55 protein-coding genes and 1 riboswitch are annotated in these 56,329 nt (G+C 72.8%); of the genes, 34 read left to right on the top strand and 21 right to left on the bottom strand.

All coding sequences use genetic code 11. From position 1 onward, the window contains the following. The first annotated feature begins 19 nt into the window (after positions 1 to 19). The 4 genes from QEZ54_RS32090 to QEZ54_RS32075 are packed head-to-tail and all read left to right on the top strand — an operon-like array spanning position 20 to position 2,961. Positions 20 to 619 (top strand): histidine phosphatase family protein, encoded by a 600-nt coding sequence (locus QEZ54_RS32090; protein WP_281308531.1) that lies wholly within the window; start codon positions 20 to 22, stop codon positions 617 to 619. 46 nt (positions 620 to 665) lie between these two features. Then, positions 666 to 1,076: a hypothetical protein gene (locus QEZ54_RS32085; RefSeq protein ID WP_281308506.1), complete on the top strand. Its 411-nt coding sequence runs from the start codon at positions 666 to 668 to the stop codon at positions 1,074 to 1,076. Between the two features lie 17 nt (positions 1,077 to 1,093). After that, the gene (locus tag QEZ54_RS32080) at positions 1,094 to 1,966 is read left to right on the top strand and encodes a DegV family protein (protein ID WP_281308505.1); all 873 of its coding nucleotides are present in this window, start codon (positions 1,094 to 1,096) and stop codon (positions 1,964 to 1,966) included. Between the two features lie 56 nt (positions 1,967 to 2,022). Beyond that, on the top strand, positions 2,023 to 2,961 hold the full coding sequence (locus QEZ54_RS32075; protein ID WP_281308504.1) for a hypothetical protein: 939 nt from the start codon (positions 2,023 to 2,025) through the stop codon (positions 2,959 to 2,961). 50 nt (positions 2,962 to 3,011) lie between these two features. Here the strand turns inward: QEZ54_RS32075 and QEZ54_RS32070 are convergent, their stop codons facing one another. Continuing rightward, positions 3,012 to 4,964 carry a S8 family peptidase gene (locus QEZ54_RS32070; protein ID WP_281308503.1) on the bottom strand — a complete coding sequence of 651 codons (1,953 nt, stop codon included), beginning with the start codon at positions 4,962 to 4,964 and terminating at the stop codon, positions 3,012 to 3,014. Between the two features lie 264 nt (positions 4,965 to 5,228). Here QEZ54_RS32070 and QEZ54_RS32065 point away from each other — a divergent pair, with 264 nt between their 5' ends. Together QEZ54_RS32065 and QEZ54_RS32060 are read left to right on the top strand one after the other, a co-directional pair. Next, positions 5,229 to 5,546: a winged helix-turn-helix domain-containing protein gene (locus QEZ54_RS32065; RefSeq protein WP_281308502.1), complete on the top strand. Its 318-nt coding sequence runs from the start codon at positions 5,229 to 5,231 to the stop codon at positions 5,544 to 5,546. Beyond that, positions 5,546 to 5,770, top strand: coding sequence for a hypothetical protein (locus QEZ54_RS32060; RefSeq protein WP_281308501.1), 225 nt, complete (start codon positions 5,546 to 5,548; stop codon positions 5,768 to 5,770). Before QEZ54_RS32065 ends, QEZ54_RS32060 begins: the two co-directional genes overlap by 1 nt. A gap of 18 nt (positions 5,771 to 5,788) precedes the next feature. On the opposite strand, the gene QEZ54_RS32055 is transcribed toward QEZ54_RS32060, so the two are convergent. Next, on the bottom strand, positions 5,789 to 6,976 hold the full coding sequence (locus tag QEZ54_RS32055) for a branched-chain amino acid ABC transporter substrate-binding protein (RefSeq protein WP_281308500.1): 1,188 nt from the start codon (positions 6,974 to 6,976) through the stop codon (positions 5,789 to 5,791). Positions 6,977 to 7,196: 220 nt separating this feature from the next. Between QEZ54_RS32055 and QEZ54_RS32050 the strand changes: the two genes are divergently transcribed. From QEZ54_RS32050 to QEZ54_RS32030, 5 genes are all read left to right on the top strand, one after another. Further along, on the top strand, positions 7,197 to 9,173 hold the full coding sequence (locus QEZ54_RS32050; protein WP_281308499.1) for a bifunctional diguanylate cyclase/phosphodiesterase: 1,977 nt from the start codon (positions 7,197 to 7,199) through the stop codon (positions 9,171 to 9,173). Positions 9,174 to 9,842: 669 nt separating this feature from the next. Beyond that, positions 9,843 to 10,604: a ComEA family DNA-binding protein gene (locus QEZ54_RS32045; RefSeq protein WP_281308498.1), complete on the top strand. Its 762-nt coding sequence runs from the start codon at positions 9,843 to 9,845 to the stop codon at positions 10,602 to 10,604. Next, positions 10,604 to 13,315, top strand: a complete 2,712-nt coding sequence (locus tag QEZ54_RS32040) for a ComEC/Rec2 family competence protein (RefSeq protein ID WP_281308497.1) — start codon at positions 10,604 to 10,606, stop codon at positions 13,313 to 13,315. The genes QEZ54_RS32045 and QEZ54_RS32040 overlap by 1 nt, the downstream gene beginning before the upstream one ends. 98 nt (positions 13,316 to 13,413) lie before the next feature. Continuing rightward, entirely contained in the window at positions 13,414 to 14,394 is a 981-nt protein-coding gene (gene holA, locus QEZ54_RS32035) for a DNA polymerase III subunit delta (protein WP_281308530.1), read from the top strand. Beyond that, positions 14,391 to 14,954 carry a hypothetical protein gene (locus QEZ54_RS32030; RefSeq protein ID WP_281308496.1) on the top strand — a complete coding sequence of 188 codons (564 nt, stop codon included), beginning with the start codon at positions 14,391 to 14,393 and terminating at the stop codon, positions 14,952 to 14,954. Before holA ends, QEZ54_RS32030 begins: the two co-directional genes overlap by 4 nt. A gap of 623 nt (positions 14,955 to 15,577) precedes the next feature. On the opposite strand, the gene rpsT is transcribed toward QEZ54_RS32030, so the two are convergent. Next, positions 15,578 to 15,844: a 30S ribosomal protein S20 gene (rpsT, locus tag QEZ54_RS32025; protein WP_281308495.1), complete on the bottom strand. Its 267-nt coding sequence runs from the start codon at positions 15,842 to 15,844 to the stop codon at positions 15,578 to 15,580. 162 nt (positions 15,845 to 16,006) lie between these two features. Then, positions 16,007 to 16,984 (bottom strand): phosphotransferase, encoded by a 978-nt coding sequence (locus QEZ54_RS32020; protein ID WP_281308494.1) that lies wholly within the window; start codon positions 16,982 to 16,984, stop codon positions 16,007 to 16,009. A gap of 98 nt (positions 16,985 to 17,082) precedes the next feature. Here QEZ54_RS32020 and QEZ54_RS32015 point away from each other — a divergent pair, with 98 nt between their 5' ends. The 5 genes from QEZ54_RS32015 to QEZ54_RS31995 all read left to right on the top strand — a co-directional run bounded on the left by QEZ54_RS32015 (position 17,083) and on the right by QEZ54_RS31995 (position 22,538). Next, positions 17,083 to 17,643 (top strand): DUF4240 domain-containing protein, encoded by a 561-nt coding sequence (locus tag QEZ54_RS32015; RefSeq protein ID WP_281308493.1) that lies wholly within the window; start codon positions 17,083 to 17,085, stop codon positions 17,641 to 17,643. A 129-nt stretch (positions 17,644 to 17,772) separates the two neighbouring features. Continuing rightward, complete coding sequence (gene lepA, locus QEZ54_RS32010) at positions 17,773 to 19,644, top strand: translation elongation factor 4 (RefSeq protein WP_281308529.1); 1,872 nt, start codon at positions 17,773 to 17,775, stop codon at positions 19,642 to 19,644. Beyond that, entirely contained in the window at positions 19,641 to 20,141 is a 501-nt protein-coding gene (locus QEZ54_RS32005) for an NUDIX hydrolase (RefSeq protein WP_281308492.1), read from the top strand. The genes lepA and QEZ54_RS32005 overlap by 4 nt, the downstream gene beginning before the upstream one ends. 169 nt (positions 20,142 to 20,310) lie before the next feature. Beyond that, positions 20,311 to 21,492, top strand: coding sequence for a hypothetical protein (locus tag QEZ54_RS32000; protein WP_281308491.1), 1,182 nt, complete (start codon positions 20,311 to 20,313; stop codon positions 21,490 to 21,492). Positions 21,493 to 21,632: 140 nt separating this feature from the next. Then, positions 21,633 to 22,538, top strand: a complete 906-nt coding sequence (locus tag QEZ54_RS31995; protein ID WP_281308490.1) for a hypothetical protein — start codon at positions 21,633 to 21,635, stop codon at positions 22,536 to 22,538. Positions 22,539 to 22,607: 69 nt separating this feature from the next. Here QEZ54_RS31995 and QEZ54_RS31990 read toward each other — a convergent pair whose 3' ends face one another. From QEZ54_RS31990 to QEZ54_RS31980, 3 genes are all read right to left on the bottom strand, one after another. Beyond that, positions 22,608 to 23,543 (bottom strand): phytanoyl-CoA dioxygenase family protein, encoded by a 936-nt coding sequence (locus QEZ54_RS31990; RefSeq protein ID WP_281308489.1) that lies wholly within the window; start codon positions 23,541 to 23,543, stop codon positions 22,608 to 22,610. Between the two features lie 162 nt (positions 23,544 to 23,705). Next, positions 23,706 to 24,569, bottom strand: coding sequence for a hypothetical protein (locus QEZ54_RS31985; RefSeq protein WP_281308488.1), 864 nt, complete (start codon positions 24,567 to 24,569; stop codon positions 23,706 to 23,708). Between the two features lie 173 nt (positions 24,570 to 24,742). Beyond that, on the bottom strand, positions 24,743 to 25,528 hold the full coding sequence (locus tag QEZ54_RS31980; protein WP_281308487.1) for an enoyl-CoA hydratase-related protein: 786 nt from the start codon (positions 25,526 to 25,528) through the stop codon (positions 24,743 to 24,745). A 17-nt stretch (positions 25,529 to 25,545) separates the two neighbouring features. Between QEZ54_RS31980 and hemW the strand changes: the two genes are divergently transcribed. Beyond that, a complete protein-coding gene (hemW, locus tag QEZ54_RS31975) occupies positions 25,546 to 26,760 on the top strand; it encodes a radical SAM family heme chaperone HemW (RefSeq protein WP_281308486.1) in 1,215 nt (404 codons plus the stop codon). 6 nt (positions 26,761 to 26,766) lie between these two features. Here the strand turns inward: hemW and QEZ54_RS31970 are convergent, their stop codons facing one another. Then, on the bottom strand, positions 26,767 to 27,264 hold the full coding sequence (locus QEZ54_RS31970; RefSeq protein ID WP_281308485.1) for a DUF4870 domain-containing protein: 498 nt from the start codon (positions 27,262 to 27,264) through the stop codon (positions 26,767 to 26,769). A gap of 241 nt (positions 27,265 to 27,505) precedes the next feature. Between QEZ54_RS31970 and hrcA the strand changes: the two genes are divergently transcribed. The 3 genes from hrcA (at position 27,506) to QEZ54_RS31955 (ending at position 30,573) form a co-directional block, all read left to right on the top strand. Next, positions 27,506 to 28,531, top strand: a complete 1,026-nt coding sequence (gene hrcA / locus QEZ54_RS31965; protein ID WP_281308484.1) for a heat-inducible transcriptional repressor HrcA — start codon at positions 27,506 to 27,508, stop codon at positions 28,529 to 28,531. A gap of 60 nt (positions 28,532 to 28,591) precedes the next feature. Beyond that, entirely contained in the window at positions 28,592 to 29,722 is a 1,131-nt protein-coding gene (gene dnaJ, locus QEZ54_RS31960; protein WP_281308483.1) for a molecular chaperone DnaJ, read from the top strand. Positions 29,723 to 29,838: 116 nt separating this feature from the next. Further along, complete coding sequence (locus QEZ54_RS31955; protein WP_281308482.1) at positions 29,839 to 30,573, top strand: 16S rRNA (uracil(1498)-N(3))-methyltransferase; 735 nt, start codon at positions 29,839 to 29,841, stop codon at positions 30,571 to 30,573. Positions 30,574 to 30,801: 228 nt separating this feature from the next. Here QEZ54_RS31955 and QEZ54_RS31950 read toward each other — a convergent pair whose 3' ends face one another. Beyond that, entirely contained in the window at positions 30,802 to 31,563 is a 762-nt protein-coding gene (locus QEZ54_RS31950) for an SDR family oxidoreductase (RefSeq protein WP_281308481.1), read from the bottom strand. A gap of 24 nt (positions 31,564 to 31,587) precedes the next feature. Here QEZ54_RS31950 and QEZ54_RS31945 point away from each other — a divergent pair, with 24 nt between their 5' ends. From QEZ54_RS31945 to QEZ54_RS31920, 6 genes are all read left to right on the top strand, one after another. Further along, positions 31,588 to 31,941, top strand: a complete 354-nt coding sequence (locus tag QEZ54_RS31945) for a histidine triad nucleotide-binding protein (protein WP_281308480.1) — start codon at positions 31,588 to 31,590, stop codon at positions 31,939 to 31,941. A gap of 9 nt (positions 31,942 to 31,950) precedes the next feature. Next, a complete protein-coding gene (locus QEZ54_RS31940; RefSeq protein ID WP_281308479.1) occupies positions 31,951 to 33,327 on the top strand; it encodes a serine hydrolase domain-containing protein in 1,377 nt (458 codons plus the stop codon). Positions 33,328 to 33,459: 132 nt separating this feature from the next. Further along, the gene (locus QEZ54_RS31935) at positions 33,460 to 34,515 is read left to right on the top strand and encodes a PhoH family protein (RefSeq protein WP_281308478.1); all 1,056 of its coding nucleotides are present in this window, start codon (positions 33,460 to 33,462) and stop codon (positions 34,513 to 34,515) included. A gap of 15 nt (positions 34,516 to 34,530) precedes the next feature. Beyond that, a complete protein-coding gene (gene ybeY / locus QEZ54_RS31930; protein ID WP_281308477.1) occupies positions 34,531 to 35,085 on the top strand; it encodes an rRNA maturation RNase YbeY in 555 nt (184 codons plus the stop codon). A 26-nt stretch (positions 35,086 to 35,111) separates the two neighbouring features. Then, positions 35,112 to 36,401, top strand: coding sequence for a hemolysin family protein (locus QEZ54_RS31925; RefSeq protein ID WP_348650596.1), 1,290 nt, complete (start codon positions 35,112 to 35,114; stop codon positions 36,399 to 36,401). Continuing rightward, entirely contained in the window at positions 36,394 to 36,750 is a 357-nt protein-coding gene (locus QEZ54_RS31920; protein WP_281308476.1) for a cytidine deaminase, read from the top strand. The genes QEZ54_RS31925 and QEZ54_RS31920 overlap by 8 nt, the downstream gene beginning before the upstream one ends. 154 nt (positions 36,751 to 36,904) lie before the next feature. On the opposite strand, the gene QEZ54_RS31915 is transcribed toward QEZ54_RS31920, so the two are convergent. From QEZ54_RS31915 to QEZ54_RS31900, 4 genes are all read right to left on the bottom strand, one after another. Next, positions 36,905 to 37,627, bottom strand: a complete 723-nt coding sequence (locus QEZ54_RS31915; RefSeq protein WP_281308475.1) for a hypothetical protein — start codon at positions 37,625 to 37,627, stop codon at positions 36,905 to 36,907. Between the two features lie 160 nt (positions 37,628 to 37,787). Then, positions 37,788 to 38,597, bottom strand: a complete 810-nt coding sequence (locus QEZ54_RS31910) for a sugar phosphate isomerase/epimerase (RefSeq protein WP_281308474.1) — start codon at positions 38,595 to 38,597, stop codon at positions 37,788 to 37,790. After that, positions 38,594 to 39,655: a dihydrodipicolinate synthase family protein gene (locus tag QEZ54_RS31905; protein WP_281308473.1), complete on the bottom strand. Its 1,062-nt coding sequence runs from the start codon at positions 39,653 to 39,655 to the stop codon at positions 38,594 to 38,596. Before QEZ54_RS31905 ends, QEZ54_RS31910 begins: the two co-directional genes overlap by 4 nt. After that, positions 39,652 to 40,797 carry a Gfo/Idh/MocA family oxidoreductase gene (locus QEZ54_RS31900; protein WP_281308472.1) on the bottom strand — a complete coding sequence of 382 codons (1,146 nt, stop codon included), beginning with the start codon at positions 40,795 to 40,797 and terminating at the stop codon, positions 39,652 to 39,654. Before QEZ54_RS31900 ends, QEZ54_RS31905 begins: the two co-directional genes overlap by 4 nt. Positions 40,798 to 40,885: 88 nt before the next feature. Here QEZ54_RS31900 and QEZ54_RS31895 point away from each other — a divergent pair, with 88 nt between their 5' ends. Both QEZ54_RS31895 and QEZ54_RS31890 read left to right on the top strand, forming a co-directional pair. After that, the gene (locus QEZ54_RS31895; RefSeq protein ID WP_281308471.1) at positions 40,886 to 41,905 is read left to right on the top strand and encodes a LacI family DNA-binding transcriptional regulator; all 1,020 of its coding nucleotides are present in this window, start codon (positions 40,886 to 40,888) and stop codon (positions 41,903 to 41,905) included. Between the two features lie 93 nt (positions 41,906 to 41,998). Further along, the gene (locus QEZ54_RS31890; RefSeq protein WP_281308470.1) at positions 41,999 to 42,742 is read left to right on the top strand and encodes a hypothetical protein; all 744 of its coding nucleotides are present in this window, start codon (positions 41,999 to 42,001) and stop codon (positions 42,740 to 42,742) included. Between the two features lie 67 nt (positions 42,743 to 42,809). Here QEZ54_RS31890 and QEZ54_RS31885 read toward each other — a convergent pair whose 3' ends face one another. From QEZ54_RS31885 to QEZ54_RS31865, 5 genes are all read right to left on the bottom strand, one after another. Continuing rightward, positions 42,810 to 43,739, bottom strand: coding sequence for a threonine/serine dehydratase (locus QEZ54_RS31885; protein WP_281308469.1), 930 nt, complete (start codon positions 43,737 to 43,739; stop codon positions 42,810 to 42,812). A gap of 67 nt (positions 43,740 to 43,806) precedes the next feature. Beyond that, positions 43,807 to 45,102 (bottom strand): PKD domain containing protein, encoded by a 1,296-nt coding sequence (locus tag QEZ54_RS31880; RefSeq protein ID WP_281308468.1) that lies wholly within the window; start codon positions 45,100 to 45,102, stop codon positions 43,807 to 43,809. Between the two features lie 158 nt (positions 45,103 to 45,260). Then, positions 45,261 to 45,647 (bottom strand): hypothetical protein, encoded by a 387-nt coding sequence (locus tag QEZ54_RS31875; RefSeq protein WP_281308467.1) that lies wholly within the window; start codon positions 45,645 to 45,647, stop codon positions 45,261 to 45,263. After that, positions 45,644 to 45,838: a hypothetical protein gene (locus QEZ54_RS31870; RefSeq protein ID WP_281308466.1), complete on the bottom strand. Its 195-nt coding sequence runs from the start codon at positions 45,836 to 45,838 to the stop codon at positions 45,644 to 45,646. The genes QEZ54_RS31875 and QEZ54_RS31870 overlap by 4 nt, the downstream gene beginning before the upstream one ends. Before the next feature lie 23 nt (positions 45,839 to 45,861). Next, positions 45,862 to 46,695 (bottom strand): phosphoribosylaminoimidazolesuccinocarboxamide synthase, encoded by an 834-nt coding sequence (locus QEZ54_RS31865; protein WP_281308465.1) that lies wholly within the window; start codon positions 46,693 to 46,695, stop codon positions 45,862 to 45,864. 90 nt (positions 46,696 to 46,785) lie between these two features. On the opposite strand from QEZ54_RS31865, the gene QEZ54_RS31860 reads away from it, so the two are divergent. From QEZ54_RS31860 to QEZ54_RS31845, 4 genes are read left to right on the top strand one after another with little or no spacing between them, the layout of a single operon-like run. Then, complete coding sequence (locus QEZ54_RS31860; RefSeq protein ID WP_281308464.1) at positions 46,786 to 47,955, top strand: XRE family transcriptional regulator; 1,170 nt, start codon at positions 46,786 to 46,788, stop codon at positions 47,953 to 47,955. Between the two features lie 22 nt (positions 47,956 to 47,977). Beyond that, positions 47,978 to 48,868, top strand: a complete 891-nt coding sequence (gene era, locus QEZ54_RS31855; protein ID WP_281308463.1) for a GTPase Era — start codon at positions 47,978 to 47,980, stop codon at positions 48,866 to 48,868. A 44-nt stretch (positions 48,869 to 48,912) separates the two neighbouring features. Then, positions 48,913 to 49,668 (top strand): DNA repair protein RecO, encoded by a 756-nt coding sequence (gene recO, locus QEZ54_RS31850; protein ID WP_281308462.1) that lies wholly within the window; start codon positions 48,913 to 48,915, stop codon positions 49,666 to 49,668. A gap of 25 nt (positions 49,669 to 49,693) precedes the next feature. After that, positions 49,694 to 50,497 carry an isoprenyl transferase gene (locus tag QEZ54_RS31845; protein ID WP_281308461.1) on the top strand — a complete coding sequence of 268 codons (804 nt, stop codon included), beginning with the start codon at positions 49,694 to 49,696 and terminating at the stop codon, positions 50,495 to 50,497. Between the two features lie 776 nt (positions 50,498 to 51,273). Here QEZ54_RS31845 and QEZ54_RS31840 read toward each other — a convergent pair. The 3 genes from QEZ54_RS31840 to QEZ54_RS31830 are packed head-to-tail and all read right to left on the bottom strand — an operon-like array spanning position 51,274 to position 54,165. Then, complete coding sequence (locus QEZ54_RS31840) at positions 51,274 to 52,068, bottom strand: energy-coupling factor transporter transmembrane component T (protein WP_281308460.1); 795 nt, start codon at positions 52,066 to 52,068, stop codon at positions 51,274 to 51,276. Further along, positions 52,065 to 53,576 (bottom strand): ATP-binding cassette domain-containing protein, encoded by a 1,512-nt coding sequence (locus QEZ54_RS31835; RefSeq protein ID WP_281308459.1) that lies wholly within the window; start codon positions 53,574 to 53,576, stop codon positions 52,065 to 52,067. The genes QEZ54_RS31840 and QEZ54_RS31835 overlap by 4 nt, the downstream gene beginning before the upstream one ends. 4 nt (positions 53,577 to 53,580) lie before the next feature. After that, a complete protein-coding gene (locus QEZ54_RS31830) occupies positions 53,581 to 54,165 on the bottom strand; it encodes an ECF transporter S component (RefSeq protein WP_281308458.1) in 585 nt (194 codons plus the stop codon). A gap of 102 nt (positions 54,166 to 54,267) precedes the next feature. Further along, a riboswitch (TPP riboswitch) is annotated at positions 54,268 to 54,374 on the bottom strand. Between the two features lie 125 nt (positions 54,375 to 54,499). Here QEZ54_RS31830 and QEZ54_RS31825 point away from each other — a divergent pair. Beyond that, positions 54,500 to 55,495, top strand: coding sequence for a permease (locus QEZ54_RS31825; protein WP_281308528.1), 996 nt, complete (start codon positions 54,500 to 54,502; stop codon positions 55,493 to 55,495). After that, positions 55,492 to 56,238 carry a TIGR03943 family protein gene (locus QEZ54_RS31820; protein WP_281308457.1) on the top strand — a complete coding sequence of 249 codons (747 nt, stop codon included), beginning with the start codon at positions 55,492 to 55,494 and terminating at the stop codon, positions 56,236 to 56,238. Before QEZ54_RS31825 ends, QEZ54_RS31820 begins: the two co-directional genes overlap by 4 nt. The last annotated feature ends 91 nt before the right edge of the window (positions 56,239 to 56,329 follow it).

The raw sequence follows: 56,329 nt of genomic DNA, 5'->3' as shown, positions 1-56,329 counted from the left end.
GCGGGGCTCGGAGGCCGGGGTGACCCGGATCATCCTCTGGCGCCACGGCAACACGGACTACAACGCCGAGGGCCGGGTGCAGGGGCAGCAGGACGCCCCGCTGAACGACAAGGGCCGGGCCCAGGCGGCCGCCGCCGCCCCCGCGCTCGCCCGCCGGGGCCCGGCGCGGCTGGTCACCAGCGACCTCAGCCGCGCCGCGCACACCGCAGCCGCGCTGGCGCAGCTGACCGGGCTGGTGCCCGAGCGCGACCCCAGGCTGCGCGAGCGCGGCTTCGGGCACTGGGAGAACCTGCTCATGACCGAGGTCAAGGAGCAGTTCCCGACGTCGTGGCTGGGGTGGCGCGACGCGCTCGACGACCCCGGTGACGGCGTCGAGCCGCTGACCCAGCTGGGCAAGCGGGTCGTCGAGGTCATCCGGCAGGCCGCCGAGGTCGCCCCCGGGGTGACCACCGTGCTCGCCTCGCACGGCGCGGCCATCAAGTACGGCACGGCCACCCTGCTGGGCTGGCCGCTGGAGATCCTGCCCACCATCATGCCGCTGCAGAACTGCCACTGGGTCGAGCTGACCCACTCGGCGGAGCAGGGGTGGCGGATGTCGGCGTACAACACGGGTGTCTGAACAGCGGTCGCGCAACTTGTGGCGTGCCGGTAACGTCCGAGCTGACATGACGACGCCAAAGCCGCTGCTGTACACGTTGCTGGCCGCCACACTCCTGAGCGGCCTGCTGGCCGGCTGCGCGGGCACCGCCCGACCCGGCGCCACACCCGGTGGGGAGGTCTCCGTGAACGCGTCACCGTCGGCCTCGGGCCGGCCGAAGCCGCCGACCGGCGGTCCGAGCATCCCGCCCCCGGCCAAGGACGAGATCACCGTCTCGGGCACCGTCGAGCGGGTCGAGCTGGAGGGCGGCTGCACGGTGCTGCGCACGCCCGGCAAGACGTACCAGCTCATGGGCGGGGACAAGGACGTGGTCAAGCCGGGGGCGCGGCTCATGGTGACCGGCCGGATCCGCACCGACATCGCGACCATCTGCCAGATGGGGCCCGTGCTCGAGGTCATCTCGGCACGGCCGTCGTGACAGGCTAACGTGCGCGCATGGCTGTAGCCGTCGTCACCGACTCCACCGCGTACCTGCCCGCCGCCGTCGGCGACGGGACGCTCACCGTGGTGCCCCTGCACATCGTGCTCGGCGGGGTGTCCGGCCGGGAGGGCCTGGACGTCAGCCCGGCCGAGGTCGCCGTCGCGCTGACCGCCCGCCGGGTCTCGGTCACCACCTCCCAGCCGACCCCGGCCGAGTTCAAGCAGGTCTACGACCGGCTGTTCGCCGCCGGTGCCACCGGGGTCGTCTCGGTGCACCTGGCCGGGGCGCTGTCGGGCACGCTCGGCTCGGCCGCGATCGCGGCCAAGCAGGCCGACGGGCCGGTCGAGGTGGTCGACTCGTGCTCGGCGGCGATGGGCGTGGGCTTCCCGGCCCTGGCCGCCGCCCGCGCCGCCGCCCAGGGCAAGGACCTCAAGGGGGTACGCGAGGCGGCGCTGGCCACCATCAGCCGCACCTCCACCTTCTTCTACGTCGACACGCTGGAGCACCTGCGCCGGGGCGGCCGCATCAACGCCGCCTCCGCGCTGGTCGGCACCGCCCTGGCGGTCAAGCCGCTGCTGGAGGTCTCGGCGGGCGGCATCTCCATGCGCGACAAGGTGCGCACCGCCGCCCGCGCGCTGGACCGGCTGGTCGCGCTCGCCGTGCAGGCGGCCGGGGACGGCCCGGTCGAGGTCGCGGTGCACCACCTGGCCGCCGCCGAGCGGGCCGGTTCGGTCGCGACGGCGCTGCGCGAGCGGCTCGGCGAGCGCCTGTGCGAGCTGTACACCAGCGAGGTCGGCGCGGTGGTGGCCGCGCACGTGGGCCCCGGGCTGGCCGGCATCGTGGTGCACCGCCTGCCCGAACCCGACCAGTCCCTGCTGCCCGGCTGAGCCCCGCCGCGAACTGCGGTGGCGGGAATGCGAAGTGGTGGCGATACTCAGCGTTCATGGAGAAGGCTCGACCGGACTCGGTCGGCCGGGACCTGGCGCACGCGCTGCGTACCGGCCCGTTCTCCGCCGTGCTCCACCTGGCCATCGAGGACCGGGGAATGCGGTTGGAGGAGATCCAGGAGCGGCTGGCCGCTGCCGGGATCACAGTCAGCACCACCACGTTGAGCTACTGGCGCCGGGGACGCAGCCGCCCCGAACGCCCCGAATCGATGAAGGCCGTCCGGCTGCTGGAGCAGATCCTCGCCCTGCCCGCCGAGTCGCTGATCGCCCAGCTCGGCCCGCGCCGCCCGCGCGGGCGCTGGCTGGGCCAGCCGCCGGGCACGATCGACATCGACCGGCTGTTCGCCGACTCGATGAGCGTCGCCAAGATGATCGGGGAGCTGGACCGCTGGCTCTACCACGAGCTGAGCCGGGTCAGCCTGCACGACGTGTACCAGGTGGGGGCGCAGCGGCAGGAGATCAGCCTCAGCTGCCGCCAGGTGCTGCGGGCCAATGTGGACCGGGTGTCGCGTACCGTCGGCATCTTCCGCACCGACGACCCGGGCGCGCCGCTGCAGATCAACGCCCTGCGCAACTGCCGCCTGGGGCGGGTGCGCACCGATCCCGACAGCGGCCTGTGCGCCGCTGAGATCATCTTCGACCGGATGCTGTCGCAGGGCGACACGGTGGTGCTGGAGTACGAGTTCCTCAGCAGCTCCGCCGCCCCGACCGACATCTACTACCGGGGCTTCTCGGTGCCGGTGGGGGAGTACCTGCTGCAGCTGCAGTTCCACCGCGACGCGGTGCCGGCCCGGTGCTACCGGTTCGAGCGGCGCGGCGTCAACGCGCCGGACCAGGGCGTACGCGAGGTGTGGATCGGTTCCACGCACGGGGCGCACCTGGTCGGCTCGGACGTGCCGCCGGGCATCGTGGGCATGCGCTGGGAGTGGGAATAGGGGTCGGGCGTCCTCGTGAGACGCCCGACCCCCACCCTCCCCCCGGTTTGTCAGGAGGCGCTGATGGTCACATCGTCGATGACCCAGGAGGTCTGCAGACTCTGGTCCTCGACGCCGTTGAACTTCAGCGTCACCGTCTGCCCGGCGAACTGGCTCACGTTGACCACCTTCTCCACGTACGCCGAGTTGGCGTCGAGGTTCGTGGCGGAGGCGACCGTGGTGCTGCCCATGGTGACGGTCAGCCGGTCCCAGACCTGGCCGTCGTTCTCGGCGGTGGTGATCCGGACCCAGTAGCGCAGCGTCACACTGGTGCAGCCGGCGGGAATGGTCACCGACTGGGAGAGGTAATCAGTGTGCGACTGGCCCTGACCGCCCAGCCACGCGCTGCGCGTGCCGGTGTGGCCGGGGTAGTTGTACCCCGCCCAGGCGCCGATCACGCCGCTGTTCGCGGTCCACGGGGTGGTGCCGTTCTCCAGGCTGGAGTTGCCGACCACCTGCACCGGGGTGCAGCCGCCGCCGGACGTGACCGTCCAGGTGAAGTTGGCGGTGCCGGTCTTGCTCGCCGAGTCCGTCACCGTGACGGTGACGTTCGACGTGCCGGCGGTGGTCGGGCTGCCCGTGATCCGACCGGTCGACGAGCCGATCGACAGGCCGGCGGGCAGACCCGAGGCGCTCCAGGTGTACGGGGTGGAGCCGCCGCTCGCCTGCAGCTGCAGGTCGACCGACTGACCGACGCCGGTGCTCTGGTTACCGGGGTTGGTCACCGACGGGTTGCCCGGCTGGGTCCCGCCGTTCATGAAGCCCGTGTACAGCAGGCGGTTCGGCGAACCGGTGCCCGGGCTGGTGATCTTTCCAGTGGTGGCGTTGTTGACCAGCGCGTCGCGGACCTGGGCCGGGGTGGCGCTGGGGTTCTGGCCGAGGTAGACCGCGGCGGCACCGGCGACGTGCGGGGACGCCATCGAGGTGCCGGTCATCGTGGCGCTGCCGGTGTTGCTGGAGTACGACGCCGACACGATGCTGGTGCCCGGCGCGAACAGGTCCAGGCACGAGCCGTAGTTGCTCGTGCTGTTGCGCGCGTCGGAGCTGTTGGAGTTGCCGACGGTGACCGCCGCCGCGACCGCCTGCGGGCTGTAGTTGCAGGCGTTGTCGCCGGAGTTGCCGGCCGCCATGACGACCTGGATACCGGAGCTGATCAGGTTGCTGACCGCGGAGTCCATGGCCTGGCTGGTGCACGGGCTGGTGCAGCCGATGCTGTAGTTGACGACCGCGGGCTTGGTGCCGTTGCTGCGGACCCAGTTGAACCCGGCGATCAGGTCGTCGTTGCTGCCGCTGCCCTGGCAGTTCAGCACGCGAACCGAGGCCACGCTGGCCTTCTTGGCGATGCCGTAGCTGGTGCCGACCGCGGTGCCCGCGACGTGGGTGCCGTGGCCGTGGCAGTCGGCGGGGTTGCTGTCCCCGTCGACGATGTCGGTGCCCTGCTTGACCCGGCCGGTGAACTCCTGGTGGCTGGCGTTCAGGCCGGTGTCCAGCACGTACACGGTGACGCCCTGGCCCGGGTTGGCCGGGTAGGTGAACGCCTGGTTGAGCGGCAGGTTCGCCTGGTCGATGCGGTCGTCGCCCCAGTTCGGCGGGTTGTTCTGGGTGTCGGCGATCTGGACCCGCTGGACCGCCTCGACCGAGGCGACGGCGGGGTCGGCGGCCAGGCGCTTGGCCTGCTGCTCCGACAGCGACACCGAGAAGCCGTGCAGTGCGCTGCTGTACACGTGGCGAGTCTGCCCGCCGAAGCGGCCCGCCAGGTCGCGGGCCTTCGTGCCGATGGCCGAGGCGGTGGCGGCCACCGCGGAGTCCTTCAGCACCACGATGTAGCGGCCGGGGACGGCGCTCGGGCTGTCCGCGTACCGGATCGAGCCCTCGGGGGCGGCCTGAGCCGGTCCCGCGACGCTGACCGCGGCCGCGAACACCACGATGAACGCGGCGCCGAAACCGTAGATGCGTTGCAACAAGGTGATCTCCTCCCAGTAGCCGGCTTCGCGACCGGGTCCGGTTGACACCGGCCGCGAAGGGCTGGAGGAGAACCTAGGAGCGTGTGTATCGGCGGCGGCAGATCCGTGAACAGGAGTCGACGTTTTGTAACGCCAAAACTGTTGAAAAACTGGGAAGAGGGTTCTGTCGTGAACCGACAGGGTTCCGACAGTTGAACCCGCTGCTCTTATGCGCCGTTGACACCTGTAATAAGATTCTTACAGGTGCAAGACAGAGGGGTACCAGTGGACGTCGAGAGCCTGGTCGGCCGCCTGGCGGCGGTGGCCAACCCGCTGCGACTGCGCATCCTGGCCACCCTGGCCGAGGAGTCGACGCATGTCAGCGAGTTGGCCAGGCGGACCGGCATGTCCCGCGCGCTGCTCTACCTGCACCTGCGCCGACTCGAAGAGTTCGGCTACGTCACGGGGCACCTGGAGCTGTCGCCCGACGGCAAGGCGCTCAAGTATTTCGAGGCGGTGCCGTTCGCGCTCACCGTCGATCTGCCCACCGTCCGGGCCGCGGTCGCCGCGAGCCCTCCCGTCACCCCTGAGGAAGGTTCGTAATGGAGTTCATCCCCTGGTATGGCTGGGTCGCCATCGCCGGCGCCGTCAGCTGGGTCATCCCGGTCGTCGTCGGCACGCTGCGGCAGCCGGCCAAGCGCGACGACGATGCGCTGCGGGCCAGCCTGAACGAGCTGGCCGCCACCAACCGCCAGCTGGCCCAGCGGCTGGAAGGGGTCGACCAGCGGCTCGGCAAGATCGAGAAAACCCTCAACGACATCCCGTGACCGGGTGCCGCCTCCTGGTCAGCCGGTCTGGCTGACCAGGGTGAAGGCCCCGTCGTGGATCTTCAGGAGCATGAAGTCCGGGTGCGGCTGGGTGCCGTCCGGCCCGAACTCCGACGGGCCCGACAGCAGCTGGATGTCGGCGGGGGTCGTCGCGGCGATCGCCTTGCGCACGGCCTCCCGGTCGGTGCTGCCCGCCCGCTCGATCGCGTTGGCGGCGAGCTTGAGCGCGTCGTAGCTCTGCATCGTGAACGGTCCCGGATCGTGGCCGTACGCGGCGCGGTAGCGGTCCGCCCACGCCTTGGCGTCCGGCTCGAACTGCGCCATCGGCAGCGTGATGCCGTAGAGGCCCTCGGTCTCCGCCGGCGTGAGCTTGTCGAACAGGGTCGGGTCCAGCCCGGCGTCCGACAGCATGATCGTGCCCTGGAAGCCGCCGGCCCGCAGATCCCGCACGATGGTGGCCGCCTCCGGGTAGTAGCCGGTGAACAGCACCGCGTCGGCGTCCTGCTTGACCACCTCGTCGACCATGCGGGGGTAGCTGGTGGCGCCCTGGCTGATGCGCAGGCGGGTGGCCAGCTCCATCTTCGCGCCGGGCTCCTTCAGCCGCTCCACGGCGGCGTGGGCGACCGACTGGGGGAAGCTGGTGCCGTCGTCCACCACGGCCAGCCGCTTGCGCCCCATCTTCGTCAGGGACTCGACCGCCCGCTCGCCCTCCTCCTTCGCGGTGCCGGCCAGCAGGAACACGCTGTCGTAGCCGGGGGCCAGCAGGTCCATGGAGTTGGCGGCCGGGACGATCATCGGGATCGCCGCGGTGTGGAACGGCTTGAGCACCGGTACGACCGCGACGCTGCAGCCGCCGCCCACCGAGACCGTGACGTCCTTGGCGATGAGTTCGTTCGCCTTCACCACGGCCGTTCCCGGGTCGCAGGCGTCGTCCCCGGCGACCAGCTCGACCGGCCGGCCGAGCACCCCGCCCTTGTCGTTGATCTCCTTGATGGCGAGCTGGTACGCCTCCATCATCCGCTGCCCGGTCGGTGCGTTGTCGCCGGTGAGCGGGATCAACGCACCGATACGTACTGGTTGTGGCGTATCATCCGCCTTGTCGGGTTCACTGCACGCGACAAGTGCACCGCACAGCACCGCCACCAGCGCGGCCGCCGAAACACGGAAGCTGCGGCGCGCGGCCCGTCGAGGCTGGAGGTCGTCCATACGGTGAATTATTATCACGTGTAAGTAGGATAAGCCGGATATGCCGCCCAGGCCACCGCCTGGTGCACAGGACAGCACTCGACGGGGTGGGCCGCAGCGGTCGGCCCGGAGGGGGACACCCGGAACAATGCAGTGGCCGTCTTGGTGGCGGGCCGCCGTCGGCAAGCGGGGCGCAGACGCCCGCCGGGGCGACCCCATTCGCCCTCGCCGCAGCCTGGGCATGACCGCCGCGCTCGCGGCGGTGCTGTGCGGGCTGGGCGCGTTCACGCTCTGGGGCACCCTGCAGGCCACCCACGCCACCGAGGCGCAGAGCAAGGCGCTGGTGCTGGACGCCATCTTCAGCGAGGCCAGCGCCGCCGTGGCGGTGCAGGAGATGCAGGCCCGGCACTACCAGCTGGAGCCGTCGGTGGCCAGCCGCGAGCGGTACCTGGACTCCGCGGCGCAGGCCGACGGGGCGCTGCGCCGCGCCGTCGAGCTGAGCACCGGCGACGCCCGCGAGGACGCACTGCGGCTGCAGGCCGAGCAGTCGGCCTACCGGCAGGCCGCCGACCAGCTCATCGTCATGGTCACCGATCGCGACCCCGACGCCATCAAGCAGGACCGGCTCGAGGTCACCCCGGCGTACTACACGCTGCAGCACGACATCACCGAGGTGTCGCGCTCGTACCACTCGCTGGCCCAGAAGCGCGTAGCCGACCTGCGCAACGTGCAGACCCGGATCTTCGCCGCCACCATGGTCGGCTTCGCGGTCGGCCTGGCCCTGGTCGCGGCCATCTGGCGGGTCATGCTCGCCTACCAGCGGCGGGTGGTCGAACACGCCCGCGCCAGCCAGCGCCAGGCGCTGCACGACCCGCTCACCGGCCTGGCCAACCGGCTGCTGTTCCAGCAGCGGCTCGACGACGCCATCGAGGCCGCCGGAGCCGACCCGGACCGCCGGCCGGCGGTGATGCTGATCGACATGAACGGCTTCAAGGCCGTCAACGACACCCTGGGCCACCACGCGGGCGACGAGGTGCTGATCCAGACCGGCAACCGGCTGCGCAAGGTCTGCGGGGAGCGCGACACGGTGGCCCGGCTCGGCGGCGACGAGTTCGCCGTACTGCTGCGCAGCGTCTCCACCGTCGAGGCGGCGCTGGAGATCGCCGAGCGGGCGGGCGGGGCGCTGCGGCGCAACTTCCTGCTCCCGGTCGGCTCCGCCGCCGTCAGCGGCAGCGTCGGCATGGCGCTGGGCGCCCCCGGCTCCTCGGCCGAGGACATGCTCCGCCACGCCGACGCCGCCATGTACCGGGCCAAGAGCAGCGGCAAGGGCGTCGCCCTGTACGACCCCGAGATCGACATCGACCAGCCGGGGCGGATGGCGCTCTTCGCCGACCTGCGTACGCTGCTCACCGACGGCGACCCCGACGGCCAGCTGGTGCTGTACTACCAGCCCCAGGTGAGCATCGCCGACGCCGCCGTCCCCGCCGTCGAGGCGCTGGTGCGCTGGCGCCACCCGCAGATGGGCCTGCTGTCGCCCGACGCGTTCCTGGGCGTCGCCGAGACCGGCGGGCTGGAGCTGCCGCTCACGTACCACCTGCTGCGCATCGGCGTCGCCGAGGCGGCCGGCTGGAACGCCCAGGGGCGGCCGCTGACCGTCTCGGTCAACGTCAGCCCCAACTGCCTGCTCGACGACGCGTTCGTGGGCCAGGTACGCGGCGCGCTCACCGACACCGGACTGCCGCCGCACCTGCTCCGGCTGGAGATCACCGAGAGCGGCATGACGACCGACCCCGACCGGGCCCAGGAGGTCCTCCGCCGTATCCGCAACGACGGCGTCCAGGTCTCGATCGACGACTTCGGCACCGGCTTCAGCTCGCTGAACCAGCTCAAACTGCTCACCGCCGACGAGTTGAAGATCGACCGGATCTTCATCCAGGACCTGGCCACCGACCCCGGCGACGCGATCCTGGTCCGCAGCGCCATCGAACTGGCCCACAACCTGGGGCTGTTCGTCACCGCCGAAGGGGTCGAGGACCTGACCGCGCTGGCGATGCTGGCCGACCTCGGCTGCGACCAGGTGCAGGGGTTCGCGTTGGCGCGGCCGGTGCCCGCCGACGCGCTGTTCGCCGAGTGCGCCAAGGCGGCGCGGATCGCCCGGTCGGCCCTGAAACCCGCCTCCGGCCACCTGCCCCCCGCAGAGGTCGAAGCGGGGGTATGAGGCCCGGCGCCCGCGCCCGGCGCCCGCGCCCGGCGCCCGCGCCCGGCGCCCGCGCCCGGCGCCCGCGCCCGGCGCCCGCGCCCGGCGCCCGCGCCCGGCGCCCGCGCCGCGCTTCGGTGCAGTTTCGGGGAAAGTGCTGGAATCTTGGCGTTCTTTCGGACAGTTTCCCCGAAACTGCACCCTGCGAGGGGCGGTGTGGCGGGGAGCGGGGGGCGGGGCTCGTAGCACGGGTGGGGTGTGATCAGGGCGTTATCCACAAGCGGTCCGTTGTCCACAGGTGGTGCCGCGCGAGGGTGGGGCCGGGGGGGTCTGTCCTCCTAGCGTGGCCGCGTGCTGTCACTTCGCCCGCAGCCGCCGGATGAGGCGGCTAATCGCCGCCTGAGAAGCGTCTTCGCCGTACCCCGAGCAACGGCCGATGCGCCGGCCACCGATCCCATGCCGCCCGGCCCCCCGCCAGGTGCCGACGCGATCCAGGCCGAGGACGACTTCGCGGTCGACCGCGAACCGTGGCTCGGGGACCGGCGGCCTGCTCGGCAGACGGAGCAGCTGTGGCCAGAGCCGACGCCCCCGCCCGCCACCTCGCTCTCTGACCTGCCATGGCTGTCGCCCTCGCCATCGCCCTCGCCCTGGCCATCGCCCACGCCATCGCCCTGGCCCACGCCTTCGCCATTGGCCACGCCCTCATCCTCGCCATCGGCCTCAGCGGCGTCGTCGGCTCCGGGGCTGCCGCGCTTCGTCGCGCCGGAGCCGGAGCCGGAGCCGGAGCCGGAACCGGAACCGGAACCGGAACCGGAGGCGGAGTCGGGGCTGGGGCGGCGGCCGTCGGCGTTGCCGGGCCGGGCGGCGTTCGACCCGGGGCGGCGCGGGGTGCGAGCGCTCGCGGCGGTGGCCGTCCTCGTGGTCCTGATCGCGGCATATCTGGCCTGGCAGGCGCGCCCGCAGCCCGAACCGGTCCCGACGCTGGCCGGCGATACCGCCGCACCGCGGCCTTCGGCCGCGGCGTCGCCCACCGAGCTGGTGGTCGCGGTGACCGGCCGGGTGCGCCGTCCCGGCCTGGTACGGCTCCCGCCCGGCTCCCGCGTAGCCGACGCCATCGAGGCAGCCGGTGGCGTACTGCCCGGGACGGACGTGTCCACGCTCAACCTGGCCCGGCGCGTCGCCGACGGCGAGCTGATCGCCGTCGCGGTGCCGGGCGTCGTCCCCGCCGACCAGGGCGGCGGGTCCGGGGCGGCACCCGGTGGGCTGGTCAACCTGAACACCGCCACCCTCGCCCAACTCGACGCGCTACCCGGGGTGGGCCCCGTGCTGGCGCAGCGGATCCTCGACCACCGCACCCGGCACGGCGACTTCCGGGGCGTGGGCGACCTGCGCCAGGTCGAGGGCATCGGCGACGCCAAGTACGAACAGCTCAAAGACCTGGTCACGGTCTGATGGGCGCCCCCGATCCGGCAGCCGGCCGCCGACCCGACCCGCGGTTGGCGCCGTCAGCGTCGGCCGACCGCGAGCTCGACCGGTGGTCGGTGCTGTCCGCGCCGACCGGCGAGGTGCCCGGCTCGCGGATGGCGCCGTTCGCGCCGGCCGGCCAGGAGCCCGATCTGCGGTTGGTGCCGTTCGCGCTCGGGTGCTGGGCGGCCGCCCTGACCGTGCTGTACACCGGCCTGCGCATCGCGCTGATGCTGACCGCAGCCGCACTGCTCGCGGCAGCGCTGCTGATCGCCCACGATCGCCGCGCGGCCGCTCGCACCCGCACCCGCGCGACCGCTCGCACCGACTCGACCGCCGCCACCCGTGCGGCCGTCCCCACCCGCGCGACCGGAGGTGCAGTTTCGGGGAAACTGCACGAATTCTGGTCAAGATTCCGGCAGTTCCCCCGAAACTGCGTGCCGATCCTCCGAGGGGGCCGCGCGACGGAGCGGGGCGCGGGGGTCGGGTCGGGGCGGCGGTTGGCGGAGGTGGGCGCCGGTTCCGGGCGGGCGCGGGCGGCGGGGGAGTCGGGGTCGGGCTGGGGGGTGCGGTGGCGGTGGATCGTGGCTGGGGCTTGCCTGGGGCTGGCGTGCGGCGCGGTGGCGACCGGGGCGCGACTGTCCGCGCGGGACGCGCCCGAGCTGGCGGAACTGGTGCGGCGGCACGCTTCGGAGCAGGTGCTGCTGACCGTACGCGACGATCCGCGGGCGGTGGCGGGGGTCACCGGGCGGGACGCGACCTGGGTGGTGGCGGCGAACCTGGACGCGGTGGCGGGGCTGCGTACCGATGCGCGGGTGCTGGTGCTGGCCGCCGACGGCGGCTGGCGCGGGCTGCTGCCGGGCCAGCAGGTGCGGGCCCGGGTCCGGTTCGGACCGTCTCGCGGCGGTGACCTGCGCGCGGCCGTGCTGTCCGCCGATGCGGCGCCGCAGCCGCTGGGTCCGGCACCGTGGGCGCAGCGTGCCGCCGGAGTGCTGCGGTCAGGGCTGCAACGGGCCTGCGCGCCACTCGACCGGGCCGCCGGGGGCCTGCTGCCGGGCCTGGTCGTGGGCGACACGAGCCACATGGACCAGGAACTGTCGCAGCAGTTTCGCGAAGTCGGGCTGACCCACCTGAATGCCGTGAGCGGCAGCAACGTGGCGGTCGTGCTCGGGGCGGTGCTGCTGCTGGCCCGGTGGTGCCGGGCCGGGCCCAGGCTGAGCGCCGTACTCTGCGCCGTGGCGCTGGTCGGGTTCGTGATCCTGGTCCGGCCGTCGCCGAGTGTGCTGCGAGCCGCCGCGATGGGGTGCGTCGCGCTGCTCGCGCTGGCCTCCGGCAGGTCCCGCGCCGCGCTGCCCGCGCTCGCGGCCACCGTGGCGGCGCTGCTGGTCATCGACCCGGAGCTGGCCACCGACGCCGGGTTCGCGCTGTCGGTGCTGGCCACCGCCGGACTGCTGCTGCTGGCCCCGCCGATCCGCGACGCGTTGCACGGCCGGGGCGTGCCGCGCGGGATCGCCGAGGCGCTGGCGGTGCCGACCGCGGCCCAGCTCGCGTGCGGGCCGGTGGTCGCGGGCATCAGCGGGACCGTCAGCCTCGTCTCCGTACCGGCGAATCTGCTGGTGGTGCCCGCGATCGCACCGGCCACGCTGACCGGCGTGGCCGCCGCCCTGCTGTCGCCGCTGTGGCCGCAGGGCGCCGAGTTCACCGCGTGGCTCGGCAGCTGGCCCGCGCGCTGGCTGGTCACGGTCGCCCGGGTGGGCAGCGAGCTGCCCGCGGCGGTGCTGCCCTGGCCGGAGGGGCTACCCGGCGCGCTGCTGCTGGCGGGCCTCACCGTGCTGGCCATGCTCGGGCTGCGCCGTCCGGTGCTGCGTCAGCTGGCGCTGGTGGTGGCGCTGGCCGCGACGCTGGGCGCGCTGCCGGTACGGCTGATCGCGGGCGGCTGGCCGCCGCCGGGCTGGCTCGCGGTCTCCTGCGACGTGGGCCAGGGCGACGCGACCGTGCTCAACGCGGGCGGCGGCGCGGCGGTCGTCGTCGACACCGGGCCGCTGCCGCACCCGGTCGACGCGTGCCTGGACCGGCTCGGTATCGACACGGTGCCGCTGCTGCTGATCAGCCACTTCCACCTGGACCACATCGGCGGTCTCGACGGCGTGCTGGCGGGGCGGCCGGTCGGGGCGGTGGTCACCACGGCCTGGCCGGAGCCCGCGCCGGGGCGCGACGCGGTGCTGCGCGCGGCCGCCGCGCACGACGTCACGGTGTTCCCCGCGCCGGCGGAGGGCGGCTGGACCGTCGGGACGGTGCGGGTGACGGTCCTGCCCGGACCGATGCTGCACGGCACCCGCAGCGACCCGAACAACAACTCGCTGCTGCTGCTCGCCGAGGTACGCGGCGTACGCCTCCTGCTGGCCGGGGACGCCGAGACCGAGCGGCAGCAGGCGCTGCTGGACGCGGGCGTCGCCCTCGGGGCGCAGGTCCTCAAGGTGGCCCATCACGGCAGCGCCTACCAGTCGCCGGAGTTCCTCGACGCGGTCGCGCCGCGGGTGGCGCTGGTCAGTGTGGGCGCCGGCAACGACTACGGCCATCCGAACGCGGCGGTGCTGACCCGGCTGGCGGGGCACGGGGCGCGGGTGCTGCGTACGGACCTTTCCGGTGATCTCGCCGTGGTGCTGGACGGCGGGGTGCTGTCGGTGGTGACCGGGTGAGGCCGGTCATCCACAGGAGCCCGGCGGACGCAAGGCGACGCGCCCGTGCGAGTGACGATGAACGGTCCGCGAGAGGGTCGTGCGACGATAGCGGGGTGGTGAGCCAGGTTCCGTCCCCCGCCCTGACACCCGTGGTCCTCGTCCTCGGCGACGAGGAGCTGCTCGTCGCGCGCGCCGTCACCGACACCGCGGCCCGGGCCCGGGTCGTCGATCCGGCCGTCGAGCTGCGGGAGATGGACGCCGACACGCTGCTCGTAGGCGAGCTGGCCGAGGCGCTGAGCCCGTCGCTGTTCGGCGGCCGCCGCGTGGTGGTGCTGCGCAGAGGGCAGGACGCCAAGAAGGACGTCGCGGCGATGCTGCTCGACTATGTCAAGGCGCCCGACCCGGAGGTGACGCTGGTCGTCGCGCACGCGGGCGGGGCCAAGGGCAAGGCGATCGCCGACGGGCTGGCGAAGGCGGGAGCCGAGGTGGTGCCCGCCGCGAAGATCACCAAGCACCGGGAACGGGTCGACTTCGTCACCAGCGAGGTACGCCGCCTCGGCGGTCGCTGCCAGGCTGACGCCGCCGAGGCGCTGATCGAGGCGGTCGGTCACGACCTGCGCGAACTCGCCGCCGCGTGCGCCCAGCTGATCGCCGACACCGACGGGCGCGTCGACGCCGCCACAGTGGCCCGGTACTACCGGGGCAAAGCGGAGGTCAGCGGCTTCGCCGTCGCCGACGCGGCGGTGGCCGGTGACCTGCCCGCCGCGCTGGAGGCGCTGCGCTGGGCCCTGCACAGCGGGGTCGACCCGGTGCCGATCGCCGACGCGCTCGCCGACGGCGTACGTACCGTGGCGCGGGTGGCCTCGGCGGGGCGGGGCAACGCGTTCCAGCTCGCGTCGTCGCTGGGCATGCCCGCGTGGAAGATCGAGAAGGCGCAGCGGCAGGCCCGCGGCTGGACCCCGGAGGGCCTAGTCAAGGCGATGCGCGCGGCGGCCGACTGCAATGCCGCGGTCAAGGGCGGCGAGGAGGATCGCGGCTACGCGCTGGAGCGCACCATCGCGGCGTTCGCGCGGGCCAGAGCGGGAGGATCGAGATGACGGCCAACATCCGGTCGCGTCGCGCCGGGATCAGCCAGCAGGAGGCGCGTACCCGACCGCTCTACGCCCGGGTGCTGGGCCTGCAGTACGTACGCCCGAGCAACCTGATGTGCTTCGTGTTCTTCGAGGGCGCGATCTCGCTGGCGGTGCTGCTGGCGCTGGCCGAGTTGACCAACTGGTGGGCGGTGCTGGTGCTGCCGGTGTCGGTGGCCGCGATGGTGAAGATCAACGACGTTATCGCGGGGGCCACCACCCGCTCCGGGGGTGACGCGGTGCCGCGCCGCGCGTCCCGTGCCGCCGTGGCCGGGTCGGCGGCGACCGGCCCGACCCTGGCCGGCCCGACCGTAGCCTTACCGACCGTGCCGCTGCGGGGGGCGACACCACCGGTCGAGTTGCCCGGCTTCGAGGACGACGCCGGAGTCGATCTCCCTAGCCGGTACGAACGGCTGACCCGCCACGAGCAGGCCCCGGTCGAACCGGTCAGCCCCGCCGCCGAGGAACCCTGGATCGGCAGCGCCGAGCAGCGCTCCCGCCAGTCCGCCGCCTACCGCTACGAGTGACACGCCACCAGCGGTCCATGCCGCGCCAGCGGTTCCTGTCGTACTAGCGCGGTCCCTGCCGCGCCTCTCCGCACCTCGTGATCGCCGACTGCGGCCTTTCCCTGCACGCTGAACCTTCCTGAAGACCCCAAGCAGTGATCTCACGAGAGTGATCGCAGTCTGAGGCCGTTCCCTGGTCGATGTGCCGGGGTCGTGACCGCGGACGGTGATCTCTGGGAGCGTTGGTCGCGGTGCGGCGTGGGTTCCCGGCCGTCGGCCCGAGGCTGTGACCGCGGACGGTGATCCCAGAAGCGTTGGTCGCCGCCTGGGGTCATTTCCTCGTCCGCCAGCCGAGGCGGCAACCGCAGAAGGCGATCAACGTGAGGGTGACGGTCAGCTCGCGGGCCTTCGGCCGGGGCAAAACGGGGCCGTCGAGGGCAACCCGAGTCCGGCTGGGCGCTATGTGATCGCTGGCTGCGGTCGTTTGCTAAGGCTGGAGCCCGTGATCTGACCACAAGTGGTGATCTTGCGGCAGGCGGCGACCTCTCGGCGGTGTGGCCAGGGTGTGGAAAAGCCGACGCCCGGCTCCTGTCGGAGCCGGGCGTCGGCGATGCTGATGGCAGTGCCCGTGCGGGCGTCAGGCCTCAGGCGGACAGCGAAGCCAGCTTCTTGGCGATGGCCGACTTGCGGTTCGCCGCCTGGTTCTTGTGGATCACGCCCTTGCTGACGGCCTTGTCCAGCTTGCGCGTGGCGTCACGCAGCATCGCAGCGGCGTTGTCGAGATCGCCGGAGGCGGACGCCTCGTGGAACTTGCGCACGGCCGTCTTCAGCGAAGACTTGACCGACTTGTTGCGCAGCCGGGCCTTCTCGTTCTGCCGGTTGCGCTTGATCTGGGACTTGATGTTCGCCACGCGACAGCCTCGTCCTGCTCGTTTCGGGTTGGATGCTTGGGATGGGCCGGCGCGTTAGCACCAGCCGCGACGTGCCAGGTTACCAGGTGGCCCGCGCATCGGCCAAAACGGGCCCATGCCGCATGGCTGGTCGGTACTCGTGCTGACCCGTGCGGTGGGATCTCAGCGCCAGCCCTGGCGTCGTGACAGCCAGCGTACCGTGAGGCGGCCGTAGTACCGCTGGTGGGATCGGACGGCGGGGGACTGCTCGATCTCCGGCTTGGCCCCGGCGTGTACGTAGTAGCCCGCGCAGGCGGCCAGCGCGGCGTCGAGCGCGTCGTCCGGCAGGCCGCGGGCCGCCGGGTGGGCGGCGAACAGCGCGTCGACGTCGTAGCCGCTGGCCTCCGCCGACAGCAGCAGCGTGACCAGGTCGAACCAGGCGGGGCCGTGGGCCAGGAAGGCCCAGTCGCAGATCCAGGCCCGGCCGTCGCCGTCGAGCACCGTGTTGTCCAGCCGCAGGTCGCCGTGGAACACCCCGGTGGCCCGGGTGCCGAGCTCGACCAGCCGTGCCTCCAGCTCGCGCAGCCGGTCCAGGTGCGGGACCAGTTCGGGGGTGAGCACCGCGAGCTGGTCGGGGTCGGCGTCGCGCCAGGTGCGCAGCATCGGCTCGACCGTCGTGGCGAACGTCTCCAGCGGGAGCTCCAGCAGCGGCGGCGACGGCTCGGCCAGCGCGGCGGCCGTGACGGCCCAGGCGTCCAGCGCCGCGGTCAGCTCCTCGGGGCGCCAGGGCAGCTGCGGTACGCGGGCGCCGGGGATCGGGTCCAGGCACAGCACCACGTGGCCGGCCAGTTCGGCGTGCCAGCGCAGGCGGGCCGCGGCGACCGCGGCGGGCAGGGCGGCGGTGTTGTGCGCCTCCTGCTCGTACCAGCGGGCGAGGTAGTGGTCGCGGGGGACGGCCTTGACGAAGTGGGCGCGGCCGTCCGCCGTACCCACGACGGAGGCGAAGCCCTGGGTGAAGCCCGCGCCGGTGCCGCTCGCCGTGACCACGGCGGCGCCGAGCCGCTGCTCGACGGCGGCCCGCAGCTCGGCGGGCAGCTGCGCCCAGCCCGGGCGGCGGGCGGTCTGGGTGTAGCCCACCTCGGGCAGCAGCAGCTCGGTCATGCCGGCCATGGTCGGGGCGGGGTTGTGACGTGCACAACCGGGTTTCGGCCGCCGTGGCGGCACCGCGCGGACCGGGGCGGGTGGCAGACTTCACGTCCGTGGATACCGACCGGTTCTGGGCACTGATCGAGCAGGCGCGCGCCGATGTCGAGGGGGAGCTCGGCGAGGACGGCGACAGCCTGGCCAAGGCGCTCACCGCGCGGCTGGTGGAGCTGCCCGCCGCGCAGATCGAGCAGTTCGCGGCGGAGTTCGGGCGGCTGCGCGCCGCCGCCGACCGCTACGACCTGTGGGGTGCCGCGCACCTGATCGGCGGCGGTTGCAGCCGGGACGGCTTCCTGGACTTCCGCAGCGGCCTGATCGCGGCCGGGCGGCACTGGTACGAGGCGGCCCTGGCCGATCCCGACGCGCTGGCGGGGCACCCCGCGGTGGCCGAGGCGGTCGAGTGGAACGACGACAGCGCCATCTTCGCCGAGCTGGTCGGCTACGCGCCCGCCACCGCGTACCGGCAGGTGACCGGCGCCGAGCTGCCCGAACCGGCGGCTTCGGAGCCTGCCGGCGAGTCCTGGGACTTCGACGACGACGCCCAGATGCGCCACCGCCTCCCGCGCCTGGCGTCCCTGACCATCGGCTGGCCTCCCAACGAGGGCTGCCGCTGCTGATCTGTGATCCGGCGCCCGCCTCCGCGGGCGCGGGTCGGTGGTCGGGCTGCCTGAGCGAGGGGTCCGGGGGACGTGGGAACATAGGGAGGGCGACCGCCGCTCTTTCGTATGCTCACAGAACGGATCACCGTGCCTCCGCTGCTCGGATCGAACAAGCCCGGCGACACTGACCCGGCTGCCATCCGCAACTTCTGCATCATCGCGCACATCGACCACGGCAAGTCGACCCTGGCCGACCGCATGCTGCAGCTCACCGAGGTGGTTGACCCGCGCCAGATGCGGGCGCAGTACCTCGACCGGATGGACATCGAGCGCGAGCGCGGCATCACCATCAAGAGCCAGGCCGTGCGCATGCCGTGGACGGTGCGCGAGGGCGACCGGGCCGGCGAGCAGGTCGTGCTCAACATGATCGACACCCCGGGGCACGTCGACTTCACCTACGAGGTGTCGCGCAGCCTCGCCGCCTGCGAGGGCGCGATCCTGCTGGTCGACGCCGCGCAGGGGATCGAGGCGCAGACGCTGGCCAACCTGTACCTGGCGATGGAGAACAACCTCACCATCATCCCGGTGCTGAACAAGATCGACCTCCCTGCGGCGCAGCCGGAGAAGTACGCCGAGGAGCTGGCGCACCTGATCGGCTGCGACCCGTCGGACTGCCTGAAGGTCTCCGGCAAGACCGGTGACGGCGTGCCGCACCTGCTCGACGAGATCGTCCGGCAGCTGCCGGCCCCGAGCGGCGGCGACGCGAAGGCGCCGACCCGCGCCATGATCTTCGACTCCGTGTACGACGTCTACCGGGGCGTCGTCACCTACATCCGGGTCATCGACGGGCGGCTGGACGCCCGCGACCGGATCAAGATGATGTCCACCGGCGCGGTGCACGAGCTGCTGGAGATCGGGGTCATCTCACCCGAGCCGATCAAGTCGCAGTCGCTGAGCGTCGGCGAGGTGGGCTACCTGATCACCGGCGTGAAGGACGTGCGGCAGTCCCGGGTCGGCGACACGGTCACGCTGAACTCCCGCCCGGCCACCGAGTCGCTCGGCGGCTACAAGGACCCCAAGCCGATGGTCTACTCGGGGCTGTACCCGCTGGACGGCTCGGACTACCCGGAGCTGCGCGAGGCCCTGGACAAGCTGAAGCTCAACGACGCCTCGCTGGTGTACGAGCCGGAGTCGTCGGCGGCGCTCGGCTTCGGCTTCCGCTGCGGCTTCCTCGGCCTGCTGCACCTGGAGATCATCCAGGAGCGGCTGGAGCGCGAGTTCGGGCTCGACCTGATCGCGACCGCGCCGAACGTGGTCTACCGGGTGGTGACCGACGACGGCAAGGAGGTCGTCGTGACCAACCCGAGCGAGTACCCGCACGGCAAGGTCGCCGAGGTGTTCGAGCCGGTGGCGCGGGCCACGGTGCTGACCCCCAACGACTACGTCGGCGCGGTGATGGAGCTGTGCCAGGGGCGGCGCGGCGTCCTGCTGGGCATGGACTACCTGTCGGCCGACCGGGTGGAGCTGCGGTACACGCTGCCGCTGGGTGAGATCATCTTCGACTTCTTCGACCAGCTGAAGTCCCGCACCAAGGGCTACGCCAGCCTGGACTACGAGCCCAGCGGCGAGCAGGCGTCCGAGCTGGTGAAGGTGGACATCCTGCTGCAGGGCGAGCCGGTCGACGCGTTCAGCGCGATCGTGCACAAGGACAAGGCGTACGCGTACGGCACGACCATCGCGTCCAAGCTGCAGAAGCTGATCCCGCGGCAGCAGTTCGAGGTGCCGATCCAGGCCGCCATCGGCTCCCGGGTCATCGCCCGCGAGACGATCCGCGCCATCCGCAAGGACGTGCTGGCCAAGTGCTACGGCGGTGACATCAGCCGCAAGCGCAAGCTGCTGGAGAAGCAGAAGGAAGGCAAGAAGCGCATGAAGATGGTCGGCCGGGTCGAGGTGCCGCAGGAGGCGTTCATCGCCGCCCTGTCCACCTCGGACAACCCCGAGGCCGGCAAGAAGAAGTGACCTTCGCCGGTCACTGCTTCCGCTGCGGCGCGGCCCTCGCGGCCGCGCCGCCGTGCGTCTGCGGCGCCTGCGGGTACGAGCAGCACCTGAACGCCCGGCCCACGGTCGGCCTGATCATCCTCGACGGCGCGGGCCGGTTCCTGGCGCTGCGCCGGGCGCGGGCGCCGAGGGCGGGGCTGTGGGAGACGCCCGGCGGGTTCTGCGACGGCTGGGAGGAGCCCGCCGACGCCGCCCGCCGCGAGGCCCGCGAGGAGCTGGGCGTCGAGATCGAGCTGGGCGCCTTCGTCGGCATGTACCTGGGCGGCTATGAGTTCCAGGGCGAGCTGCTGCCGGTGCTGGACTGCTTCTTCCTCGCCACCCTGCCCGCGGGTGCGCCGCTGCTGGTGGACCCGGTCGAGGCGAGTGAGTACGCCTGGTTCCCGCTGGCCGACCCGCCCCCGCTGGCCTTCGGGACCATGGACCGCGCGCTGCGCGACGCCGTCCTCCTGGCGGGCTAGTACGTACGGCCGTCGTCGGGCTGGTACGTCCGGCGAAGATTGCCGTACAAAAGGGCAAAAGCCGTAGTAACTGGGCAATGTACCCATCGTTACCTCAAGTGCAGTGTTTTGCCGCTTTCGCCCGATATGTTCCGGGCGAGCCGGTTCCAAAGTCGCACAAGGAGTGACGATGCAGATGAAGAAGGCCGGAGTCGTCGCCACGGGCGCGCTCGCCGCCGTGGCGATCATGGGGGCTCCTGCCGCTGCGGCGTCCACCACGGACGCCTCCGCGCTGACCCATGGCACCTCGCTGACCGAAGGCAAGGCCAGCGCGATGCGCATGGTCGGCGCCAACCAGCTGAACCTGGCGCGCGGTGGCTGGCAGGGTGGCTGGGACGCCCCCTGGGACGTCGACCCGCAGGCGCTCGTCTCGACGCTCAACGGTACGGCGATCAGCACCCTCCCGATCCAGAGCTGCGGCTCGACCGCGGCGTTCGCGGTCGGCGCGGCGGCGCCGATCACCTCGCCGAACACCGTCGTCGCCGGTGGCTTCCACGAGGAGGGCTACGGGCACGACAAGGGTGACAAGCTGGCGTGTGCCAACAGCAACGTCTCGGTGACCCAGTCGGACGAGGTGCCGGTGACCGCCATCGGCAACAACACCGTTGTCGTGGCGGGTGCCCTGCAGGCTTGCGGCTCGACCGCTTCCTTCGCGGCCGGCGTCGCCATCCCGATCACGTCGCCCAACACGGTCATCGGCGGCTGTGACAACGGCAACGTCTCGATCGAGGAAGAGGACGAGTGGGACCAGTGGGGTGGCTCCGACAAGTGGGGCGGCTCGCACAAGTCCGACGGGTACGGCAAGTGGAGTGAGTCGGCCCGCACCGAGGGCACCACGGTCAGCACGGCCGCGGCTCGCCAGGGTCTGGTCGCCAAGGTGGCCGGTCTCAAGAAGGCCAGCATGAAGCTCAACGCGCGTGGCCCGCAGGCGGCCCCGCAGGTGCGTGGCGGCTTCGGCTGGGACGCCCCGTGGGACGTGGACCCGTTCGGTGTGCTGGCCACGGCCAACGGCACCTCGATCCAGACCGCTCTCCTGCAGGCCTGTGGCTCCACCGCGGCCTTCGCGGTCGGCATCACGGCGCCCATCACCTCGCCCAACACGGTGATCGGCGACTGCAAGAACTCGAACGTGAAGATCGACCAGAAGGACACCTCGGCGCTGACGTACGCCGCGAACAACACCGCGGTCGTCGTCGCTCCGATCCAGGCGTGCGGATCCACCGCGTCGGCGGGTATCGGGGCTGCCGCTCCGATCACGTCGCCGAACACGGTGATCGGCAGCTGCTACAACGCCAACATCGTCATCGACTGACGTCGGGACTGGTAACCGAGCGGTGGGGCGGGTCGCGCCAGCGGCCCGCCCCACCGCCCAGACAGGCGTGCGAACGCATCAGACCCGGCGCCGCTGCATTCCCGATCGGGTTGCGGTGACCAAGACTTGAAGGAGTGACGATGCAGGTAGGCAAGGCGGGGATCGTCGCTGCCGGGGCCATGGCCACGGTGGCGGTGTTCGGTACCGCCGCGTCCGCCGCACCGCAGGCGGGGCCGGCCGGAGTCGACCCCATCCAGACTGCGGCGACCGCACTTAAGCAGACGGCGCTGCAGCGTGCTTCGGTGGCCGCCGCGGCGGCCGACCAGGTCGCGCGAGGTCCCCAGCGGCAGGACCGGCCCCAGCCGCTCATCTCGATCGGCAACGGCAGCAGCGTCATGGCACTGGCCCTGCAGTCCTGCGGCTCCACCAGCGCTACCGCGGGCGTCGCCGCATCGGTGAACTCGCCGAACACGGTGCTGGGTGACTGCGGCAACGCCAACGTGCTCATCCGGCAGAGCCAGGTCCGGGGAGTGATCTCCATCCTGGACAACACCTCGATCAACGCGGTTCCCGTGCAGGTGTGCGGTTCCAACGCCGCCGTGGCGGGAGCCACCCTGAGCCTGACCTCACCCGCGACCGTGGTCGGCAGCTGCTACAACGCCAACACGCTCATCGCCGCGCCGAAGGACGGCGAGGGCGGTGAGGACGACGCCCCGCAGAGCCTCGTCGCCATCGGCAGCGGATCCGTGGTGAACGCCCTGGCCACGCAGGTCTGCGGCTCCACCGCCGGCATCCTCGGCGCCCCGGTCGCGGTGCAGTCGCCGACCACCGTGCTGGGCGACTGCTACAACAGCAACAGCACCATCCAGCGCACGAAGTCGCCGGCGCTGCTGCCGCTGCTCACCAACCAGGTGATCGACCTCGTTCCGCTGCAGGTCTGCGCCAGCTCCGGCCTGATCGGCCAGCTCGGCCCGGCGCTGCCGATCAACAGCCCGGCCTTCGTCGCCGGACAGTGCGCGTCCGGTCAGCAGAACATCATCGACTGACCTGCCGCGGTACGGCAGAACGGCGAGGGCCGGTTCGCGAACGCGAACCGGCCCTCGCCGTGTCAGGACTCAGCGCAGCCAGGGGACCGTACGGTCCAGCAGGCCGCGCTCCTTGAGCTCGGCGCGCACCGGGATCGTGTCGTCGACCCAGCCGCCGTCGCCGACGCCCCACATGTTCTGCACCTTCAGCTGGCCGAACGCCTCGCCGATGAGCTGGCGCTGCACCGGGGTGAGCGCCGCGTACCACGCCGAGTCGCGGTCGATCGGCATGTCGTCGACCGGCCGGATCCAGCGGTAGGTGTAGCTCATGAACAGCATCCGGCGGGTGAACTGCGACCGGTTGCGCGAGCGGGAGTGCCACAGGCGGCGGTCGAAGATGAACGCGTCACCCGGCTTGGCCAGCCACGGCACCGCACCTTCGGGACCCTTGGCGATCTCCTCGGGGTCGGTCGGCCGGTACATCGAGTTGTTCAGGTGCGAACCCGGGATGCACAGGGTCTGGCCCCGGCCCGGCTCGGAGATGTCGCTGAGCACGATCGCGACCTTGAGCGAGAGCATCGGGCGCGGGATGTCGCCGTAGAAGGCCGAGTAGTACTCCGCGTCGGAGTTCTGCCGCCAGCCGTCCTGGTGCCACTCCCAGCGCGGCGTCTCGTCCTCCTCGTAGGGCGGGTTGACGTCGAGGTGGTTGTGCTGGGAGTAGATGTTCCAGCCGGCCAGGCCCCAGATGTAGCGGAACGTCGGACCGTAGTCGAGCATGCGGGCGAAGGCCAGGCTGTGGCTCACGGCGCCGAGCAGGTGGAGCGAGCCCGTCTTGTCCAGGTGGCCGACGGACTTGTGCTCGGCGTAGAGGCGGTCGGCCTCGGCCTGCAGCTCCGCCACCCGCTCCTCGCTGACGACACCCGGCAGGTGCAGATACCCGCGCTCGTGGAACTCCCTGCGCTCGGTATCGGTGATCGGGGTGTAGCCCGCGTCCTGAGCGGTGTCAGGCTGAGAGGTGATGGTCATGTCCTCCCCTTACGTCCTTCCATACTGGGCACGGACGAAGGTGGCGATCGGAGGCGCGCGACTGGGGGGTGCGTGCCGGGGTGAGCCAACTTCGCGAACGAGAGCCGATACTAACTCGCATCCGCGCCTCCCGGCGCTTCGCGTACCGGCCCTCCACCAGCGTCACCCGGCTGGCCGGACCGCTGCCACCACCTGTTCGGCCTTTTTCTCGGCGCCTGACCACGCCCCGTTCTCGGCAGACCACTGGCGGTCAGCAAAAGTGACCTTTCGGACACCCGCCGCGGGTGCCTGGGCCACGAGCCAGTGCGCGAACTGCCAGCCCGCCCGGTCGGTGGCGGCCGGTACCCGCAGCTCGCCGGCGACCGTGGTCACGCCCTTGGCCTTGGCGCCGAAGTCGAGCTTGATCCGCTCGACCAGCCCCGCCGGGGTGAGCGCCACGTCGCCGCCGTCCTCGGTGTCGCAGGTCACACCACCGGGCACCTGCCCGGTGAGCACCTTCGTCAGCACCGTGGCCTCGTCGGCCCACTTCTGGTATGCCTCCGGGTACGCCGAGCGCTGCACCCGCTGCGCGGCCTCGGTGATCCGCATCTTCTCCCAGCCCTTGATCCGGGCCAGGCTGCGGTAGAACCGGTCGGCCGCGTACCGCGGATCCATGATCTGCGCCGCGGTGCCCCAGCCCTGGCTGGGACGCTGCTGGAACAGCCCGACCGAGTCGTGGTCGTTGCCGCCGCCCAGGTGCTCCAGGTTGCGCAGCTTCGACTCCTGCAGCGCCGTGGCCAGCGCCACCGTCACCGCCCGGTCGGGCACGTTGCGCCGGATGCCCACGGCGGTGATGGTGGCCGCGTTGGCCATCTGCTCCGGGTCCAGCCGCACCTGCCCGTCGGCCTCGGCCACGCACTGCGGGGCGCCCAGCTTCGGCAGCGGCAGCTCCAGGTCGTCGGGCCACTTGCCGTGGGCCAGGTAGCCGCCGACACCGCACACGACCAGCAGCACGATCAGGGCAGGCACCACCGTACGGGCGCGCACGCGACCTCCTCGGGGGTAGTCGGTTCGTGGCAGGCTCCCCGGCCACCTTACGACGCGAACGGGCACTCGCCCGGATTCACGCCCTCACCATCCCCGTTCCCCTGTGAGGCGGGCGTTAACAAGGGGCCCTTCCGCTACGGAAAGCGATAAGAAGGGCCCCTTCCTTAACTCGCTCAGGGGTGGGGGACCCAGGTGGGGTCGCGTTTCTCGCGGAAGGCGGCTACGCCTTCGCGCCCTTCGGGCGAGCCGAAGAAGCGCAGCGAGATCGTCGACAGGTGGGCCACCTCGGCTTCCAGGGTCTCGGCGGGGGTACGCCGCAGCAGCTGCTTGGTCTCGGCCAGCGCCGCCGGGGCGCCCCGGACCAGGCTCTCGCACCATGCCTTGACCACGGCGTCCAGCTCGTCGCCGGGGACGGCGGTGTTGACCAGTCCCATGTCGGCGGCCTTGGCGCCGGCGAAGACGTCGCCGGTCAGGTAGTAGCGGGCGGCGTCGCGGGGCGACAGCCGGGGCAGGACCGTGGCCGAGATCAGGGCGGGCACCACGCCCAGCCGCACCTCGGTGAAGGCGAACGTCGCCGCCTGGTCGCAGACGGCCAGGTCGGCCGCGGCGATCAGCCCCAGGCCGCCCGCACGGGCCGGGCCGCGCACCGCCGCCACCACCGGCTTCGGGCAGCCGGCCACGGCCGCCAGCACGTCGCCGAGCAGCGCCGCGGGCATCTGCCCGGAGGCGGCGGCCGCGGCGGTCTCGGCCAGGTCGGCGCCGGAGCAGAAGACCGGGCCGGTGTGGTCGAGCACGACGACCCGGACCGCGTCGTCGGCACCGGCCGCGGCCAGCGCGTCGAGCAGCTCGCGCATGAGCCGCTGGGACAGCGCGTTGCGGTTGTGCGGGCTGTCGAGCGTGATGGTGGTTACGCCGCGGGCGTGGGTGACCCGTACGAGCGGGGAGTCAGGTGACGACATGTTGGCAGACTAGAGCCGTGGCGAAGCTTCCCGATGGTGAACCCGTACCCGACGACGGTGCGTTGCCCGAGTCCGCGCTGACCGACGTCGGCGGGCGCGGTTTCGGCGTGTACCTGCACGTGCCGTTCTGCGCCAGCCGCTGCGGCTACTGCGACTTCAACACGTACACCGCCTCGGAGCTGGGCGGGGCCGACACCGACGGGTACGTCGAGGCGGTCCTGGCCGAGCTCGCGCTGGCCGCGAAGGTGATGCCCGCGCCGCCGCGGGTGGATACGGTCTTCGTCGGCGGCGGCACGCCGACGCTGCTGCGCCCGGAGCAGCTGGGCCGGATGCTGGAAGCGATCGACCGCACCTGGGGTCTGGCCGCCGGGGCCGAGGTGACCACGGAGGCCAACCCGGAGTCGGTGGACCCGGTGTCGCTGCGCGCGCTGCGTGCGGCCGGGTTCACCCGGATCTCGCTGGGCATGCAGTCGGCGGCGCCGGGGGTGCTGCGCATCCTGGACCGCAAGCACACCGCCGGACGGGCCCCGGCCGCCGCCACCGAGGCGCGCGAGGCCGGGTTCGAGCACGTCAACCTGGACCTGATCTACGGCACGCCGGGGGAGAGCGAGCAGGACTTCGCCGACTCGCTGGCGGCGGTGATCGGGGCCGGGGTGGACCACGTCAGCGCGTACGCCCTGATCGTGGAGGACGGCACCCGGCTGGCCGCGCGGGTCCGCCGCGGCGAGCTGGCCGCCCCCGACGACGACGTCGCGGCCGACCGCTACCTGGCCGCCGAGTCGGCGCTGACCGACGCGGGCCTGAGCTGGTACGAGGTCAGCAACTGGGCCGCCGGTGCGGCGTCGCGCTGCCGCCACAACCTGCTCTACTGGCGCGGCGGCGACTGGTGGGGCCTGGGGCCGGGCGCGCACAGCCACGTCGGCGGGGTGCGCTGGTGGAACGTCAAGCACCCGAGCCGGTACGCCGCCCGCCTGGCCGAGGGCCTGTCGCCCGGCCTGGAGCGGGAGGTGCTGACCGCCGAGCAGCGCCACACCGAGGAGGTGCTGCTGCAGCTGCGCCTGGTCGAGGGGCTGCCGCTGGCCCGCCTCGACGCGGCCGGGCGGGACGCGGCCGCGCGGGCGCTGGCCGACGGGCTGCTGACCGGGGCCGGATACGCGGACGGCCGCGCAGCGCTGACGCTGCGCGGCCGACTCCTGGCGGACGCGGTGGTCCACTCCCTGCTGGCCTGGTGAGACCGCTTACTTGATCAGGTTCATGGTCAGCGGGTACTTCGGCAGCTCGCCGTTGTTCGCCTTCACACCGGCCAGGATGCCCATGATCAGCGGGAACAGCGGGACGAAGTACAGCACCAGCGGCAGGAGCAGCCAGCCGAGGCAGGTGCCGATGCAGATGCAGACCAGGTTGATGCCGGTCCACAGGACCTGGAAGTTCAGCGCGGCGGTGGCGTGCGCCTTGACCGTCGGCGACTCGTTGCCCTTGACCAGCAGCGCGATCAGGGGGGCGATGAACCAGGTCAGGGCACCACCGAAGTGGGCGATCAGGGCCCAGGTCTTGTCATCGGGGTTGCTGTAGCCGACCGGCGCGGGGCCGGGCGGGGGAGCCGTGTATCCGCCCGAGGCGGCCGGCGGCGAGTACGGCGCCGACGGCGGCGCGCTCGGGGCCGGGGGCTCGAAAGACGGAGCCGACGGCACCGGCGGCTCCTGGGGGGCGGAACCAGGCGGGGTGGGTTCACTCATGCCCGTCAGGCTAGGTGTGTGGATCAAACGGCGCCAGTCAACGGTCGTGACCGATTGGCGACAATGCGCAACCGCCAGAATGCTCAATCGTTGTAGAGCGGTTCTTTCGCCCGCTCGCGCCGATCGGGCGTTTCGTCTGGTCGGCGGCGGGTGTCGTACCCGTCACCACGCCTATCCCAACCGGGCCCGCGGCCACGTAGACTGGCACTCACCAACCACGAGTGCCAGCGGGAGGAGAGGCATGGGTCTGGACGACCGCAAGCTCGAGGTCCTGCGCGCGATCGTGGAGGACTACGTCTCCACGCAGGAGCCGGTCGGCAGCAAGGCGCTGGTCGAGCGGCACGCCCTGGGCGTCTCGTCGGCGACGGTGCGCAACGACATGGCCGTGCTGGAGGAGGAGGGCTACATCCGCCAGCCGCACACCTCGGCCGGCCGGGTGCCCACCGACCGCGGCTACCGGCTGTTCGTGGACCGGCTGTCGCGGGTCAAGCCGCTGAGCCCGGCCGAGCGCCGCGCCATCGAGCGGTTCCTCATCGGCGCGGTCGACCTCGACGACGTCGTGCACCGCACCGTCCGGCTGCTCGCCCAGCTGACCCGCCAGGTCGCCGTGGTGCAGTACCCGAGCCTGGCCCGGTCGGCCGTACGCCACCTGGAGCTGGTCCCGGTCTCCACCACCCGCCTGCTCCTCGTCATGATCACCGACACCGGCCGGGTCGAGCAGCGCACGGTCGAGCTGCCCGGTCCGGTCGACCCGGACGAGATCACCGAGCTGCGCAAGCTGCTCAACACCACGCTGACCGGGATCAAGCTCGCCGACACGCCCCCGCTGGTGCAGGGGCTGGTCGAGCGGGCCGAGCCCGAAGCCAAGGCGACCGTGACCGCGCTGGCCAGTGTGCTGTTGGAGACTCTGGTCGAGCGGCACGAGGAGCGCCTCGCGCTCGCGGGCACGCACAACCTGGCCCGGGTGGGTCCGCTGGACCTGGCCACCGGCTCGCTGCGGCCGATCCTGGAGGCGCTGGAGGAGGAGGTCATCCTGCTCAAGCTCTTCGACGAGGTGAAGGCGGGCAGCACCCGGGTGCGCATCGGCGACGAGAACGAGGTCGTCGATCTGCGGGTGACCTCGGTGGTCAGCACCGGATACGGTCCGGGGAGCACCGTCGTCGGCGGCATGGGCGTCGTCGGGCCGACCCGGATGGACTATCCCGGCACCATCGCCACCGTACGTGCCGTGGCACGCTACGTCGGCGAGCTGCTGGCGCAGAATTGACCAGAACTTCGTAGCTCGACTTTTTCCGTAGCGTGTTGTTGAACGAGGCTTGAGGACAGCGTGGCCAAGGACTATTACGGCATTCTGGGTGTGCCCAAGGACGCCGACGCCGACGACATCAAGCGGGCCTACCGCAAGCTGGCCCGGCAGTACCACCCGGACGTCAACCCCGACCCGTCCGCGGCGGAGAAGTTCAAGGACATCAACAACGCCTACGAGGTCCTCTCCGACGACCAGAAGCGGCGCATCGTCGACCTGGGCGGCGACCCGCTGGCCCCGGGCGGCGGCGGCGCGGGTCCCGGCGGGGGCGCGGGCGGCCCGTTCGTCGGGTTCCAGGACATCATGGACGCGTTCTTCGGCGGCAGCGGCTCGCGCGGCCCGCGTCCGCGCACCCGGCCGGGCGCCGACGCGATCCTGCGCCTGGACCTGGACCTGGTCGAGACCGCGTTCGGCGTCGAGGCCCCGATCACCGTGGACACCGCGGTGCTGTGCACGACCTGCTCCGGCGGCGGGACGGCGGCGGGCACCCACCCGGTGACCTGCGACACCTGCGGCGGCCGCGGCGAGGTCCAGTCGGTGCAGCGCACCTTCCTGGGCCAGGTCGTGTCGTCGCGCCCGTGCAACAGCTGCCAGGGCTACGGCACCACCATCCCGCACCCGTGCCCGACCTGCGCCGGGGACGGACGGGTCCGTACCCGGCGCAGCCTGACCGTGAAGATCCCGGCGGGCGTCGAGGACGGCATGCGCATCCGCCTGGCCGGCCAGGGCGAGGTCGGCCCCGGCGGCGGCCCCTCCGGCGACCTGTACGTCGAGATCCACGAGCGGGCCCACGACGTGTACGCACGCAAGGGCGACGACCTGCACTGCAAGGTCACCGTGCCGATGACCGCCGCCGCGCTGGGCACCCGCCTGACCATCAAGACCCTCGACTCCGAGGAGCAGCTGGAGGTCAAGCCCGGCACCCAGCCGAACTCCACCCTGCGCATCCGCGGCAAGGGCGTCCCGCACCTGCGCGGCCAGGGCCGCGGGGACCTCTTCGTCCACCTGGACGTCAAGACCCCCACCCGCCTGGACGGCGAGCAGGAGCGCATGCTCCGCGAGTTCGCCCGCCTCCGCGGCGAGGAGGTCGCCGAACTCTCCAAGCAGGGCGGCTTCTTCTCCCGAGTCCGCGACGCCTTCAACGGCCACTGACCCGCCTTTCCACGCCCCCGCCCCGCCCCCGCCAGACGCGTCGATCATGAACCTATGGCACGGTTCGACGGCGTGTCGGGGGCACGGCTTCCTGATCGACATTGGAGGGTTGGCCGGTGAGCGCGCCACTGTTCCTGGTTGACGAGTTGCCGGCGGGGGAGTCGTACACCCTCGGAGGTCCGGAGGGGCACCACGCCGCGACCGTGCAGCGGCTGCGCCTCGGCGAGCACCTGCTGCTCGCCGACGGCCGCGGCGGCCTGGCCGACGCGGTGGTCACGGCGGTCGGCAAGGGCGCGCTGGACGTCGCCATAACCAGCCGGGGGTACGAAGCAGCGCCCACCCCCCGGCTCACCGTCGCCCAGGGCATCGCCAAGGGCGACCGCGGTGAACTCGCCGTGCAGGCGATGACCGAGGTGGGCGTGGACGAGATCCTGCCCTGGGCCGCCGCCCGCAGCGTGGCCCAGTGGCGCGGCGACCGGGGCGCGAAATCCCGCGAGAAGTGGGCCGCGGTGGCCCGCGAGGCCGCCAAGCAGGCCCGCCGCACCTGGCTGCCCGAGGTCGGCGGCGACCCGGACGTGTCCACGAAGCAGCTGACCCAGCGGCTGTCGGCGGCGGCTGCCGGGTACGTGCTGCACGAGGAGGCCACCGAGCGCCTGGCCACCGCCGCGCTGCCGGACTCCGGCGAGATCATCCTGGTGGTCGGCCCCGAGGGTGGCATCGACGCGGCGGAGGTGGCCGCGTTCACCGCCGCCGGAGCGGTCCCGGTCCGCCTGGGCAGCACGGTCCTGCGCACCTCCACCGCGGGCGTCGCCGCCCTCAGCGTCCTGTCCGCCCGCCTCAACCGCTGGTAGACCGCCACCCCGGCACGCGCCGAGACCGGGCATCTGGCATCCGCCGCCCGCTTTCTCATAAACGCTGGCCTATCTCGTCGAGTTCGATCTACGTGGATTCGATGAGATAGGCCAACGTTTATGCAGGACGGGCGGGGTGCGGCGGGTCGCGGCGGGGTGCGGCGGGGCGGGGCGGGGTGCGGCGGGTCAGGTGGGCGGGGTGGAGTGGTGGGGTGGTGGGGTGGGTGGTCAGCGGAGGTGGGAGGCGCCGTTGAGGTCGAGGACGGCGCCGGAGGCCCATTCGGCCTCGGGGGAGGCGAGCCAGAGGACGGCGGCGGCGACCTCGTCGGGGCGGGCCACCCGGCCGAACGGGGACTGCGCCGCGTGCTCGGAGCCCCGCGGCACCTTGTACGCCGCGTTGGACGGGTCCTCCAGCACGTACCCGGGGGCGACGGTGGCGACGGAGATGCCGTGCGGGGCGAGGGCGACCGCCAGGGACTGGCCCATCGCGTGCAGCCCCGCCTTGGCCGCGCCGTACGCCGGCTGGCCCGGCTCGCCCCGGTAGGCGCCGCGCGAGCCGACGTTGACGATCCGGCCGGGCGGGAAGCCGTCGGGGCGGGCCAGCATGTGCCGGACCGCGCACCAGGTGACGTTGGCGGGGCCGGTCAGGTTGACCGCCAGGGTGCGTGCCCAGGCCTGCTGCCACTGCTCGTACGACACGTCGCCGATCGGATGCGGGTAAGCCTGCCCGGCGTTGTTGACCAGCACGTCGAGGCCGCCCAGCCCGTCGGCGGCCGCGTCGACCATCGCGGCGACGGCGTCGGGGTCGGCCAGGTCGGCCCGTACCACGACATGACCTGAGCCGGGCAGTTCGGCCCGCAGCGACTCGGCGAGGTCCGCGGAGTCGCGGTGGTGGACGGCGACCCGGTCGCCCGCGGCGGCGAACGCGGCGGCGACGGCGCGGCCCACGCCACGCGACGCACCGGTCACCAGGACTCTTCGTGCTGACACGCTCTTCAGCCTACGATCTGTGCCGTGACCCAACCCGACTGCCTGTTCTGCCGGATCGTCGCCGGGGAGATCCCGGCGACCGTGGTCCGCGAGACCGAGACCACGCTGGCGTTCCGCGACATCGCGCCGAAGGCGCCCGTGCACGTGCTGGTGATCCCGAAGGAGCACTACGCCGACGTGGCGGCGCTCGGCGCGGGCGACCCGGCGCTGGCCGGGGAGGTGCTGGCCACGGTGGCCGACGTCGCCGCGGCCGAGGGCCTGGACGGCACCGGCTTCCGGGTCATCTTCAACACCGGCGCCTCGGTGGGGCAGACGGTCTTCCACGCCCACGCGCACGTGCTCGGCGGCGTGGAGATGGACGGGGACCTCACCGGGTAGTCTCGCCGCATGGCGAACGCGAACGGTGCTCTCGAGCGGCTGGTCCGGCAGGTGCAGGCGCAGGCCAGGGTGCCCGCGCTGAGTGTGGCGCTGCGGCGGGCCGATCGTCCGGTGTGGATGTTCCAGGTCGGCGCGTCGGGCAATCCGGACGCGCCGCTGGACGCGGCCACGCCGTTCCGGATCGGCTCGATCACCAAGACGTTCACCGCGGTGCTGGTGCTGCAGTGCCGCGACGCGGGCCTGCTCGACCTCGACGATCCGATCAGCACCCACGTCAAGGTGCCCGCCCACGGCGCGATGACGATCCGGCGGCTGCTGTCGCACACCGGCGGCCTGCAGCGCGAGCCGTTCGGCGACATCTGGGACACCCTGGCCCCGCCGGACCTGCCGGGCCTGCTCGACGACCTGGCCGGGGCCGAGGCGGTGCACCCGCCCTCGCGCCGGTTCCACTACTCCAACCTGGGCTTCGCGCTGCTCGGGCACGTGGCTGAGCAGCGGCTGGGCGGCCGCTGGTGGGAGCTGGTCGCCGAGCGTGTCTGCGGGCCGCTGGGCCTGTCGGCCACCACGTACGACGCACCCGCGCACGCGGCCGTGGGCTACCTGGTCGACGAGTACTCCGACCACGCGCGCCCCGAGCCTAACGTCGACGTGCGCGCGGCGGCGCCCGCGGCGCAGCTGTGGAGCACCGCCGCCGACATGGCCGCCTGGTCGGCGTTCCTGGCCGACCCGAAGTCGGCCGATCCGCAGGGCCGGGTGCTGGCCGCCGCGACGCTGGACGAGGCCCGCTGGCCGCTGACCCCCCGGCACGAGACCGTGTGGGGCTCGGGCATCGGCCTGGGCCTGATGCTGTGGCCGCAGCCGGGCCGCGCCATGCACGTGGGCCACAACGGCGCCATGCCCGGCTTCCTGGCCGCGACCAGCGGGCGCCACGGCGGGGCGGGCAACCCGGGCGGCATGTCCTGCGCCGTGCTGGCCTCCTCGGGCACCGCGTCGGAGATCCTGAACCTGCCGCACGAGCTGATGGCGGAGTCGCTGGCCCAGGACCCGGCCGACATCACCGCGTGGACGCCGGGCGAACCCGCGCCGGAGCAGCTGCGCTCGGTGCTGGGCCGCTGGTGGGGCGAGGGCTACGAGCACGTGTTCCGCTGGCGCGACGGGGCGCTGACCGCCGCCGGCGCCGACGACCCGGCCGACCTCGCGCCGAGCGTGTTCGCGCAGGTGCCGGGGCAGCCGGAGCTGCTGCGTACGGTGTCGGGCCGGGAGGTGGGGGAGCTGCTGCGGCTGACCCGCGACGAGCACGGCGAGGTGGTCCGGATGCACTGGGCGACCTACCGGTTCACCCGCCGCCAGGAGTCCTTCGACGGGGTCTGGGCCAGCCACCCCTGAGCGGGGCGGGCGTGCCGGGGCCGGTTAAGCACTGGCGGCTTGTGCGGCGGCGACTACGATGGGAGCAGCGGCGGCGGAAAGAGCCGCTGATGAGCGCAGAGAGCGGGTGGCTGGAGGCCTCACGGCCGGCTTATGAGCATTGCTTCCACTCCCAACGCGGTTCCGCACGCGGTGCAAACCAAGATCACCGTGCCTGACCCGAGTGTCATGGTCCAGCTGCTGGGCACCGGCGACCGCGTGCTCCGGCTCATCGAGAAAGCCCTTGCCAGCGACATCCACGTGCGGGGCAACGAAATCACCATCACCGGCCCCGCCGCCGAGAACGCGCTCGCCGAGCGCGTCTTCGGTGAGCTGCTGGAACTTATCGAGAAGGGCGAGACGCTGACCGAGGACGCCGTCCGACGCACCGTCGGCATGCTGACCGATGAGGGCAACACCGAGCGGCCCGCTGAGGTCCTTACTCTCAACATCCTCTCCCGGCGCGGGCGCACCATCCGCCCCAAGACCCTGGGCCAGAAGAAGTACGTGGACGCCATCGACGCGCACACGATCGTCTTCGGCATCGGGCCCGCCGGCACCGGCAAGACCTACCTGGCCATGGCCAAGGCGGTCCAGGCCCTGCAGGCCAAGCAGGTCACCCGGATCATCCTTACCCGGCCGGCGGTCGAGGCGGGCGAGCGGCTGGGCTTCCTGCCCGGCACGCTCAACGAGAAGATCGACCCGTACCTGCGCCCGCTCTATGACGCGCTGCACGACATGATGGACCCCGAGGCGATCCCGCGGCTGATGACGCAGGGCACGATCGAGGTGGCTCCGCTGGCGTACATGCGCGGCCGGACCCTCAACGACGCCTTCATCATCCTGGACGAGGCCCAGAACACCACGCCCGAGCAGATGAAGATGTTCCTGACCCGGCTCGGCTTCAACTCCAAGGTCGTGGTCACCGGAGACGTGACGCAGATCGACCTGCCCGGCGACCAGCGCAGCGGTCTGCGGGTGGTGCAGGAGATCCTCGACGGCCTCGATGACGTGCACTTCTCCCGGCTGTCCAGCTCGGACGTGGTGCGCCACCGCCTGGTCGGCGAGATCGTTGACGCCTACGCCAAGTGGGACGAGAGCCAGCAGCGTGAGACGCTGCCTGCGAACGTGCATCCCGTGCCGCGCCGCGGTGCGGGGCGCCGCCGCTGAACCGAGGGATGGAACGTGTCTATCGAGATCGCCAACGAGTCCGGGTATGACGTCGACGCCGACAACATCGTTGCCGTGGCCCGGCACGCGTTGGGCCAGATGGGTGTGAACCCGCTGGCGGAGCTGTCGGTGCTGCTGGTGGACTCGGACTACATGGCCGAGCTGAACCACCGCTGGATGGGCAAGGAAGGCCCGACCGACGTGCTCGCCTTCCCGATGGACGAGGACACGATCGACCACGGCCCGTCGGACTCCACCGGCGGGCAGCCGGCGCTGCTCGGCGACCTCGTGCTCTGCCCCGAGGTCGCCGCGGCGCAGGCCGCGCGCTACGGCAGTCCCGACCCGCGGATGCGGCGCGAGGACGCGCCGGAGCCGGCCCCCGCGGGCGGCCCGGCCGGCCTGCACGGCGACTACGGCACCGTCGACGAGCTGAGCATGCTCACCATCCACGGCGTGCTGCACCTGCTCGGCTACGACCATGCCGAGCCGGAGGAGGAGCGCGAGATGTTCGCACTGCAGGGCAAGCTGCTGGACAGCTGGCGGGCGCGCAGCGGGGCGAGCAGCAAGTGACCAGCCAGTTGGGCGGCCTGCCCGACATGCCCCTGCTGTGGTCGGCGGCGGGCCTGGTCGTGCTGGCCGGACTGTTCGCGATGACCGAGTCGGCGCTGGCCGTGGTGTCCCCGGCCCGCGCCGCCGAACTGGCCCGCGAGGGCGTGCGCGGCGCGGCCGCGCTGCAGGCGGTGGCGGCCGACGCGGTCCGCCACATCAACCTGCTCCTGCTGCTGCGCCTGCTGTCGGAGCTGACCGCCACCACGCTGGTGGCCCTGGTCGCGGTCGACACGTTCGGCCCCGGCTGGACCGCCGCCCTGGTGACCGCCGGGGCGATGACGCTGATCAGCTTCGTCGTCGTCGGGGTCACCCCGCGCACCATCGGGCGCCAGCATCCGTACGAGGTGGGCCGGTTCGCCGCGCCGGTGCTGCGCTGGCTGACCCGGGTGCTCGGCCCGCTGGCCAGCCTGCTGATCGTCATCGGCAACGCGGTCACCCCGGGCAAGGGCTTCCGCGAGGGCCCGTTCGCCACCACCCAGGTCGAGCTGCGTGAGCTGGTCGACCTGGCCGAGCAGCGGGGCGTGGTGGAGCACGGCGAGCGCGAGATGATCCATTCGGTGTTCGCGCTCGGCGACACCATCACCCGCGAGGTCATGGTGCCCCGCACCGAGATGGTGTGGGTCGAGGCGACCAAGTCGGTGGAGCAGTCGCTGGCGCTGGCGCTGCGCTCCGGCTTCTCCCGGGTGCCGGTGATCGGCGAGTCCGTCGACGACGTCCTGGGCGTCGTCTACCTCAAGGACCTGGCCCGGCACGCCCAGGAGGGCAGGGCCGACGAGCCGGTCGAGCAGTTGATGCGGGTCGCCTCCTTCGTCCCCGAGTTCAAGCCGGTCGACGACCTGCTCTCGGAGATGCAGGCCGCCCGTACCCACCTCGCCATCGTCATCGACGAGTACGGCGGCACCGCCGGCCTGATCACCATCGAGGACATCCTCGAGGAGATCGTCGGCGAGATCACCGACGAGTACGACGTGGAGCGCCCGCCGGTGGAGCGCCTGCCCGACGGCGCGGTCCGGGTCACCGGCCGCCTGCCGATCGAGGACCTGGGCGAGCTGTTCGACGTGGAGCTGCCCGCCGACGAGGTGGAGACCGTGGCCGGGCTGCTGGCGCAGGCTCTGGGCCGGGTGCCGATCCCGGGCGCGCGCGCCTCGGTGGGCGGGCTGACCCTGGTCGCGGAGGGCACCACGGGTCGGCGCAACCACATCGATACCGTACTGGTGACGCGGGAGGAGCCCGCGGACGACGCCGTACCCCACGAAAGGCACCTGGCCGATGTCTGAGCAGTCCGCCACCGCCGAGTTGTCGGCCGAGGACCGCAAGCTGCTGACCATGGCGCGCTCGGCGCGGGCCCGCATCAACGCGATCGAGGGCGCGGCCGTACGCGACGGCGACGGCCGCACCTACACCGGCGTCAGCGTGCGGCTACCCGCACTGTCGATCTCGGCGCTGCACCTGGCCGTCGCCTCGGCCGTCGCCGCGGGCGCGACCACCCTGGAAGCCGCCCTGGTGGTCACCGAGGCGTCCAAGGTCGACCCGGGCGACCTGGCCGCCGTCAGCGACGTCACCACCGGCATCCCGGTCTACCTGGCCACCCCCGACGGCACCATCGCCGCCACCGGCACCGCCTGACCCAGCCGAAAGGAAGGGGCCCTTCTTATCGGTATACGCGGTAGAAGGGCCCCTTCTTAACTCTGCCCAGCGCACTCACCGTCCACGGCACGGCGGGTTAACAAGGGGCCCTTCTACTACGGAAAGCGATAAGAAGGGGCCCTTCCTTGCGGTCTCAGCGCGGGAGGCTGGCGGCGTCGAGGACGATGGTCAGCCAGGCCGGCACCGGGTCGCCGGACTCGTCGGCCAGCGGCGGCCGTCCCAGCAGCCCGGCGGCCAGGTTGCGAGCCGGGGTCTGCCGCAGCGCCTCGCAGACGGCCAGGCAGGCGGCGGCGTCGTCGCGGCTGCGTCGGGCGTCGCCGAGCCGGCGGTGGGCGACCGAGCGGAACAGCAGCGCGATCCACTCGTTGTAGCGGTCGCCGTACTGGCGGCACAGGTCCAGGCCGGTGTCGGCGTGCCGGACGGTGTCGGCGTGGCGGCCCTGCGCCAGCAGCACCCCGGCCGGCTGCACCTCGGTGACCCCGGCGCTGAGCAGGTCCTGCTCGGCGTACTTGATCGCCAGTGTCTCGGTCAGGCAGCCCTGCGCCTCGGCGTACTCGCGCTGGGTCATGAAGTGGTAGGCGGCGTTGGCCAGCGCGTGCGCGGTGCTCTTGTCGTCGCCGACGGCCCGGCGCAGCGCGATCGCCTGCCGGTGGCAGTCGGCCGACCGGTCCGGCTCGCCCGACTCGGTGTACGTCGAGGCCAGGTAGGACGGCACCGCGGTCTCGTGCGCGGCGGCGACCAGCGTGTACCCGCCGGGACGGGTGGCGATCACCTCGGCCAGGCCGTGCCGGCGCAGCGCGCCGCGCAGGTGCGAGACCGCGACGTGGATCTGCGAGGCGGCGGTCGGGCCCGGCAAGCCGACGGGAAATGATCGAATAAGAAGCCGCCCGCAGACTCTCTACAGCGATCACGGAACACGGGGTCGGGCGACAGAAGAGACATCGTCGGGGGCTGTCGGCCGCAACGGTGATCGCACCGCCGAAGGGCGCCCGCCCAGCGCGGGCGCCCTCGACCGGTCACCGCGGCGCGATGTGCGCCTCGTGCCGATCCACCACGGTGCGTACGGTCCGCGCCGGGTCGGTGTCCCAGATCTCCTGGTTGAAGATCTCCACCTCGACGTGCCCGGTGTACCCGGCCGCCGCCACGGCCGCCGTGATCGGCGCGAACTCGATGTGCCCGGCACCGACGTGGCCCCGCCCCAGCAGCATGTCCGCGGGCAGCGGCACCACCCAGTCGCAGACCTGGTACGCCGAGATCCGCCCCGCCGCCCGCGCGATCTGCGCGAACAGCTGCGGGTCCCACCACACGTGGTACGTGTCGACCACCACGCCGACCTCGTCGGGCGCGAACGGCTCGGCCAGGTCCAGCGCCTGCCCGAGCGTGGAGACCACGGCCCGGTCGGCGCAGAACATCGGGTGCAGCGGCTCGATCGCCAGCCGCACCCCGCGCTCGCGGGCGTACGGCACCAGCGCCTCCAGCGCCCGCGCCACGTTCGCGCGGGCCAGCGGCAGGTCCTTGGACCCCTCGGCCAGCCCGCCGACGACCAGCACCAGCTCACCGGTGCCCAGTTCGGCCGCCTCGTCGACGGCGCGCCGGTTGTCGGCCAGCGACTCCGCCGAGCCGGAGGTGACGAAGCCGCCCCGGCACAGGCTGGTCACCGTCAGGCCGTACCCGTCGAGCAGCTTGCGGGCTGCCGCCGCCCCGCCCGCGGCCTCGACCACGTCGCGCCACGGGCCGATGCCGTCGATCCCGTTGTCGGCGCACAGCCGCGCCGCCTCGGCCAGGGTGGCGCGCTTGATCGTGGCGGTGTTCAGCGACAGCCTCACGCCGGACCCTCCAGGTAGGTCGCGAACCGGGCCGCGGCCAGGTCCGGGTCGGCCAGCACGCCCGCCTGCCCGGCGAGGGTGTACAGCTGCGTCAGGTGCTCGCGCGAGCGGGCCGTCTGGAGCCCGCCGACCATCCGGAACCGCTGCTGGTGGCCGTTGAGCCAGGCCAGGAAGACGATGCCGGTCTTGTAGTGGTAGGTCGGCGTGCTGAAGATGTGCCGGGCCAGCGGCACGGTCGGGTCCAGGATCGCCCGGAACCCGGCGGTGTCCCCGGCGTCCAGCCGGGCCAGGGCGCCGGCGGCGGGCACCGCGAGCGCGTCGAAGATGCCCAGCAGCGCGTCGGAGTGCCCGTGCTCGTCACCGGCGATGAGCTGCGGGTAGTTGAAGTCGTCACCGGTGTACAGGCGCACCCCGGCGGGCAGCGCGCGGCGGATGGCGATCTCGCGGTCGGCGTCCAGCAGCGACACCTTGATGCCGTCGATCTTCGAGGCGTTGGCGTGGATCAGCTCCAGCACGCCGGCCGTGGCGGCGTCCAAATCGGGCGAGCCCCAGTAGCCGGCCAGCGCCGGGTCGAACATGTCGCCCAGCCAGTGCAGGATCACCGGCCGCTCGGTCTGGGCCAGCAGCTTGCCGTACACGGCGTGGTAGTCGGCCGGGCCCTGCGCGGCCGCCGCCAGCGCCCGGGAGGCCATCAGGATCACCCGTGCCCCGGCCCCCTGCACGACCTCCAGCTGCTCGGCGTAGGCCGCCTCGATCGCGGCCAGGCTGTGCGGGCCGGGCGCGAGCTGGTCGGTGCCCGCGCCGCAGGCCAGCAGCCCGCCCACGGCGCGCGCCTGCTCGCCGCTGCGCCGGATCAGCTCCCGTGTCGCGGCCCAGTCCAGGCCCATGCCGCGCTGGGCGGTGTCCATCGCGTCGGCGACGCCCAGCCCCAGCGACCACAGGTGGTGCCGGAACGCCATGGTCGCGTCCCAGTCCACGACGGCGGGCCGCCCCGGTCCGTTGTCCGCGTCCGGATCGGCCACCACGTGCGCGGCCGCGTAGAAGATCCGCGAGCTCACAGGTCACCTACGGTGATCTTGCGACCCTCGCGAGCCGACTGCAGGCCCAGTTCTGCCAGCTGTACGCCGCGCGCGCCCGCGTAGAGGTCGTGGTGGTACGGCGCGTCGGCGACCACGTGCGCCAGGAACTCCTCCCACTGGCGCTTGAAGCCGTTGTCGTACACGTCGTTCTGCGGGACGGTCGTCCACTGGTCCCGGAAGTCGTGGCTGACCGGCAGGTCCGGGTTCCACACCGGCTTCGGGGTGGTGGTCCGGTGCTGCACCCGGCACTCGCGCAGGCCGGCCACGGCGCTGCCCTCGGTGCCGTCGACGTGGAAGGTGACCAGCTCGGTGCGGTCGACCCGGGTGGTCCACGAGCTGTTGACCGAGGCGATGATGCCGCCCTCCAGCTCCAGCACCGCGTACGCGGCGTCGTCGGCGGTGGCGGGGTAGGCGTCGCCCTGCTCGTCCCAGCGGGTCGGGATGTGCGTGGCGGCCTGGGCGTAGACCGAGCGCACCGGGGCGATCACGTGATCGAGCACGTAGCGCCAGTGCGGGAACATGTCCAGGATGATGCCGCCGCCGTCCTGCGACCGGTAGTTCCAGCTCGGACGCTGGGCGGCCTGCCAGTCGCCCTCGAACACCCAGTAGCCGAACTCGACGCGTACGGACAGGATGCGGCCGAAGAAGCCGGACTCGACCAGGCGGCGCAGCTTGAGCAGGCCGGGCAGGTACAGCTTGTCGGCGACCACGCCGTGCTTGATCCCGGCCGCCTTCGCCTCCTCCGCCAGGGCGACCGCCTCGGCCAGCGACTCGGCCGTCGGCTTCTCGGTGTAGACGTGCTTGCCGGCGGCGATCGCCTGGCGCAGCGCGGCGACCCGGGCGGTGGTCACCTGCGCGTCGAAGTAGATCTCGTTGCTGTCGTCGGCCAGCGCCTCGGCCAGGTCGGTGGTGTAGCGGGCCAGGCCGTGCTGCTCGGCGAGCTGCTCCAGCTTGGCGGCGTTGCGGCCGACGAGCACGGGCTCGGGCCAGACGACGGTGCCGTCGGGCAGGGTCAGGCCGCCCTGCTCGCGGATGGCCAGGATGGACCGCACCAGGTGCTGGCGGTAACCCATCCGTCCGGTGACACCGTTCATGACGATGCCGACTGATCTGCGGTCCATGGTGCGCTCCTCGGCGAGAGATCGGGGAGGGATCGGGGGTGAGGAGGGTGGAAAGCGCTTTCCGCCCGCGAGGCGGTACCCTACGCGCATGCCCAGAACCTCGTCAACCAGACCGCCCGGCGGCGCCGCCACGCTGCAGCAGGTCGCGACCGCCGCGGGCGTGTCGCTGGCCACCGCCTCCCGGGTCCTGCACGGCAGCGGTGGGCGCCGGGTCGCCGAGGAGCTGGCCGAGCGCGTCACCGCCGCCGCCGCCGAGCTGCGCTACGTCGCCCACGCGCCCGCGCAGTCGCTGGCCCGCTCGCGCAGCACCGTCGTCGGCGTGCTGGTGCACGACATCGCCGACCCGTACTTCGCGGCCATCGCGGCCGGGGCGATGCAGGTGGCCCGCGAGCACGACCTGATGGTGCTGGTCGCCAACACGTTCCGTGACCCCGCGCTGGAGCGCGACTACCTCGCCCGGCTGCGCGCGCAGCGGGCGCGGGCGATGCTGCTGGCCGGTTCGGCGTTCGCGGGCGAGCCGTTCGCCGAGGAGCTGGCCGGGTTCGCCGCCGCGGGCGGGCGGGTCGCCGCGATCGGCGCACGCGGCGAGGGCATCGACACCGTCGAGCCCGACCACGCCGGCGGCGGCCGCCTGGTGGCCGAGCACCTGACCGCACTGGGCCACCGCGAGATCGGCGTGATCACCGGCCCGGCGGGGCTGGCCACGGTGGCGCAGCGGCTGTCCGGATTCACCGAGGTCGTGGCGCGCCCGCACGTGGCCGGCTCGGACTTCACCCGCGAGGGCGGGCGCGCGGCCGCGCACGAGCTGCTGCGGGCCCACCCCGGGCTGACCGCCGTCTTCGCGCTCAACGACCTGATGGCGGCCGGGGCGCTGGCCGCCCTGCGCGAGGCCGGGCGGTCGGTGCCGGGCGAGGTGTCCGTGGTCGGCTTCGACGACCTGCCGGTCGCGACCGACCTCACCCCGGGCCTGACCACGGTGCGGCTCGACCTCACCGGGATCGGCGCCCAGGCGATGCGGCTGCTGCTCGACGACGAGCCCGGCGGCCGCACCCGCCCCGCCCCTGCCGAGCTGGTCATCCGGGCGAGTACCGGTCCCGCCCGGCCCTGACCCCGGCGGCGCGTCGGCTTGGACCGGTTACGGTACGTGCGAATAGTAACTCTGTGTAGTCAGTCAAATGCACTGACGTCATCGGAGGTACTCATGCGACGTCTCCACCAGTCACTCGCCCGGCCCAGGCACCGGCTCGTCGCCGCCGCGGGGGCGGCGACGCTGACCCTGGTACTGTCCATCCTGGCCACCGCGGGCCTCGGCGAGCGCCCGACCGGCAGCTGGGCCAACGCGGCCGCACGCGCGGCCGAGACGATCCAGATCAACCCGGGCAACGTGCCCACCACCGCCGCCGCCTTCAACCCCGACGGCCACATCTGCGGCTCCGACTTCGGCGGCGGTCCGCTGCCCGGGATGGACATCTGGGTGTTCAACCTGCCGGGCAACCACGGCACCACCGGCGACTTCACCGAGCTCGCGCTGACCTTCGCCGTGCCGGGCGACGGCACCGCCCAGGTGCGCATCCCGACCGACGGCGGCGAGATCGTGCTGATCGGTACCAGCAAGGCGTGGATCGCCGTCCCGGCCGGCTGGACGCTGACCGGGGCGTCGGCCGACATCACCGGTGACGCCGACTTCTTCGTCCTCACCCACACCTGCCCGGCGGCCGGAACCTCACCCTCGCCCTCACCCTCGCCGTCGCCGTCGCCGTCGCCGTCGCCGTCGCCGTCGCCGTCGCCGTCGCCGTCGCCGTCGGCGTCGGCGTCGCCGTCCGGTGATCCGTCGCCCTCGGCGTCGGTGTCGCCGTCGCCCTACGGGACGTTCCGGCCGCGGCCGCTGGTCGAGGCCGGGCGCGCCGCGGCGTTCTGGCTGTGGCTGCACCGGGTGCTGTTCTAGGCGAGATCGCGAATCGTGGACGCTGGGTGCGGCCAGGGCAGCATCGGGCGTCCACGATTTCGGATCATCACCCGGCGGTGATCGTGGCCAGGTCGGTGTTCGCGCCGCAGAGGACCACCACGACGCGCTCGCCGCGCGCCGGGACGTAGCCGCCCGCGTCCAGCGCCGCCAGCGCGGCCGCGGTGCCGTGCTCGACCGCGAGCCGGTGGTCGTGCCAGAGCCGGGCACGGGTGGCGACGATCGACTCGTCGGAGACCAGCACACTGCGCACCCCGTGCGCCACGGCGAGGTCGTACGCGATCGAGCCGATGCGGCGGGCGCCCAGCGAGTCGGCCGCCACGCCGGAGACCGCGATGTCGACCGGTCCGCCCGCGGCCAGGGCCGTGTGCAGCGTCGGGATCGTCTCCGGCTCGACCGCGACGACCCCGGCCCGGCCGGCCAGCCCGGCGGTGATCCCGGCCATCAGCCCGCCGCCGCCGACCGAGACGAGCACGGTGTCGAAGCCGTCGAGCTGGTCGAGCAGCTCCAGGGCGAGCGTGCCCTGCCCGGCCACGACGTCCTCCTGGTCGTACGCGTGGCAGAACAGGGCACCCGACTGCTCCGCCCGGACCACGGCCGCGGCGTAGGCCTCGGCGTACTCCCGGCCGACCGGGACGACCTCGGCCCCGAGCTGCCGCAGCCTGGCCACCTTGGCTGCCGGTGCGGTCTCCGGTACGAAGATCTCGGCGGTGAAGCCGAGCCGGTGCGCGGCGTGGGCGACCGCGATCCCGGCGTTGCCGCCCGACGCCGCGATCACTCCCGCGCCCGGCTCGACGGCGCCCAGCTCGACCGCCCGCAGGATCCGGTTGAACGCCCCGCGTGCCTTGAACGAGCCGGTGTGCTGGGTGAACTCCAGCTTGAACACCGGGTCCCCGCCACCCGCCGCGAGCACCGGCGTGGTGCGTACGTACGGCGCGATGCGCCGAGCGGCGGTGACCACGTCGTCGAGCTCGATCATGCTGCCCCGTCCTGACCGTCCGATCCTGCGACGGCCCAGCCTAGACCCGCCCCGGCCACCGGCCCGCTCAGTCCGCGCGGTACGGGAACAGCCCGATCCGGGCGTGGTACTCGTGGCCCAGTTCGTCGGTGTCGGAGCCGACCAGCAGCCCGCGCGGCGACACCGCGAACGCGCGCACCCCCTCGCCCCGGCTGCGGGTCGGGTTCCACGGCAGCGCCATCCCGGTCGCCGGGTCGAGCGCGGCGATGCCGGGCCGCTCCACCGCGCCGGGTCCGGCGGTCTTCTGCCCGTACGTGTTGTCCTGCCAGACCTGGTGGCCGCCGACGTAGACGGCGGGGCCGGTGACGGCGACGGCGTACAGCGAGTGGCCGCCGGTGTGGTTGACCCAGGTGGGGGCGTGCTCACCGGGGCCGGTCGCCTCGAACCGGGCCGCGGCGGTGCAGGGCAGGTCGGGTCCGGAGTCGTGGCCGGTGGTGACCACCACGAACCAGCTGCCGTCGGGGGAGTAGTCCACGCCCCGGACGTAGCTGTCGAACCGCTCATCGCAGCGGATGCCGTAGAACGGCGTGGTCCAGTCGGTCACCGTCGCCTCGGGGCCGGTCACGTCGAGCATGACCAGCTGCGGGCGGGGCAGGCCGCGCGCGGTGTTGAAGTTGCCGATGGCGACCAGCCGGGTGCCGTCGGGCGACAGCGCCATCGCCTCGGTCCGCGGCGCCGTGCGCACCGGATCGGACAGCTCGGCGTCGAAACCGGCGTCGACGGCGTCGGCGGCCAGGTCCAGGCGGGCCAGTCCGTTGCGGCGGAAGCCGCCGATCCAGTCGTACCAGCCGCCGACGTACAGCTGGGTGCCGGACACGGCCAGGGCCCGCACGTCGCCGTCGACCCCGGTACGCAGGGTGGGGGTGACCTCGCCGGTGGCCAGGTCGACGCTGGCCAGCGAGCGCCGGCGGTGCCCGTTGACCTCGGTGAAGTTGCCGCCGATCAGGAGGTTGCCGTTCGGGGCCGCGGCCAGGGCGAAGACCGGGCCGTTCAGCTGTACCCGCAGGTCGGTGACCTGGCCGTCGGACAGCCGGAACGCCATCAGGTTGCGGCGCGACAGCACGGCCCGGCTGTGCGCCTGCGTGGTGGCGCCGAAGTCGCCGCCGACCACCACGGTGTCGCCGAGCACGGCCACGGCCCAGACCCGGCCGTCGGTGATGTGCGGGGTCCAGTTGACCGGGTCGTCGGTGACGGTGTCCGCCATCGCGGGTGCCTGCCGGACCGGCGAGGTGGTCGGCGGGTCGGCTGCTGCCGGTGCGGCCTGTGCTGCTCCCGCGGGCAGCAGCAGGGACAGCACGGTCGAAAAAGTGAGGAACGTACGCATGACTTCATGTTCACCCGGAACATGAAGTTTCAGCATGAAAACCGACGAACAACCGCGAAACGTTTTCGCAGCTCAGCGTGGTCAAGACCGCTCAAGTTGCCCGGCAATCGGGCGTATCTCGACCGGTCATACCCCCGATTGCCCGGCAGGTCGGACGATCAGACCTGGCGGATGAGATCGGGGCGGAGGAGTTTGCTGGCGAGGGCCGGCTCGGCGGTCAGCAGCGGGGTGTGGGTCACCGCGGCGAGCAGGCACGCGTGCGCCATGCCCAGCGTGCCCAGGAAGCGGGCCAGCCCGCCGACGGCCTGGGCGTCCCCGGCGGGCAGCGGTGCCACGGTGACCTGGCGCAGCGTACGGAACACGTCCAGCAGCGACTCGTCGGCGGCGTCCACGGCCCAGTACGCCTCGCTCAGGCACAGCGCCGGGACCAGCACCTGGTAGCCCGCGTCGTCGAGCGCGACGAGCTGCGCGGCGAACGCCATGTCGTCACCGGCCAGGTAGCGCCGGATCGCGCTGGCGTCGACGATCCGCGCGACCGGCCTCACGCGACGTCCGCGCCGTACGCGGCCAGCAGCGGGGCGTAGTGCGCCCGCTGCTCGGCGACCCAGGCCGGGTCCGCGTGCAGCGCCCGCTCCTCCTCGAACTCCGCCCGCACCTCGGCCAGCACGTCGGCCGGGATCTCGGGCAGCCCGAGGCGCCGCCGAACCTCCACATAGCTCTGCTCGCGCGCGTCCATGGCTCCGAGGCTAGCGCGGCCGGTCAGCTCCAGGCGAGGCCCGTGAGCCGTTCGTACGCCTCGATGTAGCGGGCCCGGGTGACCGCCACGACGTCCTCGGGCAGCTCGGGTCCGGGCTCCTGCTTGTTCCAGCCCAGGCTGACCGCCCAGTCGCGCAGGGGCTGCTTGTCGAAGCTGGGCTGCACCCGGCCCGGGGCGTAGCCGTCGGCGGGCCAGAACCGCGACGAGTCCGGGGTCAGCACCTCGTCGCCCAGGGTCAGCACGCCGTCGGCGTCCCAGCCCAGCTCGATCTTCGTGTCGGCGAGGATGATGCCGCGCTCGGCGGCCAGGTCGCGGCCGCGCTGGTACACGGCGAGCGTGATGTCGCGGACCCGGGCCGCGTCCTCGGCCCCGATCTTCGCCTCGACCTCCGCGTACGACATGTGCTCGTCGTGCTCGCCAACAGGCGCCTTGGTCGTCGGCGTGAAGATCGCCGGCTCGATGCGGGACGCCTCGGTCAGGCCGGGCGGCAGGGCCACCCCGGAGACCGTGCCGTCGACCTGGTAGCTGGCCAGGCCCGAGCCGGTCAGGTAGCCGCGGGCGATGCACTCGACCGGCACCATGCGCAGCCGCTTGCAGCGGATCGCGCGCCCGGCGAACTCGGCCGGCACGTCGACCGCCGACACCACGTGGTGCGGGACCAGGTCGGCGAGCTGCTCGAACCACCACAGCGAGAGCTGGGTGAGGATGGCGCCCTTGTCCGGGATCGGCGTCGGCAGGATCACATCGAAGATCGACATCCGGTCCGAGGCGACGAGGATGATGTCCTCCCCGTCGGCGTACACGTCCCGGACCTTGCCCGAGTGCAGCAGCTCCACGGTGGTCACCGTACCGGACCGGATTTTCCGGCCGGGCGGCGGAGCCGGGAGGCGTTGCGATTATCGCGAGGCGTCGCTAGTTTCATGTCCATGGATGAAGGCGTGATCGACCGGGTCCGTGCGGTCATCACCCGGGTGTCGCCCAGCCAGGCCGCTTTCAGTGAACTGGTCGGCATCAGCCCGGACAAGCTGTCCAAATCGCTCACCGCGGTCCGCCGTTTCACCTCGCTGGAGCTGGCACTGATCGCCGACGCGGGCGACGTCAGCGTGGACTGGCTGCTCACCGGCCGCGTCCGCGAACCCGTCGCCGCCGCCGCGGCCGAACCGCCGCCCGGCGACGCGGTGCGCGCCCTGCTCGACCGCTACGCCGCCGCCTACGACACCCTGCGCCGCCTGGGTCGGCGCGAGCGCCCGCCCGCGCTGGCCGTGCCCCCGGCGCTCACCGCGCTGCCGCCGCTGCCGCCCGGCCTGCAGGGCCGCGAGCTGGCCGGGCCCGCCGTCGCGGCCGTCCGCGCCACCGGCGCCGGCGGCGTCGGCTGCCTGGACACCGGCGAGCTCGCCGACGCCATCGAGCGGGCGTACGCGGTGGACGTCGCGTTCGGGCCGCTGCCCGGCGGAGCCGACGCGGTGGCCTGGCACGCCGGGCCGGGACGGCTGCTGCTGTGCGGCAGCACCAGCCAGTGGTCGCGGCAGCGGTTCGCCCTCGCGCACGCCCTGGGCCACCTGCTGGCCGGGGACGCCGAGCAGCCGCTGGTGGACCACCGGGTCGCGCCGGGCCGCCAGCGCGCGGCGGTGGAGGCGCGGGCCGACGGGTTCGCCTCGGCCTTTCTGATGCCGTACGACGAGATCCACGCCCACCTCGACGGCGGCCCGGTGACCGGCGAGTCGTTCGCCGCCCTGGTCTCGGGCCTGCGCGTGTCACCCGGGGCGATGGCCGCCCGGCTGCGCGCCCTGGGCCTGCTCGACGCGGCGGCCGCCGACGACCTCGGCCGCTGGACCGCCGCCCGCTGCCACGCCACGCCCCGCCGCCGCGCTGCCCTGGTCTCCCGCCTGGCCGCCGCCCGCACCCCCCGCCTGCCCGCGCGCCTGGTCGCCGACCTCTTCGCCGCGTACGCCGACGGCGCCGCCACCCTGGTCCCGCTCGCCGGCCTGCTCGGCATCGAAGTCGACGAACTGTTCGCGGCACTGGTCGCCGAACCCGACGGCGGCCCGCCGCCCGGCCACCACGCCTGCGGAGAGGAGCCCGCCTTCCTGCCGTAGGCGGGGGAGGTAGCGTACGTGCGTGGCGGAAAACTCATACCGTGCCGGTTTTGCCTGCTTCGTCGGACGACCGAACGCCGGCAAGTCGACACTCACCAATGCGATCGTGGGCCAGAAGATCGCGATCACCTCCAACAAGCCCCAGACCACCCGGCACGTCATCCGCGCGGTGCTGCACCGCCCCGAGGCGCAGCTGGTCCTGGTGGACACCCCCGGACTGCACCGCCCGCGCACCCTGCTCGGCGAGCGGCTGAACGACCTCGTGCGCGCGACCTGGAGCGAGGTCGACGTGATCGGCCTGTGCATCCCGGCCAACGAGCCGGTCGGCAAGGGCGACACCTTCATCGCCAGCGAGATCGCCGGGCTCAAGGCCACCGTCGTCGCGGTGGTCACCAAGACTGATCTGGTCAGCAAGGACGCGCTGGCCGAGCAGCTGCTCGCGGTCGACGCGCTGGGCGCGTTCGCCGCCGTGGTCCCGGTCAGCGCCGTCGGCGGCGACAACCTCGACCGGCTGGTCGACGTCATGATCGGATACCTGCCGCAGTCGCCGCAGCTGTACCCGGACAGCATGCTCACCGACGAACCCGAGCACGTGCTGATCGCCGAGATGGTCCGCGAAGCGGCCCTGGAGGGCGTACGCGACGAGCTGCCGCACTCCATCGCGGTGCTGGTCGAGGAGATCATCCCGGGCGAGAACAACCTGACCAAGGTGTACGCCCACGTCTACGTCGAGCGGCAGAGCCAGAAGGCCATCATGATCGGCGCCAAGGGCTCCCGGCTCAAGGAGGTCGGCATGAAGGCCCGCGCAGAGATCGAGGAGCTGCTCGGCACCCGGGTCTACCTCGACCTGCACGTACGCGTGGCCAAGGACTGGCAGCGCGACCCGCGCCAGCTGCGCCGCCTGGGCTTTTAGGCAGGTGACCGGGGGCGTCGGCCCCGGCGCGTAGATTGGCGGGCATGCCGGGCATGCGCCGACCCCTCTACCGCGACGACGCCCTCGTGCTGCGCGTGCAGAAGCTGGGCGAGGCCGACCGCATCGTCACCCTGCTCACCCGCCAGCACGGCCGGGTCCGCGCCGTGGCCAAGGGCGTACGCCGCACCACCTCGCGCTTCGGCGCGCGCCTCGAACCGTTCAGCCACATCGACGTCCAGTGCAGCGAGGGCACCTCGCTGGACAGCGTCACCCAGGTCGAGGCGCGGGACATGCTCGGGCGGCGGTTCCTGACCGACTACCCGCGCTACACCGCGGCCAGCGCGATCGTCGAGCTGGCCGAGCGGCTCACCCCGGTCGAGCGCGAGCCCGCCATGCGGCTCTACCAGCTCACCCTCGGCGCGCTGCGGGCGCTGGCCGACGCCGAGCGCCCCGGCACGCTGGTGCTCGACGCGTACCTGCTGCGGGCCATGTCCCAGGCGGGCTGGGCCCCGGCGCTGCGCGACTGCGCGGTGTGCGGCGAGCCGGGGCCGCACCGGGCCTTCTCCGTACCCTCCGGTGGGGTCACCTGCCTCAACTGCCGCCCACCCGGCGCCGCCCACCCGGACCCGGCCACCCTCGACCTGATGTCCGCCCTGCTCGTCGGCGACTGGGCCGCGGCGCAGGACACCGAAGCGGCGGTGCAGCGCGAATGTGCCGGTTTCGTGGCGGCGCACTTGCAGTGGCACCTGGAGCGGCAGCTACGCTCTCTGCCGTTGGTCGATCGCCGGGAACCGGCCTAGCTCTAGCACCTGGGGGAAGTGCACCTTGCTGCGCACGCGACGCGAACCCAAGCCGCCCACGCCGCACCCGAGCGGGGCCACCCCGCCCAGGCTGCCCGCCGGGGCGCTGCCCAAGCACATCGCGATCGTGATGGACGGCAACGGACGCTGGGCCAAGGAGCGCGGACTGGCGCGCACCGCCGGGCACGAGCGCGGCGAGTTCTCCCTGTTCGACACCATCGAGGGCGCGCTCGAGATCGGCGTGCCGTACCTGTCGGCGTACGCGTTCTCGACCGAGAACTGGAAGCGCTCGCCCGAGGAGGTGCGCTTCCTGATGGGCTTCAACCGCGACGTCATCCGCCGCCGCCGCGACCAGCTCAACGACCTCGGCGTACGCATCGTGTGGTCCGGCCGCCGCGGGCGCCTGTGGAAGAGCGTCATCGACGAGCTGGAGACCGCCGAGCAGCTCAGCCGGGCCAACACCAAGCTGACGCTGCAATTCTGCGTCAACTACGGCGGCCAGGCCGAGATCGCCGACGCGGCCGCGGCCATCGCCCGCGACGTCGCGGCCGGGCGCCTCAAGCCCGACAAGGTCAACGAGAAGACGTTCGCGCGGTACCTCTACCACCCCGAGGTCCCCGAGGTGGACCTGTTCCTGCGCCCCTCCGGCGAGCAGCGGACCAGCAACTACCTCATCTGGCAGTCCGCGTACGCCGAGCACGTCTACCTCGACACCCTGTGGCCCGACTTCGACCGCCGCCACCTCTGGTACGCCTGCGAGCTCTACGCCCAGCGCGACCGCCGCTTCGGCGGCGCCCTCCCCAACCCAGTAGCACCCCCCGCCCCCTGACCCCCGTCTCCCGCCCCGCGCCCCTCCAGGCGAGTTGATCATGAACTTATGGGCGTGTTCGGCGGTGTGTCCCCACCCTGGCGCCGTGATCACCTCGGGCTCGGGGCGCTGACGCGGCGGTGATCCGTGCACCTTCGGGGAAAGCGCTGGAATCGTGGCGCGCTTTCGTGCACTTTCCCCGAAACTGCACGTCCGCGTGCTCGGCTGGTGGCGCGGCGCTCGTCGATCAAGGCCCTCGGGTGGTGGTGGGTGCCGGTGGTGCAGGTGCTGCCGGTAGGTGCTGGCGGGTGTCGGCGGGGCGACGGCAAGATCGGTGGGGCGGCGGCAAGATCGCTGTCGGTGGCTGGAACGTGCGTCCCGGCTGAAACGTGTGCAGGAAACTGGCCGCAGAGCGCGATCTTCGATGCCGAATCCGTGCTTGATCACTGCCTACGGTCACAGGGTGGCCTTGACGTGCACATTACGACCGCAGACAGTGACCACCGAGACACCGCCGCCCGCCCAGTTCCCAACCGACCGCGCAGGGCCCACCCCCGCGCAGAGCCCGACCTCCGGACAGCGCCCACTCCCCGCGCTGAGCCGACCCGTCCGGCACAGCGCCCGTCCGGCACAGCGCCCACTCGCCCGGCGCAACACCCACCCGCCCGGCACAACACCCACTCGCCCGGCGCAACACCCACCCGCCCGGCGCAGCACCTACTGGCCCCGACAGCGCCCGTCCGGACGGCGGCTGCTCGGACGGCGGCCGTTCGGGCGGTGGCCGAACGGGGTGGGGATCAGCGGTGGGCGAGGTACTGGATCGCTGCCGCCAGGACCGCTCCGGCGAGGATGAGCAGCCAGTCGGCGGCCCGCCAGGGTATGGGTCGGGCCAGTCCGCGCGGTATGCCGGAGTCGAACCCGCGCGCGTCCATCGCCACCGCCAGCCGGGTGCCGCGCCGGATCGCGCCCACCAGCAGCCCGAACGCGGTGCCCGCGAACACCTTGACCCACCGGACCGGGTTGCCGCCCGCGTCCAGCCCGCGTGCCCGCCGTGCCATGGCGATGGTGCGCCACTCCTCTCCCAGTAGCCCGACCAGCCGGAATGCGGCCAGCGCCCCGATCGCGAACCGGGCCGACACCCGCGTGTGCTGGATGAGCGAGTCGGCGAGGTCGGTCGGGTCGGTGGTGCTGAAGACGAGGATGCTGGGCAGGGCGATGACGAGCAGCCGCAGCGCCAGCGTCGCCGCGTTGTACAGCACGGTGGTGGTCACCAGGAACGGCCCGAAGTGCAGCAGCACCGTGCCGGAGCGGTCCGCGGCGAACAGGGTGAGTGACAGCACCACGGTCGCGGCGGCGAACAGCGCGGGCAGGCCGCGCCGCAGCAGCCCCCACGGCGTGATCCCGAACAGCGGCGCGGCGAGCAGCGTCACCGCCAGCGCGAAGGCGAGCGCGGCCAGGTCGCGGGTGAACAGCGCCGCCGTGGTGAACAGCGCGAGTGCGGCGATCTTGGCTACGGGGGTACGCCGTGCCAGCGGTGCCCAGCGCCCAGCGCCCGGCCCAGCGCCCGACCCGTCGGTCGGCCAGACGGTCACGGCGCACCCCCGGTGTCGGCAGACGGCCTGATGCCCGAGCCGGCATCGAAAGAGCCGGTGCCGGTGAAGCCGCTGATGCCCGAGCGGCCGTCGGAAGAGCCGCTGATGCCCGAGCCGCCGTCGGAGGAGCGGCCGTCAGAGGAGCCGCTGACGGACGGGTCGGCGTCGGACGGGGAGCAGGGTAGGGAGACGGCGCGGTCGGCGAGGGAGGTGACGACGTCGGGGTCGTGGGTGACGGTGATGACGCCGTGGCCGCTGTCGCGCAGCCCGGCGAGCATGTCGACCAGTTCCAGCCAGGTACGGCGGTCCTGGCCGAACGTCGGCTCGTCGAGGATCAGCAGCTCGGGCCGGGCCGCGAGCGCGGTCGCCACCGACAGTCGCCGCGCTTCGCCGCCGGACAGGGTGAACGGGTTCGCCCCGGCGAGGTGGCTCAGCCGCAGCCGTTCCAGCAGTTCGTCGCGGCGGGCCGGGGCGGTGCCGCCGAGGGCGAGTTCGTCGCGGACGGTGGCGGTGACGAACTGGTGCTCGGGGTTCTGGAACACCGAGCCGATCCGGGCCGCCAGCGCGGGCGCCCGCCAGCGGTGCGGGGGGCCGTACCGGGTGCGGACTTCGCCGGCGGCGGGTTTGAGCAGGCCGCCGAGGGCCAGGGCGAGGGTGGACTTGCCGCTGCCGTTGGGGCCGGTGATCGCCAGCACCTCGCCGGCTCGGGCGGCCACGTCGGGCAGGGCCAGGTCGCGTACGCGCAGGTCGTGACCGGACACGAGCACGTCGCCGGGTGGGGTGGCGGCGTGCAGGCGCGGTGCGGGATGGCCGGGCACCCACACCCCGGTCGCGGCGAGGTCGTCGCCGAGCGGTCCGCGCAGCAGCTCCGGGGGTACGTCGGCGCGCACGCCGCCGCCCGGTTCCAGCACCACCACCCGGGTGACCAGGTCCAGCACCTCGGCGATGCGGTGCTCGACGAGTACGACGGCGGTGTCGGCGGGCACGGCCCCGCGCAGCACCCGGCGCACCCGCTCGGCGCCGGCGGGGTCGAGGTTGGCGGTCGGCTCGTCGAGCAGCAGCAGGCCGGGCCGGGCCGCGAGCGCCCCGGCGAGCACCAGCCGCTGCTGCTCGCCGCCGGAGAGGGCACTGGTGGACCGGGACCGGTCCGGTCCGAACCCGACCTGGGCCAGCACCTCGTCGACGCGGGGCCAGATGCGGTCGGCGGGCCAGCCGAGGTTCTCCAGCCCGAACGCGACCTCGTCCCCGGCGCGGGACATGACCAGCTGCGACTGCGGGTCCTGGAACACGATGCCGACGTGCTCGGCGTCCACCCGCAGCTCGCCCTCGGCCTCGCCGGAGTCGGCGGGCAGCAGCCCGGCCAGCGCGTGCAGCAGCGTGGACTTGCCCGCCCCGGAGGGGCCGAGCAGCAGCACCCGCTCGCCGGGGGCGATGCGCAGGTCGAGCCCGCGCACCGCCCAGGCGCGCCGTCCGGCGTGGCGCCAGCCGTACCCGCTGAGCCGGATCACCGCGTCAGACCAGGTCGCGGACGCGGCCCGACGGGAAGCGGTCGAGCACTCCGGTGCCGGCCAGCGCCTTGGTCAGCAGTACGCTGCCGAATCCGGCGATGACGACGGTGCTGGCGATGACGATCGCGACGTAGCTGAGCTTCCAGTCGGTGCTCCACTCGGGGTAGTAGTAGTACAGGTCGAGCCCGGCGGCGGTGGCGCCGGACAGGACGGAGGCGACCAGCGCCTGGGGCAGGCCCCAGCGGCGGTAGCCGAAGGCGGCGTAGCCGAGCTCGCCCGCGAGGCCCTCGGCCAGGCCGTACCAGATGGTGCTGATGCCCCAGACGCTGCCGAGCAGCGCCGAGATGGTCGCGGCGACGAGTTCGGTGTAGATGCCCGCGCCCGCCTTGCGGATGATCAGCGGGGCGAGGACGGCGGGCAGCAGCCATACGCCGTAGATGGCGGCGGCGGCGGGCGGGAAGAAGCCGCTGAAGGCGGCCGCGGCGGGGCCGTTCCAGAGCAGGCCCCAGGCCCAGAAGATGACGCCGAAGGCGGCGGCGAGCACGGACGCGACGACGATGTCGACGGTGCGCCAGCGGTAGTGGGACATCAGATGTGGCTCCTTGTTCGTGAGGGGACGAACGAGGAGAAGGCGCACGCCGTACGTCCGCTATGCCCCGATTACGAGTATGGCGGGCGGACCGGCGTGGCGGTGAGGTGTTGACCGAACTCCCTGCGCTGGCATTACCCAGATCAGGTTCGAGGGTCTGCGGCCTGTATGCCGCACTCTCAGCGCTGTGCGCTCCCCTGTCGTTTGAAAACTGTGTACCCGCTGTACATGCGGTGCTTGTGTCGGACAGGCTAGCACCGAACACGCTGCGGGTAACCTGTGCCGGTCGGCACATCCCGTCGAGGTGAGGACCCCCGTGACCGCTGTCGATCAGGTGCGCGGCACTGACAGCCATACCCCCGTGACCGCCCCGCCGAAACGGCGCCGCATCGGCTCCGTCGAGGTGCTGGCGGCGGTGCTGATCGCGCTGCTGCTGTTCCGGCAGCCGCTGGCCTCGGTGCTGTCCACGCCCCGGCTGCAGACCTGGACCACCGTGTTCGTATCGGTGATGGTGCAGGCCACGCCGTTCCTGGTGTTCGGCGTCGCGCTGTCGGCGGTGATCGCGGTCTTCGTGCCCCGCTCGTTCTGGGCCAAGGCGCTGCCCAAGCATCCGGCGCTGGCCGTACCGGTCGCCAGCTGCGCCGGGGTGATCCTGCCCGGCTGCGAGTGCGGCTCGGTCCCGATCGCCGGATCGCTGATCCGCCGCGGCGTCACCCCCGCCGCCGCGCTCGCCTTCCTGCTCGCCGCGCCCGCGATCAACCCGATCGTGCTCACCGCCACCGCGGTCGCGTTCCCGAACAACCCGGAGATGGTCGTCGCCCGGGGCGTGGCCAGTGTCATCGTGGCGATGCTGATGGGCTGGCTGTGGCTGCGCCTGGGCAAGGCCGAGTGGATCCGGCTGCCGCACCGGCCCGAACTGGACGACCTGTCGCGCTGGCGCGCCTTCTGGGCCGCCTGCCGCCACGACATCGTGCACGCGGGCGGCTTCCTGGTGCTCGGCGCGATGGCCGCCGCCACCATCAACGTGCTCGTACCCGAGTCGGTGCTGCAGCGCGTCGCCGACCAGCCGGTGCTCGCGGTGATAGCCCTGGCCGGCCTGGCCGTGCTGCTGTCGATCTGCTCCGAGGCCGACGCGTTCGTGGCCGCCTCGCTGAGCCAGTTCTCGCTCACCGCGCGGCTGGCGTTCCTGGTCGTCGGCCCGATGGTCGACCTGAAGCTCATCTCCATGCAGGCCGGGGTGTTCGGGCGCCGCTTCGCGCTCCGGTTCGCCCCGGCCACCTTCGTCACCGCGGTCGTGGTCGCGGCCGGGATCGGGTGGGTGCTGCTGTGAACCGCCAGGCGCAGGGCGTGGTGATGCTGCTGCTGGGCGGCGCCATCCTCAAGGCCAGCCTCACCGACATGTACCTGCGCTACGTCAAGGCGGGGCTCCAGCCGTTCCTGATCGGCGCCGGGCTGCTGCTGGTCCTGGCCGCGATCATGACCATCTGGTACGACCTGAGGCACGGCGCCACCGTCGACACCGAATGCGCCGACGACCACGACCACGCCGGGCACTCCGGCGGCGGCCACGGCCACCGGGAGCCCCGGATCGGCTGGCTGCTCATCGCACCCGTGCTCGGACTGCTGCTGGTGGCACCCCCGGCCCTCGGCTCGTACGCGGCGGGCCAGGCCGGCACCGCCCTGTCCGCGCAGCAGACCACCGACTTCCCACCGCTGCCCGACGGCGACCCGGTCCAGCTCAGCGTCCTGGACTACGCCACCCGGGCGATCTTCGACAGCGGCGCCTCGCTGGGGGAGCGCACGGTGCAGCTGACGGGCTTCATCTCGCTCGGGCCCGACGGGCAGCCGCTGCTCACCCGCATGATCCTGTCCTGCTGCGCGGCCGACGCGCGGCCGATCAAGGTCGCGCTGACCGGCAGCGCCCCGGAGGGGGTCGCCCCGGACACGTGGCTGGAGGTGACGGGGACGTACAGCACCCAGACCCTGGCCGACCCGGTCAACGGCGAGGACATCCCCTTCCTCAACGTGGCCACCTGGCGCCCGGTCCCCGCCCCGAAGGAGCAGTACGAATAGCGCTTCCGCGCCCCTCGCCGCCCCTGCCCCGCCCCACCCCGCCCCAACCCGCCTTCCATTGACGCTGGCCTATCCAGAGGACGATTTTCCA

Source organism: Catellatospora sp. KI3, from assembly GCF_029948125.1.
In the GTDB taxonomy this organism is placed as follows: Bacteria; Actinomycetota; Actinomycetes; order Mycobacteriales; family Micromonosporaceae; genus Catellatospora.
This window is presented reverse-complemented; position numbering and strand designations above follow the sequence as displayed.

Coding starts and splice junctions, on each gene's coding strand:
- QEZ54_RS31870 (WP_281308466.1), bottom strand. CDS start 45,838: ATGGACGCGCGCGAGCAGAGCTATGTGGAGGTTCGGCGGCGCCTCGGG.
- QEZ54_RS32055 (WP_281308500.1), bottom strand. CDS start 6,976: ATGGACGACCTCCAGCCTCGACGGGCCGCGCGCCGCAGCTTCCGTGTT.
- QEZ54_RS32040 (WP_281308497.1), top strand. CDS start 10,604: ATGGGCGCCCCCGATCCGGCAGCCGGCCGCCGACCCGACCCGCGGTTG.
- QEZ54_RS31900 (WP_281308472.1), bottom strand. CDS start 40,797: ATGGACCGCAGATCAGTCGGCATCGTCATGAACGGTGTCACCGGACGG.
- QEZ54_RS31970 (WP_281308485.1), bottom strand. CDS start 27,264: ATGAGTGAACCCACCCCGCCTGGTTCCGCCCCCCAGGAGCCGCCGGTG.
- QEZ54_RS31880 (WP_281308468.1), bottom strand. CDS start 45,102: ATGCGTACGTTCCTCACTTTTTCGACCGTGCTGTCCCTGCTGCTGCCC.
- QEZ54_RS32075 (WP_281308504.1), top strand. CDS start 2,023: ATGGAGAAGGCTCGACCGGACTCGGTCGGCCGGGACCTGGCGCACGCG.
- recO (WP_281308462.1), top strand. CDS start 48,913: ATGCCGGGCATGCGCCGACCCCTCTACCGCGACGACGCCCTCGTGCTG.
- QEZ54_RS32000 (WP_281308491.1), top strand. CDS start 20,311: ATGCAGATGAAGAAGGCCGGAGTCGTCGCCACGGGCGCGCTCGCCGCC.
- QEZ54_RS32050 (WP_281308499.1), top strand. CDS start 7,197: ATGACCGCCGCGCTCGCGGCGGTGCTGTGCGGGCTGGGCGCGTTCACG.
- QEZ54_RS31935 (WP_281308478.1), top strand. CDS start 33,460: ATGAGCATTGCTTCCACTCCCAACGCGGTTCCGCACGCGGTGCAAACC.
- QEZ54_RS31860 (WP_281308464.1), top strand. CDS start 46,786: ATGGATGAAGGCGTGATCGACCGGGTCCGTGCGGTCATCACCCGGGTG.
- QEZ54_RS31885 (WP_281308469.1), bottom strand. CDS start 43,739: ATGATCGAGCTCGACGACGTGGTCACCGCCGCTCGGCGCATCGCGCCG.
- QEZ54_RS31995 (WP_281308490.1), top strand. CDS start 21,633: ATGCAGGTAGGCAAGGCGGGGATCGTCGCTGCCGGGGCCATGGCCACG.
- QEZ54_RS32080 (WP_281308505.1), top strand. CDS start 1,094: ATGGCTGTAGCCGTCGTCACCGACTCCACCGCGTACCTGCCCGCCGCC.
- QEZ54_RS32060 (WP_281308501.1), top strand. CDS start 5,546: ATGGAGTTCATCCCCTGGTATGGCTGGGTCGCCATCGCCGGCGCCGTC.
- hrcA (WP_281308484.1), top strand. CDS start 27,506: ATGGGTCTGGACGACCGCAAGCTCGAGGTCCTGCGCGCGATCGTGGAG.
- QEZ54_RS31895 (WP_281308471.1), top strand. CDS start 40,886: ATGCCCAGAACCTCGTCAACCAGACCGCCCGGCGGCGCCGCCACGCTG.
- QEZ54_RS31980 (WP_281308487.1), bottom strand. CDS start 25,528: ATGTCGTCACCTGACTCCCCGCTCGTACGGGTCACCCACGCCCGCGGC.
- QEZ54_RS31920 (WP_281308476.1), top strand. CDS start 36,394: ATGTCTGAGCAGTCCGCCACCGCCGAGTTGTCGGCCGAGGACCGCAAG.
- QEZ54_RS32030 (WP_281308496.1), top strand. CDS start 14,391: ATGACGGCCAACATCCGGTCGCGTCGCGCCGGGATCAGCCAGCAGGAG.
- QEZ54_RS31940 (WP_281308479.1), top strand. CDS start 31,951: ATGGCGAACGCGAACGGTGCTCTCGAGCGGCTGGTCCGGCAGGTGCAG.
- QEZ54_RS32085 (WP_281308506.1), top strand. CDS start 666: ATGACGACGCCAAAGCCGCTGCTGTACACGTTGCTGGCCGCCACACTC.
- QEZ54_RS31830 (WP_281308458.1), bottom strand. CDS start 54,165: ATGTCCCACTACCGCTGGCGCACCGTCGACATCGTCGTCGCGTCCGTG.
- QEZ54_RS31890 (WP_281308470.1), top strand. CDS start 41,999: ATGCGACGTCTCCACCAGTCACTCGCCCGGCCCAGGCACCGGCTCGTC.
- QEZ54_RS32020 (WP_281308494.1), bottom strand. CDS start 16,984: ATGACCGAGCTGCTGCTGCCCGAGGTGGGCTACACCCAGACCGCCCGC.
- QEZ54_RS31925 (WP_348650596.1), top strand. CDS start 35,112: ATGCCCCTGCTGTGGTCGGCGGCGGGCCTGGTCGTGCTGGCCGGACTG.
- QEZ54_RS31990 (WP_281308489.1), bottom strand. CDS start 23,543: ATGACCATCACCTCTCAGCCTGACACCGCTCAGGACGCGGGCTACACC.